Source organism: Sporolactobacillus putidus (assembly GCF_014647035.1).
GTDB lineage: Bacteria > Bacillota > Bacilli > Bacillales > Sporolactobacillaceae > Sporolactobacillus > Sporolactobacillus putidus.
In genome coordinates this window covers 57,672-115,342 of the sequence record NZ_BMOK01000004.1, presented here as the reverse complement: position 1 = coordinate 115,342, position 57,671 = coordinate 57,672, and the positions used below count along the sequence as shown (strand labels likewise).

Here is a 57,671-nt window from a genome sequence, read left to right as displayed (position 1 = left end):
AGCCGTCGACCATTCGAGTGTGCGGCCGTCCCACGGATCGCCGGTTGTATCTTTTTTTCCATGGATGGCGCTCCAAACAATATTCAGTGCCATGATGATAAATCCGAGGCCCATACCGAATGCGCCGATCGTGATGATGAAGTTGATCGGACCCCAGCCAAGCCCAGCCGGATAGGTGTACATACGACGGGTCATGCCCATCAGCCCGAGGAAGTACATCGGCATAAAGCAGATGTTGAACGAAATCATGAATACCCAGAACGACCACTTGCCCAGCTTTTCATTGAGCAGATAGCCGAACATCTTTGGCCACCAGTAATGCAGGCCGCAGAAGATGCCGAAGACGGTGCCCGCGATCAGCGTACTGTGGAAGTGGGCAACAAGAAAATAGCTGTTATGGTACTGGTAGTCTGCAGGCGCCATTGCCAGCATGACACCCGTTACCCCACCAATTGTAAAGTTCGGAATAAATGCGAGTGCCCAGAGCATCGGTGTCGTAAACTCTATCCGCCCTCTGTTCAGGGTAAATAACCAGTTGAAAATCTTTACGCCGGTCGGTATGGCAATCAGCATAGTCGATATGGAAAAGAAAGCGTTGACCGGTGCCGTATTGCCCATGGTAAAGAAGTGGTGCAGCCATGTGATGAAACTTAAAAAAGAGATGGCAATCATCGACCAGACCATCACGACATACCCGAACAATGTCTTGTGCGCGAATGTCGCGATGACTTCAGAAAAGATGCCGAACACCGGCAGCAGCACAATGTACACTTCCGGATGCCCCCAGAACCAGAACAGGTTGGCCCAGAGCATCGGCGACCCTCCAGCGGCTATCGTGAAGAAATGGGCCCCAAAAAGGCGGTCGATCGTCATCAGGGCAAGAGCAACCGTAAAAGCCGGAAAAGCGAAAATGACGATAACCGATGTGATCAGGATCGACCAAGTAAACATTGGCATTTTAAATAGCGTCATGCCCGGCGCCCTCATCTTTAAAATGGTCACCAGGAAGTTAATCCCGGTCGCGAGCGACCCGATACCTGAAATCTGCACACCGATCAGATAGTAGTTCTGTCCGACCCCGGGATTCAGTTCTGCACCGGCAAAAGGTGCATAGCTCGACCAGCCGGCATCAGGTGAACCGCCGATGACAAACGACAGATTGAAAAGCATCGCGCCAAAGAAAAACAGCCAGAAGCTCAATGCGTTCAGGAAAGGGAATGCAACGTCGCGCGCACCGATCTGCAGCGGAACGGCGATATTCATCAGCCCGAAGATAAACGGCATCGCGACAAAGATGATCATGATCGTGCCGTGTGTCGTGAAAACCTGGTTGTAATGCTCCGCATTCAGAAAATGCATGTTGGGAAGCGCCAGCTGCGTACGCATCATCAGTGCGTCGACTCCACCGCGGAACAGCATCAGCAATGCAGCGATAATATACATAATACCGATTCGTTTATGATCCACACTGGTCAGCCATTCATCCCAAAGCCATTTCCACTTTTTAAAATAGGTCAGAACGACGACGATCCCGATGGAAGCCAGTGCGATTGAAGCATCGGCACCGTAGATCATCGGATCGCCGGTGACAAAAAAGTGGCTGAGAAAATTTGTAATATTTTGCATTATGGGTTGTACCCTCCTTTCCCGTTATTACCCGACATGTTCATCCCCGGCATGGAATTATCCGTCGATTTGCCGGTTTGTTTGCCTTCCATTTGTGCTTTGTTCAGGTTTTTTTCAAGTTCTTTTGGGTAAGATGAGAAAGTCATGGGTTTCACATTGTCCGGTTTCAGTAATTGCATGTACTTGTTCATCGTCAGTGCAGGCTGGTTCTTTTTGACATCGCTGACCCAGCTGTCAAAATCAGATGCCGATTTTGCGAGGACGTTAAAAGTCATGTCTGCAAAGCCCTGGCCCGAATAGTTCGAGCTGCGTCCGGCATAAGTTCCCGGTTTATCCGCCTGCAGCCAGAGGTGCATCGACATGTCCGTCATCGTGTACTGCTGGCCGCCAAGTTCCGGAACCCAGAAAGCGTTCATGGCGTCATAGGCGTGAAGGCGGAAATTCACCGGAATCCCGGCGGGAATCACGACATAATTTACGGTTTCGATATTCTGGCCCGGATAACGGAACAGCCACTTCCAGTCGACGGACGTCACGTCGATCGTCATCGCGTTGCTGTGCAAGGATGCCGGGGCCTTAGCCGTCGCTTTCGGCGGATCATTGAGCGCATAAAGTGTGCGCACTGTCGGAACGGCGAGCAGGATACAAATCACGACGGGTACAATCAGCCAGATAATTTCCAGTTTCCGGTTGCCCGTATTGTTCGGATCATAGCCCTTATTGTTTTTACGCCCGAACCGGACAAGTACGTAAATAAAAATAATGAGAACAATTGCTAAAACCAGACTCATCATGATCAGCGACCAGACGATCAGATGATATTGCTCCCGAGCCACGGGTCCCTGAGGGTTAAGAACAGCAATTTTATCCGAGCATCCGGTCAGCAGGACCAATAATGGCACAAGAGCGGCCAATCCTTTCATCTTGAAGGTTTTCATCATTGTCTCTCTCTTCCTCCCTTCTGTTTCTACCGAAATTCGAGCCCCTCTATGAGATAAATTTCAATAAGCATTCACATTATAGCATAAACTTTATATTTTATCTCAGCAGGCCCTTGTTTACTGTGACAAAAATAACAATAAAATTTTTCTGGTCAATAAGAACCTTTTTCGTCACCTAAACGACGCACTAATTTCAAAAATTCCCCTTACAATTTCCATTATAATGGAAAAACCCATAATTAGAAAGCGTTTACATTTTTATTTTCAAAAACGTATCCTTGAGTGTTTGATACCCAGGTTTCCTTCGCTGTAAAAATAACAGGGAGCGGATACCCGCCCCCCTGAAAGAAAAGAATCAACGTTTATTGAGGAATCACAAGTTGCTGCCCTGGAAATATGATGATTGACGACAGATTGTTCGCCCGCATCAACTGATTCACCGTAATACCGTGAAGCGTCGCAATTTCCCAGAGACTATCGCCGGTCTTAACCTGATAGCTGCCGCCCGTTGAAGCGGAAGAAGAATTCTGCACCGATGCCGCAGGAGCTGCGGAAGACGCGACCTTCAGCTGCTGGCCCGGATAGATCAGGTCCGAGCCGAGACCGTTCATCGACTTCAACGCCGAAACCGAAATGCCGTAACTCTGTCCGATGGCCCACAGGCTGTCCCCGCTTTTTACCGTATAGACTGAAGAGGACCCGCTCGATTGTCCGGCAGCCGGCGCCTGTGCGGAAGCCGACGGAGCAGATGCCGCAGACGCTGACGACGATACCTTCAGCTGCTGGCCCGGATAGATAATATCCGAGCCGAGACCGTTCATCGACTTCAACGCTGAAACCGAGATGCCGTAACTCTGTCCGATGGCCCACAGGCTGTCTCCGCTTTTTACTGTGTAAACGGCTGAAGACGGCTGCTGACTTTGCGGCGCGTTCGCCGATACATTCTGCGGCTGCACAGATTGCCCCGCAGCTCCCGATCCGCCGATCACGCGATGTGCCGTTTTGAACCTCGGCTCCCAGTAGACTTGCGATCCGCCACCGCTGAAAACGTTGGTAATATGTACGCCAACCGTTGTTTCCGAACTGATCATCTGACCATTGCCGATATAGATACCGACATGCTGAATGCTGCCGTCCCCTTCCGTATCGAAAAAGAGAAGATCACCCGGCTGCAGGCTGTTCCTGTCCACCGCGATTCCCACAGTCGCCTGATCCGCCGCCACTCTCGGCAGCGTGACGCCTGTTGCCAGCTTATAAACCAGCTGTGTAAAAGAAGAACAGTCAAACGCCGAAGTTGAAAAAGCGGGCGCGCCATAGACATAAGGCTTCCCCTGAAATTGCACCGCCTTGTTTACTACGTCCTGTCCGGTCGCCGCAAAAACATTCTGTCCGGTTGCTGTAAAAAAAATTCCGCCGACGATCGCGGCAGGTAGAACAAACTTATTCATAAAACCGGCCTCCAATCGTTTTCTTAGTCTGCATCGCTCAAGTCCCGTGACTGGATGAAAGGTTATAATTACCAAATACCTCGATATCTTCTATGATAACACTTTATCAGAATAATAGATTAGCAGAATCTTTAATTTTCAATAATGTTTTTTCTCCCGCGTGCCGGTTGTACCCGGATTTAAACGAGTCACTTGTTCCATACTTTTTTATCGGAGTGCTTCCTTCAACTATTTAATACGGCAAATTAAAAAGCCGGACGATCCGTTCCGGCTCTGTTGCACTATTTTGACTGTACGTTCTGTCAACCTTCAGGAACTGTCCTTGCTTCATTCCTGAATTTTAAAAAGGCCCTTGTACTCTCCGTACCCTTCGAGTTCCAAATCTTCTTTCGAAATAAACCGGAGCGCCGCCGAATTAATGCAGAAACGGAGCCCCTCCGGAGACGGCCCGTCGTCAAAGACGTGGCCCAGATGGGAATCACCAAACTTACTGCGCACTTCAGTCCGGATCATCCCGTGGCTTGTATCCGTCTGTGCAACAATCCTGCTCTCGCTCAGAGGTTTTGTAAAACTCGGCCACCCGCATCCCGCGTCGTACTGATCCGTAGTTGAGAACAGCGGCTCTCCGGAAACGATATCCACATAGATGCCCTCCTTGCGATTGTTCCAGTAGGCGTTGTCGAAAGGCTGTTCCGTACCGTTTTTCTGGGTCACTTCATACTGAATATCGCTCAGTTTGTCACGCAGTGCCTTCCGGTCCTTTTTCACGGACCAGTGCTTTCTGATGAATTCATCACGACCCGAACCTTTACGATACAGGCGGTAATGCAGTGCATTTTTTCTATAGTAATCCTGATGAGCGTCTTCGGCAGGGAAAAAAGGACCTGCCGGGACAATCTCCGTAACAATCGGTTTTTTGAAACGGCCGCTTCTTTCCAGCGCCTTCTTTGATTCTTCCGCCAGCCGTTTCTGCTCATCGTTATGGTAGAAGATGGCTGTCCGGTAGGAGGATCCGCGATCGTGAAACTGGCCGCCGGCATCCGTCGGATCAATCTGCTGCCAGTACAGTTCCAAAAGTTTTCTATAAGGGAAGACAGCCGGATCAAAGGTAATCTGCACAGCCTCCGCGTGTCCCGTTGTTTCAGAGCACACCTGCTCATAGGTAGGATTCTCCGTTTTTCCCCCCGTATAGCCCGACACAACCTTGATGATTCCGGGTTCTTCGTCAAAAGGGTGCACCATGCACCAGAAGCAGCCTCCGGCAAACGTCGCTTTTTCCGTTTTTTCAGTCATTCGAATCCCTCCTTGATGTAACTGTACCCTATTAGATCGGCAAATGGCGAACACATTGCTCGATCGGCTCTAAAATAGTTTTTTCGGCGCATTCTTACTATAATGAATAAAAAGTGTATTTTTCATACAAGGAGGTTGTCTTTGTGATAGAACACTATAAAGCCATGACGGTCGCCGGTTCGGATTCGAGCGGCGGTGCGGGAATGCAGGCGGACCTGAAAACATTTCAGGAGCTCGGCGTATACGGCATGACGGCACTGACCTCTATTGTCACCATGGATCCGTTTCACAACTGGGCACATTCTGTAACGACTTTGGAAACAGATCTGCTGCGGAAACAGCTGGACACGATCGTGGCCGGCATCGGAATTGATGCGATGAAAACAGGGATGCTTGGTTCGCCGGATATCATCCGGACCGTTTCGGCCGAGATTAAGAAGCACCATTTGAAGAATGTCGTCATCGACCCGGTGATGGTCTGTAAAGGGGCAGAGGAAGAGCTGCAGCCGGAACTGCAACCGGAAAATACGGCAGCAATACGCGAGTCTCTGATTCCGAAAGCGCTCATCACGACACCGAATCTTTATGAAGCCGCAAAACTGGCCGGTACATCATGGATCACGAATATCGATCAGATGAAAGAAGCTGCGGCAAGAATTGTGGCTCTTGGTGCTAGATACGCACTGGTCAAGGGCGGCAGCAGACTGCCGGACACCGATCAGGCGATCGATGTGCTTTATGACGGCAAAAGTTTTGAGATCATCGCCAGCAAAAAAATCAATACCCCTAATATTCACGGCGCCGGCTGTACATACGCCGCTGCTATTACGGCCGAACTGGCCAAGGGAAAATCGGTGCCGAATGCCGTTAAGGTTGCGAAGGCATTTGTCACTGCCGGAATCCAGGAGTCTTTCAGTCTGAATGAATATACAGGTCCGACCGACCACAGCGCTTATAAAAGACAATTAATCGGCAGGTGATCTGTTTTAACTTTGCGGATGTATCGACATTAGAAAACTTGGCGAAGCCAAGCCCTGGCGCAGGCTGAGCCTTAGTTGCCCTTATACTATAATCCTTAAAATTTTTATACTTTCCTATAGTGTTAGAAAACTCGGCTTCGCCTAGCCTTTGGCGCGGGTGTTGCCTTAGTTGCGGGGGCCAGGACGGCCTAATGCCGAACATGCCGCAGGACGCGGCGATCTGTTCGGTCGCTTATACTATAATCCTTAAAAAATTTTATACTTAGTATAAAGAAAAAGCGATCTCGATAAGATGGAGGATCTTATGGCTGAAATCACTAATATTTTTTGTGTAGGCAGAAACTACGCACTGCACGCCAAAGAACTGAACAATGCCGTCCCCACTTCACCGATGTTCTTCTCGAAGCCGACACATGCCGCCGTTGAAGCACGGGGACAGACGATTGAACTGCCCGGAAATCAGGGAGACGTTCACTACGAGGCTGAATGGGTCGTCCATATCGGAAGTCCCTTCAAGCCGGGACTTCCGGCCGACGGGCTGATCGACAAAATGGCGCTCGGCATTGATTTTACTTTACGGGATGTCCAAAGTGTACTGAAGGAGAAGGGTCATCCCTGGCTGCGCGCAAAAGGCTTTCTGAATGCCGCCGTCCTGACACCGTTCATTTCTTTTCCAGGAGTTGAAGCTTGCCGGGAAACCGATTTTTCACTGCAGATCAATGGGAAAGAAGTGCAGCGCGGCAATATCGGACAAATGATTTTCGATCCTCAGACACTGATTGATTTCTGCGGCAGCCATTACGGACTAGGGGCGGGTGACATCTTGTTCACAGGAACTCCGGCAGGCGTCGGCAAAGTTGCTGACGGTGACGCTTTTTCCCTGCAGTGGGGACAGGATCTTCTCGGCGAGTTCTCGATTGCGCTTAAACAAAACTAATGAGGAGAGGACACAAGGGAATGTTTTCACTTTTTTCTCAGCTCGTCCTCTCCTTCTTCATCAATAGCAAATCCGAGTACCTGCAGCGGCCCCTTTGTCATCACCTGAAAAACCTTGCGCGCCATATATTCCTTTGAAATACGCATGTTATTCTTGAACCACCAGCCAACAAGACCGATCATTCCTGATGAAATAAAAATCGGCAGAATTTCCATCGTAATCGGATCGGACATACGATTGGCCTGAGAAAGCTCCTGTATTTCATGGCGAAACTTCTTTAGATAGCTTTGTTGCATCCGGTAACGGAACGAGGATATGCCTTCATTGAACAGCATCGCCCGGTAAAACCGCTCATGCTCCTGAAAATGGTCAAACATCTTCAATGCATAGCCGACAAGCCGCTCGGGAAGCACTTTTCCCTCTTTAAAATAAGCTTTCGGCTGAAAATTATCGGTTGCAGACTTCAGCCCCTCGTCCATCAGCTTTCCGAGCAGATCAAACTTGTCTGTGTAATGCAAATAAAACGTGCCTCGCCCGATGTTTGCCGCACGCGCAATGTCTTTAACCGTGATCTCATTAAAATTTTTTTCAAGCAGCAGATCGATAAAATGAGACTGGATCGCGGCCCGTGTTTTTATCGCCCGCAGATCTGTTGAGAGAGTATTCATCGGATACACTCCTCTTTAGCAATATAGGTAAATAATCCATTAAATTGATCCGAGAATATATTTGGCTGACCATTTAAACCCGTGCTGATTTGCGATACTTTCTTCGCGGCCGTACGTTATCAGCTGCACAGGGCAAAGGATGTTTACCCGAAAAAACACTTTTAATCAGACACATCTTCAATAAGTGTCTATTAATGATCATTCTGTCTAGTATTGATTATTGAACATCTGCAAGCTTCATTTTATCATAACTAATGAACACAGTGTTCATCAATTTTCATTTCGGTGAAGGACGTGATAGCGATGACTTACCCGGTTAAAGGGGAACATCTTTACAAGCACTACAAAAAACAAGTTGTGCTTGACGATGTCTCTCTTACGCTTCGTGAAGGTGAAATCTATGGTCTGATCGGCCCTTCCGGTGCCGGAAAAACCACTTTGGTCAGAATCCTGCTTGGACTGGAGAAGGCGGACAGTGGAAATGTGGAACTTTTTGAACAGACTCCGACACTGGATGCCTTCCGGTCGCTCGGTTATATGGCGCAGTCCGACGCGCTATATAATGAACTGAGCGCCTATCAGAATCTGGAATTTTTCGCATCGATTCAGGGGATGAGGGGGAAGGAAAAGAAACAGCGGATTCTGGATGTCGCGAAGAGCGTCGGGCTGGAAAACGACCTGAAAAAGAATGTCGCTCAGTTCTCCGGCGGTATGAGACGTCGCCTTTCGCTCGCCGCCGCACTCGTTCATGAACCGCGGCTTTATCTGCTTGACGAACCGACCGTCGGGCTGGACCCGCTGATCCGGCGCAGTATTTGGACCCTTTTTCACTATCTGAAGAGCAAAGGCGCAACGATTATTGTGACTACCCACGTCATGGACGAAGTGGCCCAATGCGACCGGGTCGGTCTGCTCAGCGAAGGGCACATCATCGCGCAGGGCGCTCCGAAAGAACTCACTCAGGAATTCGGCGTTTCAACCGTTGAAGACGTCTTTCTGATTAAGGAGGGGATGAAGCCATGAGTAACCTGTTTGCTATGGCCCGGCGCATTATCCGTCAGATTGTCCGCGACAAACGGACGCTCGCCCTGTTGATTATCGCGCCGCTTCTTATTCTGACACTAGTCTGGTATATTTTCGGCGCAAAGACGTCCGAACCGAATCTGGCGATCATTAATTATAATTCATCAAACCTGCTTCCTGCCTTTAAATCGGCGGACTATGAACGCATGAGTCCACTTGAAGCCCGCCAGGCACTTGCAGACAAGAAAATCGATGCTTACGTGGATCTCGGGCATCCGGTTAATGTGCATCTGGAGGGCAGCGATCCGTCGCGAAACGGGCTGGCGATGAGCAAAATCCAGAAATCGATGCAGACCGTGCAGCAGATCCAAGTCAAACAAATGCAGACACAGCTGACAAACGTCATACGCAGCCAGCAGAAGGCGATTCAGGCACAGCAGCAAGTGATGAAACAAATGACGATCGCGCTGCAGCAATACGCGCCTTCAACTCTTGCCGCCCTTCCCCGGAATACGACACAAGCCGGGCTGCCGTCCGGCGCTCAGCCGGGGGAAAAAGTTCAGCTCGACGTGTCCTATCTTCACGGCAACTCCGGTCTGAACACCTTCGATTCGTTCGGACCGGCAATGGTCGGCATCTTCGTTTTTCTGTTCATCTTCATGATCGGCGGCGTTTCCTTCCTGCGTGAACGGACAACCGGCACACTCGACCGGCTCATGGCTTCCCCGATCCGGAATTATCAGATTATCTGCGGCTATTTGGTCGGTTTCGGACTGTTCGTAATCGTCCAGTCATTCATCCTGACCTGCTACATCGTCTACGTCCTGAAGATTTATAACGTCGGCAGCATTCTTGATGTCCTGATCATCGTCTTTATTCTTTCATTCAGTGCGCTGTCGCTCAGCATCCTGCTGTCGACATTCGCATCGAATGAACTTCAGATGTTTCAGTTCATCCCGCTGGTCATCGTCCCGCAGGTTTTTCTCTCAGGACTGTTCCCGATCGAGACACTGCCGGGCTGGGTTCGCGTAATCGGCAATCTGATGCCGATCCATTATTCGACCGATGCACTGCGCAATATCATGATTCGCGGCACGGGATTCTCCGGCTGGTGGCTTGACGGTGGTGCGCTGCTTTTATTCTCGCTTGTTTTTATCATTATCAACATCTATGTAATACGCGCCTCACGGCCGCTCGCATCATAATTTTAAGCAGAAAGTTTGAACACGTAAGAAAAACTTGGTGAAGCCAAGTCTTTGACGACGGTCTGAGCCTTAGTTTTTCTTATACTAGACACCTCTAATCTTTTATTATACTTTCTTATTTGTACAAAATAGGGGATCCCTGCTGCTTGCTGAAGCAGCAGGGATCCCCTTTTATTAAAAAAGCTTAATCATCATTTTTTATGGAGACTTGATTCCCTTCAATCACCACTTTTTCCCCGTCTTTCAGATTGGTGAACACGATGGAAGTGATAGTCGAAGGCACCCGCCTGGCAACAAGGGCGAAATCGACTTTCACCAGCCGGTCGCCCTTTTTCACTCTGTCTCCATCTTTCACAAGTGCGGTAAATCCCTCTCCCTTGAGGGAAACCGTCTCCAGTCCGATGTGGATAAGGAGTTCACGGCCATCCGATGCTCTGAGAGAAATCGCGTGTTTTGTCGGGAATATATTGGTCACTTCACCGTCAATCGGCGAGCGAACTGTGCCGCTCTCCGGAATAATTGCAAACCCGTCGCCCATCATTTTTTGGGAGAAGACAGGATCCGGAACCTCCGTAACCGGAACAATCCTACCTTTCAGCGGCGGAAAAAATTCACCGGCCGATGCCAGCTCTTCCTTTTCCGCATTGATGTCCGCCTGATTTTCAGGATCTCTCTTATTAAATAAATTCTTAAAAAAGGACATCGTCTTCACCCTTTCGCAGATCCTGTAAAACGCTTTATCCAATGTTAATAATAGTGACATTTGACAATCTTTTCAAGCAATTCCAGCATACCCATTGGTAATAAAATGAAGCATTTATTGACTGCATAGCCGATCGGCAGGCAATCCGTCCTAATATCTGACAAGGAAACTATACTATTTATAGATAAAACTCTTTCTCGGGGGTGTCTGTATGATCCATTTTGACAGGACCAACAAACGGTTTCATTTGCACGCACATGAATCCAGCTATGTCCTTCAGATTGTCCAGGGTTATCCGCTTCACTTGTATTGGGGCCGTAAATTATCCGCCCTTCGCGGCAGCGCCGGCCCGCTCTTTGTGCAACGCTCCTTTGCTCCTTATGCCGATCCGAAACATCCGGAATTTTCACTCGCCACCCTTCCGCTGGAATATCCGGCATACGGCAATGGCGATTACCGCCATCCCGCTTATCAGGTGCAGCTTGAAAACGGCTCGACAGTATCCGACTTGCGTTATGCGGGTCACCGCATTTACCAGGGAAAGAAAAAGCTGTCCGGGCTACCCGCCGCTTATGCCGAAGACAATCAGGAAGCCCAGTCTCTGGACATTTTGTTGAAGGACGACATCGACGGTCTTCAGGCGACACTAACTTACACGGTGTTCCGCGATTTTAACACGATCACGCGCTCTGTCCGGTTCACAAACGGCGGGACAGCTCCGATTCGGCTCCTGCGCGGACTGAGCGCCAGCGTCGATTTTCGGGACGGCCGGTTTGACCTTCTGTCTTTTTACGGATCGCATAACAACGAGCGCAATATTTCAAGGCACCCGCTGTCCAAGGAAATGCAGGTGATTGAGAGCAGCCGGGGAGCGAGCAGTCCGCAGCACGATCCGTTTTTTGCTTTGCTTCGAAAACGTGCCGATGAGGATCACGGTGATGTTTTCGGATTCAGCCTCGTCTACAGCGGCAATTTTTCCGCACAGATTGAAACGGACCCCTATCGTACGGTGCGTGCATCCATCGGCATCAACCCGTTTGATTTTTCTTGGAAACTGGAACCCGGCGAATCATTCCAAACGCCGGAAGTTGTCATGGTTTACTCGGACCGGGGTCTTGGCGGGATGTCGCGGACTTATAACCGGTTCTACCGAACGCATCTTGCCCGGGGGCAGTATCGCGATCAAGAGAGGCCGGTCCTGATTAATAACTGGGAAGCAACATACTTTAAATTGAATGAAAAAAAATTACTGGCAATCGCCGCAGAAGCCCAAAAGCTCGGGATCGAACTGTTCGTTCTTGATGACGGATGGTTCGGCCGGCGCGACAACGATAAAAGCTCCCTCGGCGACTGGACTGTCGACCGGCGCAAATTGCCGCACGGTCTGGGCTGGCTTTCAGACCGGATTCACGATCTGGGGTTAAAGTTCGGCCTTTGGTTTGAACCGGAAATGGTCTCACCGGACAGCGATCTGTACCGCGCGCATCCGGACTGGTGCCTGCACGTCCCGGACCGTCCGCGCACGCTCAGCCGCAATCAGCTCGTGCTCGACCTGTCGCGCGCCGATGTCCGCAATTATCTGGTACAATCGCTGTCCTCCGTACTCCGCGCAGCAAATATCAACTATGTAAAATGGGACATGAACCGGCATATGACCGAAATAGGATCTGAACGGCTTCCGGCGGACCGGCAGCGCGAGACGGCTCACCGCTACATGCTCGGCCTTTACGAACTGATTGAAACGCTGACCGCCCGATTCCCGGACATCCTGTTTGAGAGCTGCTCAAGCGGCGGCGGGCGTTTCGATCCCGGCATGCTCTATTACATGCCGCAGACGTGGACGAGCGACAATACCGATGCCGTCTGCAGGCTGAAAATCCAATACGGCACAAGTATGCTTTATCCGGCGATTGCCATGGGCGCTCATGTTTCCGCCGTTCCGAATCACCAGATCGGCCGCGTCATCTCCCTCGACATGAGAGGACATGTGGCGATGTCGGGAAACTTCGGTTATGAACTGGATTTAACCAAGCTGACCGATGATGAGAAGAAAACGGTCGGGAAGCAGATCGCCTTTTACAAAAGCATCCGGCCGCTCATCCAGTTCGGTGATTTTTACCGGATTGAAAGCCCCTTTGAAGGCAACACCGCCGCCTGGTGCTTTGTCTCTTCCGACAAATCGGAAGCGGTCGGTTTCTTCTTCGAAATTCTCGCTGATCCCGCACGGCCGCTTCTCACTTTTCACTTTAAAGGCCTCGATCCGGACGCGACTTATGAAAATGCAGCCACTGGAGATGCCATCGGCGGCGATGAACTGATGTACGGCGGCCTGACCGTCCCCGCCGGAAGAGGTGATTTTCGCAGCGCAATCTGGCGGTTCAGGAAAAAGCAGGGCAAACGGCAGGACGACCGATAAATTCTTACAAATGACTGATAAATCGAACGTAATGACCGAAAAACCCGTACTTATGACCGATAAATATACCGCGACGACTGATACATTTAAAAATCATGATCAGAAAAATTAAAGTTCAATGGAATCCAGTAAGCGATCAATCGCACGCGGTAAAACAGACTTAAAAGCCGGCTGAAATCCATGAAGCAACTTCAGCCGGCTTTTTTCATGATTCATTTTCCAGCGCTTCTACTTTCAGCGAGAGTTCAGTCCAGCGGTCCATTGCCTGATCCAGCTCTTTCTCCGCGTCCTGCTGCTGTGCATAGAGCGTCTGCGCTTTCCCGGCATCGCTGCCGGCTTCCGCAACCGCCTTTTTCAGTGCATCCAGTTGATCTTCAAGCACGGCAATGCGGTCCTCGATCCCGTTCCATTCCTGCTGTTCTTTGAAGGACAGTTTTTTCTTTCTTTGAGCCGCAGGAGCGGGAGCAGGCTTTGCCTTTTTATCTGCGGCGTTTTCTGCCGACCGGCTCTTCTTCTCCGCGATGTATTCACTGTAATTTCCCTCGAATCGCCGGATCACGCCGTTTCCTTCAAAGGCAATCAGGTGGTCGGCAGTACGGTCAAGGAAATAGCGGTCATGTGAAACCGTGATGATTGTGCCCGGAAACTGCAGCAAATAATCTTCAAGCACGGTCAGCGTCTCCGTATCGAGGTCATTGGTCGGTTCGTCAAGAAAAAGAACATTCGGTTCCTGCATCAGCACGCGGAGCAGATAGAGCCGCTTGCGCTCGCCCCCGGACAGCTTGCGGATGTATGTGTGCTGCTGGGGTCTGGCAAACAGGAACCGCTCCAGCATCTGTTCCGCCGTCACCTGCTGCCCGTCCGCCGTATTCATGACTTGCGCCACTTCTTTAATGTAATCGATGACACGAAGGTCCTCGTTCATTTCAACATGTTCCTGTGTATAATAACCGATTTTCACCGTTTCTCCGACTGCGACAGTGCCTTCATCCGGTACAAGCCGACCGGCAAGCAGATTCAGAAGCGTTGTCTTGCCGGTGCCGTTGCCGCCAATAATGCCCAGGCACTCTCCGGGTGTCACGAGCAGATCGAGGTCCCGAATCAGTGTCCGTCCATCAAAACCTTTCGTCAGCCTCTTTGTTTCAATCACTTTTTTGCCGAGGCGCGCCGATCCGATTGCGATATCGACAGATTGCGCCGCTTCGGGACCTTTGCGTGCCTGCATCTCGTGCACCCGCTCGACCCGCGCTTTCTGTTTCGTCGACCGCGCCTTTGCGCCCCGTCGTAGCCAGGCGAGCTCCCGCCTCAGCCGGTTCCGGTGTTTCGCCTCATCTGCCGACTCTTTCTCCTCGCGCTCAGCCTTCTTTTCAAGAAACATTTCATAATTTCCGTCATATATATAAAGTTTCCCATGATCCAGCTCGAATATTTTCGTCGTGACACGGTTAAGGAAATAACGGTCATGCGTGACAATCAGCAGCGCGCCGGGATATTGAACAAGCGCCTCCTCCAGCCATTCGATCGTTTCATTATCGAGGTGGTTAGTCGGCTCGTCAAGAATAAGGAGATCTGCCGGCTGGATCAGCGTGCGGGCCAGCGCGACCCTTTTTTTCTGTCCTCCGGAAAGATCGGCAACCGGTGTGTGAAAATCATGAATGCCGAGACGGGTTAAAATGTTCCTGGCCGCCGCTTCGGCTTCCCAGGCTCCCGCCGCATCCATTTTCTGCTGCTGGGCCATTAGGTTTTCCTGCCTTGCTCTGTCTGAAGGATCATCCTCCAGATCCGCGAGCGCCCTTTCATAGTTCCGCAGTGTGACCATGATCGGCGCCGATCCGCTGTATAGGTAATCGACCGGCGCAACTCCGGCATCGAACACCGGTGTCTGCGTCAGGTAGGCAAGCCGAAAAGCATTGGCGTGCCGGATGGTTCCCTCCTCGATGGAATCCACGCCTCCGAGCGCGTTCAACAGCGTCGATTTTCCGGTGCCGTTCACGCCGATCAGACCGATCCGTTCCTTCTCGGAAATCGTAAAAGAGATTCCGTCGAACAGCGTTTTATCGCCATATGTTTTATATAATCCTTCAGCATCAAGAATGCTCACTTCAATCATCCTTATTAAAAAATAGTAGCACCCGGAACCCCAATCCGCGGCCTCTCTTTTTATCTTACACTACTTCAGTGCTGCTTTGCATAATGGGGATTCACGCCAATCAGTTTTCCTGTGACAATCAGCCTGTTCGGCGTCCGTGTCGGTTTATCACAGGTAATCAGCGTGATCTGTTTCTCTTTCGTCTGATCAATCATGCTGCTGTCTGTTTCAGGAACAATTTTTCTGGCCGTCACTTCGAACGTATAATCTTTTATTAGATCTGTAATTACGATCCGGGCGCCGATATGAATATTCATCAGCGGTCCAAACAACAGGCTTTCCTTTCGCATATGGTGGCCGGCGAGCGGATAGTTTCCCTCACCCATCTGCTGATCCGGGCGCATCGTCGTCGCCCCGGCGAGCAAATTCGCGGTCGTCGTTCCTTTTAAAATAGGGAGGCTGATTCCTACACTTTTTATTGTAATCTGACCAATCACCGCCCTTGGATCGACGCTGGTCCCCGCCTTCAGGGTTTCGAAGAATGACGGCGGCTGGATTGCACCGAAGTCAAAAGTAGCCTTCCGATGATTGTTTTCGTTCAGCTGATCCGCTGTCAGTTTTTCAGCACTGTAACGGGTGCTCATGAACCCGATCATCGCGTCCTTTATAAAAGGGGAGAAGATCAGAATCAAGCCTGACAAAATCAGAATCGCAATCAATAGCTTTCGCCGCATCCATGATCATCCTCGTTTTCATAGTTGTCCTGTTTTGCTTTACTAATTTGATTATCCCATTTGTTCATTTAAATCCAAAATACGTCTTCAATTATTACAACTAAAATTTATCTTCCGGCTTCCTCTGAATTTGAGCAGTCAGCAGCATCTAAAAAGCCGAACCAGGTTCTGACTATTCGCACTCATTGATTTCAAATCGTTTACTGTTGATTCTTTAAGTATTACTGTCTATTCTCTGCTCTTTACTGTTGATTCTCAACCAGTTACTGTCGATTATCTGTTCTTTACTGTTGATTGTCTTCTATTTGTGCCTGTGAACAGATGGAAAACGGCTTCCGATTGTTAAGATGATGAATAAGTGGCTTCAATTGTTATCGAATGAAGGAAATCCGCCCCATTTTTCATTGGCTTGTTCAATCTAACTGAGATCTGACATGAAGAGACGGTACAATCAGTTTAAATAAAAAGCATCTGATCAATCTTACATGATCAGATGCCGGTGAGAAAAATTCAGTTGCTTATCAACCAAGTTAATCGCGATTCTTCCGTCTTCTTGTGAATAGGGCAATGGCTCCGCCGCTTAAAAGGAGAATGGCTCCTCCTATCATCATTGCCGTATCACTCGTATCACCGGTAATCGGAAGCCCTCCTGCCTTATTGGATTGTGTCTGTGTTCCGCCGCCGGATAGTGCCTTTTGAATCTGATTCGGCGTATCCATCGCAGTAATTTCGACCTCTTTCGCCTGGCCTTTCGCAATTACGAAAGGAATCGGTGTCACATCCAGTTGATAACCGCCTGGTGCTGCTGTTTCAACGAAGAAGTAATTTCCGGGTGCAAGGCCTGTGACAACAAATTGTCCATTGCCGTCCGTTGTCAACCCTGTTTTAAGCGTTCCGCCATGACTATCTTCCAGTTTGAATACTGCACCCTGAAGGTGGATATTGTTGTCGTTCTTATCAACCTTCGTCAGTTGAACGTCACCCGGTGTCAGCTTGTCTGTTGCGGTGATCTGAATCGCCTGGACATCCGTATTGGTTACCTTGAACGGGATCGAGGTGGCATCGAGATTGTAATTCGCCGGTGCCTTTGTTTCTATAAAGTGATAGTCACCAGGCGCAAGGCCGTTCACTGTGAACTGGCCTTTGCTATCTGTTGTCCAGACAGAAGGAAGCGTTTTGCCGTTTGCATCTTTTTCAACAGCCTTGCCGTTACTGTCAAAAAGCTGGAATTCCGCTCCGGCAAGGACCGCACTCTGATCATTGGCATCGACTTTCGTTAACGTCACGCTGTTCAGTTTATCCGTTGCTGTAATCGGAACGGCTGCAACATCTGTGTTGGTGATCTTGAACGGAATCGGCGTCGCATCCAGTTGATAGCCGCTCGGGGCTGCTGTTTCAACAAACTGATAGTTGCCCGGAGCCAGGCCATAAACCGTAAACTGGCCATTAGAATCCGTGGTCCATGTAGGCTGCAGATCGTTGCCTTTCACATCTTTTGTTACTGCGTTCCCTTTACTGTCTACGAGTTTAAAGTCCGCGCCCGGAAGTTTGGCGTTGCTGTCATTTGCGTCAACCTTCGTCAGTGTCACACTGTTCAGCTTATCCGTCGCCCGGATTGGTACCGCTGATGTATCGGCATTCGTCACTTTAAATGGTATCGGCGTCGCATCCAGTTGATAGCCGCTCGGGGCTGCTGTTTCAACAAACTGATAGCTGCCGGGAGCTAATCCGTTTACCGTGAACTGTCCGCTGCTGTCCGTTGTCCAGACTGCCGGCCGCGGCTTTCCGGCAGCATCAGCGGTCACCGGCTGACCACTGCCATCCTGCAGCGCGAATTCCGCGCCAGAAAGTTTGGCGTTGCTGTCGTTTGCGTCAACCTTCGTCAGTGTGACAGCACTCGGTTTATCTGACGATGTAACCGAATGAGCTTTTGTATCAGTATTTGAAACGGTAAATGGAATCGGTGTTGTATCCAGCTGATAGCCGGTCGGCGCTGCTGTTTCAATAAACTGGTAGGTGCCTGCCGAGAGGCCGATGACCGTAAATTGACCGTTTTTATCGGTCGTCCAGACCGGATTCAGCGTATTTCCCCGTGCATCCTTCGTCACTATATTGCCGCTGCCGTCTTCCAGCTTAAATTCCGCACCCGACAGTTTGGCGTTGCTGTCATTGGCATCGACTTTTGTCAGGACGACGCTGCTTTGAGCATCGGATTGGGTCAGCTGCTGCGTGCCAGGATCGCCCGAACTGCTAGACGCTATCGTAAATCCAACCGGAGAAGCATTCACGGTATAGCCGTTTGGCGCCTGGGTTTCAACAAACTGATACGTGCCCGGCGCGAGCCCGGAAGCGCTGATTTTGCCGTCGCTTCCCGTTGCCAGATTCTGTTTTACCGTGTTCCATGACCCGTCACCGTTCTGCACTTGCAGCTCATAGACCGCTCCGGCAAGAGGATGGTTCTGGTTGTCGTCTTTTGTCAGCACTGCGGAACCCTGATAATCGGTCAGCGTTCCCGCATTTACATCAAGAACCTGATTATTTGCGTTCTTTGTGACGGTAAAACGGATTGTTGTTCCATTAACCAGATAACCGGCTGGGGCGGATGATTCCGTTAACTGATAGTTTCCCGGTGCCAGTCCGTCGATTTCGACCTTTCCGTTCGTATCACTTTGAATCGTCTGGTCCGTGCGGATGGGCGTCCAAGTTCCGCCAATGTTGCTTTCCAGCTGGAAAATTGCACCGGCCAGCGGATTCCCGGCCGCATCCTGTTTAGTCAGGATTACTTTGTTTTGATTGTCGTCAATAGTCGTCACAGCGCCCGTCGCTGAAGAGGAAGCGTCAATCGTGACCTTATAAGTCCCATTGACTAATGCATCACTGATGGTATAACCAACCGGTGCCTGTGTTTCTTTTAAAATGTAAGTACCGTATTTAAAATTGTTAAAAGCTGCTTTGCCATCGCTGCCCGTTGTCAGCGTACGAAGCGCTGTTGTCCCTGTACTGTCATAGAGTGTGAACGTCGTACCGGGCAGTGGCGCATGGCTGACTGCGTCATCCTTGAACACGGTCAGGCTCCCGTTCACACCACTGGCGGTGCCGGAGCCGGTTGACAGCCGCACGGTAACATTCTTGCTCGTCTGCTGACTGACTGTTTGCGTGTTGCTTCCGGATAATGTGGCCGTGTTGCCTAACGTATCGCCATTATTCGCATTGATCATCGTTTGATAAGCCAATTGATAGGCGCTGTCGATCGTATTGGCGAATTTAATCGTGAATGTCTGCGCACCCGTATTGTTGTCGGTGTTGATCGCTAATGTATAATCTTTGCCCTGCTGCAGTTCATGACTCGTATCCGTTGTCAGATTTCCGCCCGCATCAACCGTTTGCGGATACAGATGGAATGAATTAGGATCGATGATCTGATTGTTCGTCGGCGTGTCGAGCAGCTGCGCATTGGAAATCGTCGACTGGCTCGAGTTGATATTCACAGTCCAGCTCACGTAATTACCATTCTGCGTTCCATTTTTTGTCGCGAAAGAACCTCCGTGTGCCGGGCTGACGGAAGCGGGAAGCGTCGTTACCTGAGTGTTTCCGTCTTTTACAGTCGCCGTATTACTGTAAGACGAGTTGACAATTTGCCCGGCAAGTGATGTTTTAAAAGTAATGTAATAAGGTGTGTTAATTGAATGATTAAAGTGAACCGTTAAGGTGTTGCTATTGGCACTGGACGGATAGTCGACCGTATAATCGCCTGTCGGCACATTAGCTCCCACGCTGATCCCGTTTGCCCCGCCGGTTAAAGTCATATAGTGGACTTCGAGCGATCCGTCAACATACTGCTGATCGCTTGTAATCGGATCGCTGATCACCGGATCAGTGATCGTAGCCAGGTTATAGTTCACACCGATGTTCCAGGTGATCTGTTTGGTCACCGCATTATAAGAACCGTTCTTAAATCCGTTGGACTGTGTATAGCCGTCCGGAGTAAACGTCGCCGTTGACGTGCTGGACTGCGGGTCTCCATTTGCATCGTTCCAGGACAGCTTTGAAGTATTCGAAAAGCTCGTCTTACCTGATGCCAGATTCGCATAATTGAAATCTGTTGTGTACGTGATCGTAAACGCGTCGCTTGTAGACGCATAGACACCCTTAAATGTTACGATAAAACCGTTCACCGTTGAGTATAATGTGTAATCCGTTCCTTCGGTAAGGTCTTTGTTCGTCGTCGCGTCATGAAGGATAAACGTGCTGTTCTGCAATGCGAGTCCCGCATTGTCAAACGTATCCGTAATGACGGCGTTGTTCAACGGATAATGGTTGCCGTTGACGGTGATCTTCCACGTCGTTGTTTTATTCGCATAATTTGCGCCGGTATTCGATTTGATGATGCCCTGTTCAGCAATACCTGTCGACGTATTAACCGGCGTTCCCAAATTTTCTTGAACGGAATTATTGACCGTTCCGTCAGCAGTGACCAGGCCGTTTGCCTTTGTTTGATAGATAATCTGATAGGCGCCGCTGTTGCTGTTTCCATTAAACGTCAGGTCAAAACCGTTCTTTCCGGATGCGGATGTCGGCGTCACACTGTAAGTGCCGCTTCCGCTGCCGACCAGCGCACCCTGAGAGAAACTTCCGTTGCCATTGACCGTCGCGTGATAAACCTGCACCGAGCCGCTCACCAGTGACTGAGTGTTGTCAAACAGGTCGTGCAGGACGGTGCCACCCGGTATACTTTTATCGTCGCCATTATAGTTGATCGTCCAGGTAATGGTCTGCGTCGACGCATCGTAACTAGTAGCTTTCTTCGTAAGATGATCACCACGTTTATTGGTTATCGGTGCGTCGGCAGTTACCGGCGAAACCCCGTCGCTTGTTAATGTCGCCTTATTGTCGAAACTGCTAATGCTCTTTCCAGCATCCGTTATCGCCGTTGAATACTGGATTTGATAGGCGCTGCTTATCGGCTTATTAAAATCAATTTCAAGATTGCCGTCTGAATCTTTTAAGGTATAATCGCTGGCGGGAACCGGAGACGAGCCGACCGTTGTCGTTCCGTCCACATTGACAGTCAGCGGATACACCTGGATGGAGCCGGTATTCAGTGAGAGACCCGTCAGTGTCGGATCAGTAACCTTCGCATTCGTCAGCGTGTTTTCCGCTTGATTGATGTTGATCGTCCAATTGATATTGGCCGGATTAATGTTTTTATCTGGTGACCCCTGTTTATCAATCGAATCCATCGTCTTTGACGGTTTGAACAGGATGGTCAGTGTCACCGGCTGGCTGATCGGAAAAGTGATCTGCTGCTGCGTTGAACCCGTGATCGTCTGAGAATTAAATTGCGTGTTTACCGCCAGCGTTCCTGCTATATTTGAGTGGTTATCAAAATAGTTTCCATTGCTTGCGTTGTTTATGAACGTCATCGTCACCGTTCCATCAGTGCCAACCGTAAATGTTCCTATTTGTGTACCATTCCCGTCGTTTAATGGAAGAGGCCCTATTATATTATAAATGGCAAAATCATTGGGCAGTTTAAAAGTATAGTAATCTTCATCATTCACTTTAAGATTATTAGGAATGGTGTATGTGAAATAGATATTCGCCGGAGAACTGGTCGTCGGTTTATTGGACGCATCATAGACGTTTCCATTCGCATCCGTCAGTTTTACACCTGTTAATATATTTTGGGTGATTTGCGTGCCTGCCGGTGCGGAAGCCATGACTGATGCCTGTATCAGGCTCCTGAAGCCCGGTTTGCTTAAACTATTTGCCGTTAATGCTGGGGTACTGATATTCTGTGTACCGGAACCCGTACTTGTACTTGCCGTTCCCGCCGGTGCGGTGACGGCCGCAGTCGATGACCCGCTCGCTGTATTTGTATGATTCGTGCTGCTCGTACCGGAAGAGCCGGACGTGCTGCTCGCAGTTGCGCCTGAAGCTGTACTTGAGGCTGCCGACACCGGAATGTCAATCGTCTGCTTCTGGTTATTTCCGAGATCAAAGTCAACCGGCAGTGTGCTTGTTCCGGTTTTTACATCCACATTAAATATCGCCGGAATCGTCAGCTTTCCGCTGGCACCCGTCAGATTTTTCACCTGATCGTTAAACTGAACAGTCAGTTGATTTGCATTTGTGCCGCTGCCGTTTGCCGTCACGGAATAGCTGCCGATGACGGTCTGATTATCGGCCAGTGTCACATTGCCTTTCAGATTCTTGTCGAATGTGAATTGACCGGGAATCAGAATGCTGAACTTCTGGCCCGGGCTGAATGCCTGCCCCGCCTTCTGTGTCCAGGCATAGTCAATATTCACGGTTTCTCCCGCTTTAAGCGGATTTTGCGTTGTAACATCCGCTGCATGATTCGGATCACCGATTGTCAGCTTAACCGAATCAAAAAATTGAAGATTGGCTGCCGTCGTTGAATTATCCGCAAACGCTTTTCCCAGCGGCGATATCGACAGCTGGCTGAGAATGACAAACAGGGACAGGCCGATGAACAGCAGTCGTTTGACAAATTTAGTATGCTTTGTCTTTTTGAGTCCCAGTGGCAGTCTTTTCGATCTCAATGGATTTCTCCTCCTTTATCTTTTTTTGTAATCTGCGCTCTTGTTGTTCCATCGTTTTACTGCGCACAGCAGCTGTTTTTAAGTAAAATCTATTGTAATTCGGAACTTTTCCGGGATATGCAAAAGACTGTTTAAAAGGCTTTTAGAAATGATTTTTATGTGCAGCTTCATTTCATGTTTTCTCACCACTTGTCTCAATTTTTTTGACTCTGTTAAACCCAATTGTTGTTTTTATCGTTTATGCTTCATGCGCTCGCTTGCCGCGGGCGCACCGCGAACCTCCTCGAACAGGCTGGAGGCTGCGGGGTCTCGCCGGCACGTGTTCCCGCAGGTGTCTCGCGTAATGCATTTTCGTCGAAATAACAACATTAGATTGGAACATAGCCATTATTTTTTTAGAAAATGTGTAGAGTACCCCCAAGTTCCGATACTGGTTTGAGTATATGAGACAGAACTATACAATTTCTGAACATTTGTTTACATTTCGTAATAAATGCAGCGTTTTTGCTGAATCATGTGTAATAAGTCACAGACACAGAAAAGGTGGGAAATCCGTTTGCCGGATTTCCCGCCTCAAAAAATCTATTTTTTTAACTGATAATCCCGTTGATTCATGATCAGTCACTGTTTGTCTCGTTGCACAGCTGTACGCATATGATGGAAAAGTTCCCAATCCACCTTTAATTCAGAGGTTAACGCCCCAAGGCAATGAATCGCCCTGAAATCGGGGACAATCGCCCCAAGACGTTTAAGAGTCGCCCTGAACTCGAGGATTATCGCCCTAAAATGCAGAAGAATCGCTTTTTAGAAATAAAGTATTCTTCAGCCTATCATTTTTAAAAATGTGAGTATCCCTTTAACTCATGCAGATACTGATGCTCATGCAGGCACTTCATGATTTACCCACAGGATTGTTCTGAGTTTTCACACTTATTGATTCTAGGTCGTTTACTGTTGATTCTTTGAGCGTTACTGTTGATTCTTTGCCATTTACTGCTGATTCTCAACCCTTTACTGTCGATTCTCTGCTCATTACTGACGATTGTCCGGCTGTGTGCTTCTGTGAACACAGGGAAATAAGCTTTTCAGCCCGTTTTTTCATAAAATAGCCTCCGATTACTGAGCTGATTGTCAAATGGGCTCAATTGTCGTCGTATGAAGAAAAAAATCCGTCATATTTTTCATCGGTTTGTTTCATCCTTTGAGCTCTAACATGAGCTAGCGGTACAATCATTTTTAAAAATTCAAGTCCGAATGAGTTAAAGGGATACTCTATTTTTTTTAGTGTACTGCTGCTTTTCAGTTCATGGCGTTTCTGGTTTCTCTATAATGTTCGTAAACGCGAATGGCGCCTTCGACATTTCCGGTTTTATTGTAGAGCAAGATCTGATATTTCATGATTTTCTCATCGGCAGGTTCGATTTTATCGACTTTCTGGCAGATGTTCAGTGCTTCTGGATAGTTTTTTTCCTGAATCAGGAATTCAATCAGCCGAAAGGCATGTTCCATCCAGAGCCGGGAAAGCCTGACGCGCTCCGGTTCCGCCCATATGTATCCGTATTCCGCAAAATAGTGGTTTTTGTATGCCCTGAAAAGTTGAAGATGGTGTTCATATGACGTGGGGCCGAGCGGCTGAAGTTCGCTCAGACCCTTCTCCCATTCCTCGGCATCAATCGGCGTATCGGAAATGTTCAGCGAATAACCCATATCATTTTTATCAATATGATGATGAAAAGGCATTTTTTCCATTAGCTTCCGGATTTGATAGATCGTAGAGTAAAGCTGCGTGCTCGCTTTGCCGGGTTCCGCATCCGGCCAAAACAGGTCGGTCAGGACCTCTTTACTGACGAAGCGGCCATGCTCTTTTAACAGATAGGCATAGAGTTCACGCGCTTTTGATGTCCGCCATTTAACCGGGAGGTATGCCTTCTTTTCTTGTGAAATCCGGTAAAATTTCAGACTGTCAAAACAATCAACGCCAAACGTTTCTCCTGCCGGAGTGTCCCGGCTGATTGTTTCTCCGTTTTTGAGCAGCCTGGCCACTGTTTTCTCAAGACGAGGCTTCATGACCGGTTTCAGCAGGTAGTCGATGGCGTTCAGATCAAATGCCTGGATGGCAAAGTCGTCATATGCCGTTATAAAGACAATCTGCATTTTTTCATTAACGGCCTGGAGTGCTTCAGCCAGATCTATGCCGCCAATCTCGGGCATTTCAATGTCAAGAAAGGCAGCATCTGCCGTCCGGGCCGGCGCATCATCACGCGCTTCCTCAGGATCGGTATACGTTTTGATAGTCTGGAAGACCCCTGTCTCCTGCAGCATCTTCTTTACCTGCTTACAGGCCAGTTCTTCATCATCAACTACGATCGCTCTCATCTAGCTTCCTCCTTCAGATGCAGCCCCGATATGCCGCTCTCTTTCTATGTCTGTAACGGCTGCCGAATACCCTGTTTCTTGCAATCATTATAACATTTGAAAACTGAAAAACTCTGCGGTCAAGCGAGCTGCCCGGCTCACGACTATTCAAATCCGGCAGTCGAACTGATAGAATAGTAGAGAATTAGCGAAATGTTCAGGAGTGACACGCCGTGCACCGTTTACCCGCTTTGATTACTGTCATTTTAGTCTATATCGGCCTTTTTTTAATTTTTTTATCGTGGTCGCATTTTTCTGTATCCGCCAGTCCCGCGGCAGCGCGCGGGACTCTTGATCTCGAACATTGGAATTTTGAAAAAAACGGCGCTGTCCAGCTCAACGGCGAGTGGAGCTTTTATCCGAACCAAATTCTCTCCCCACGGGCGATCCAGGCGGGCAAAGGAAAAGACAAAATATTAGTGACTGTTCCCGATAATGCGCAGAGCGTAAAGGGCGGAAAACTATTCAACTTGAGTTCCGGGACCTACCGGCTGCTGATTCGTTCCAACCGGGATCAGCAGATTTTCGGTATCCAAACAGCCATTATTTATAGTTCTAACAGAATGTATATGAATGGACAACTGATCGGCCACAGCGGTGCCCCTTCCGAGAAAAAAGATCAGCAGACATCGCTCAAACCTTACACCAGTTATTTTCCAATTCACCGCGGATATAATGAATTGATTATCCAAGTATCCAGGGCTTCCAGGATTACGGGATGGGGAATCGCCAAACCGCTCGTTTTGGGAACCGAGCAGCAGATTTCGCGCAGCCATGACCTGACCCTGCTCAATGACCTGATGATGATTGTCGCTTTCTGCATCATGGGCCTTTATTTTCTCGGTTATTTCATGCAGCGCAGGAAAGATCTTCAATTGCTGTTTTTTTCAATTATTTGCCTGCTTTTTTCAGTGATTATTTCCTGGATCAGCCCCGGACGGGTCATTTATCTCCTAGTCCCCGGTCTCTCTTATGGTACGCTCGCGATTCTCGAGACGACAACGACATTGTTCATCGGAATCGCTCTGCTCCTCTTTTTGCTGTACTCGTATCCGGACCTTATCTCAAAGAAAGCGGCGGCCGGAGGGATTGTCCTTTCACTCGTCACTCTGACTATGGATCTCACCCCCTTGGACTTTCTGACCTCTACCGAGCTGATTCTCCATTCCTTTCTGGCAGTCGGCATCCTGACCTATGCCACATACATCTTCGTTCTGGCGATCATAAAGAGAACCGAGGGAAGTATCTATTTGATGATTGCGACCCTTTCAATGAGTGTCTATGTCATCATCACGACGATCAGCGCGTACAGTTCCAAAACGCTTTTTTCCCTGTACTCCTTTTCGTCCATACTCTTCCTGCTGATGCTTTCGCTGCTGATGTCTCAGCGTTTCTCCAATGCTTTTAATCGGAGTGAGTCCCTGGCGCAGGAATTGATCCGAATGGATAAACTTAAAGATGAATTCATCGCCAAAACATCGCATGAATTCCGGACGCCGCTGAATGGGATTATTAATATCTGCCAGACTTTGCTCAGCCGCAAGAATAAAAGGACCATCAGCGAGGAAAAAGAGAAAATCGAGCTGGTTACCCATATGAGCTATCGCCTCTCCGATCTTGTCAACGACATTCTCGATCTGTCCAAAATAAAACAAGGGATGCTCACGGTCCGTCCTGTTCCGATCGATGTCCGTTCATCGATTGAGGTGGCACTGGCTTTTTTCAAACCTCAGGCCGAGAAAAAGAATCTGGCGATCATAAACTGCATTCCAAAGGATCTCCCGCCGGTTCTCGCGGATGAAAATCGTTTCCGCCAAATTGTAAACAATCTGCTGGACAACGCGATTAAATATACATACAGAGGACAGATCACCGTTTCAGCCGCAGAAAAGGAGGAACAGGTACAGATCAGTGTCGCCGATACCGGAATCGGAATTCCAGAAGCCGCGCGGCGGACGGTTTTCGATGCATTTCAGCAGGTGGAAATGAATGCGAGCGAGGGAGCGGGTCTGGGACTGAGCATTGTCAAACAGCTTGTTGAACTTCAAAACGGAAAAATAGGGTTTGAATCGGAGGTTGGCAAAGGCTCGGTTTTCCATGTGGCACTCCCGGTCGCTAAAAGCCATACAGATCTTGTCGATCATCTGAAAGAGCCCGTTGAAACATCGGCGACAAAGCAAAGTAAAGTATCGCTTGCGACACCTTATTTCTCAAAAAAACAGAACGCTCCGACCATCCTGATTGTCGATGATCATATCGAGAACCTGGAAATTCTCATCGATATGCTCGAGGCTGTACCTTACAATGTGATTGCCGTTAAAAACGGAAAGGAAGCCCTGGATATCGTCGCGCACTCGGAACTTGATTTAATGATCCTGGATTTAATGATGCCGGGCATGACCGGTCTGCAAGTCTGCAGCAAAGTCCGAGAACGGTTCAGCCTGATCGATCTGCCCATCCTGATTATTACCGCGGCAATCTTCGGATCCGATAAATATCAGGCCTTTCGCGTCGGTGCCAACGATATTCTGCAGAAACCCTATAACTACTCCGAATTTGCCGCGCGTATTAAAGGCCTGATTTTTATGAAAAAATCGGCCAGCCAAGCGAAAACGATGGAAGTTGCCTTTCTTCAGTCGCAGATCAGGCCCCATTTTCTTTACAACGTACTCAACTCAATCATCGCGCTGAGCTATGAAGATGTTGAGAAGTCAAGGGAAATGACCGCACAGTTCGCCGCCTATCTGAGGGGAAGTTTTGATTTTCAGAACACATCGACGCTCAGCTCTTTCAAAAGAGAACTGTCCCTCGTGCAATCCTATCTGGCCATCGAACAAATGCGGTTCTCCGGCCGTGTCCGGGCGGACTATGATATCGAGGAGAATCTGGACTTCACGCTTCCGCCGCTGATGATCCAGCCGCTCGTTGAAAACGCCGTCCGTCACGGAATCGGAAAAAAGAAGAAAGGCGGCCGGGTCAAACTGGCTGCGCGGCAGGAAAACGGCTGCTCCGTCATCAGTATCGCCGATGACGGCGTCGGCATGACCGAAGATCAGATCCGGGACGTATTGACGCCGAACCACCCGCAAAGCGTCGGTTTAAAAAACATTAACCAGAGGCTAAAACACTATTACGGGACCGAACTGCAGATCAAAAGTGTACCTGGAGAAGGAACCACCGTATCGATGCGTATTCCGCAGATTTGACTGCCCCGATTTGCTCCTGATTAGAAAACTTGGCGAAGCCAAGCCCTGGCGCAGGCTGAGCCTTAGTTGCCCTTATACTATAATCCTTAAAATTTTTATACTTTCCTATAGTGTAAAAAAACACCTTGCGATTGCAGCAAGGCGCTCATTTCTCATTTGGCTGTTCACGCACTCACTTTTGCAGCAGAACGAACAGTGCTTTTTTTGTTGGTCATATAGACGCCGACGATCACGAGCAGACCGCCGACAATCTGCGTAAGCGTGATCGGATTGCCGAGAAGCAGGCTGAGCAGCGCCGTAAAAACCGTCAACAGGTTCAGAAAAATACCCGCCCGGCTCGCTCCGATTTCTCGGATGGCGCTGTTCCAGAAAACAAAGGAACAGACCGACGGAAAAAGCGCGATATATAGGATGCCGATCGCAGCGGGCGGACTGAGCCGGAAAGAGAAACCGGACACCAGAAAGAACGGAAACAGAACGATAAGGCCAAGCGTGGCGGAAACCGCGGTTGCGGCAATCGGCGGCACTTTTTTCATCTTTTTGCCAATCAGTGTATAAAACGACCAGACGGTGATGGCACAAAGCATGAGCAAATCGCCGTTGTTGTAGTGGACCTGAAAAACCTGCAACAGGTGCCCGTGCGTCAATACAAGGAGTACGCCAAGCAGTGAAATAATTAGTCCGAAGCTGTTTAAAGGGGAGAGCTTCTCTTTCAGCAGCCACACGGCCAGTACCGCGATCATCGCGGGGTTTATCGAATTAACGAGCGCCGCGTTCAATGAAGTCGTAAAACGCAGCGCCTCATAAAGCAGGATATTGTATCCGAGGATTCCGAGGACAGAGAGAACGAACAGTATTTTCCACTCTTTCCAAACGGCCCGCCACTTCGGTTTTTCAATCCATTGCGCCAGCGGGAACAGAAACAGAACCGCGATCATCCAGCGTTCGAATGTCATCTGTACCGGTGTCATTTCGGCAACAACATATTTGCCGAATACATAATTTCCGGCCCAAAAAAGATTGGCCAAAACAAGAAAACTCAGCACCTTGTAATTCTTCACAGCCTCATATCCTTCTCTCTCATATGTCTAATCCTCTTGTCAGATCAAGCTGTTTATTTACTCTGAACGAATGATACATTACCACAATTATGTATCAAGTAAAAGTAAAGAGACCCCTCCCGCCACTGTCCTATGCTTCAATGATGGGGCCTTTACAGCCGCAATTTCTTTAGTCTCCTGTCATCTTTACATACTTGTCTTTCGGTACGTCGCGAAGAAAACGCGTTGCTTCGCCGGAAGAAAGCATGATCAGCTCATGCATCGCGCGCGTGCAGGCCGTATAAAAGATCGTCCGCTCATTTTCCCGGTGAAAATTGGATGCGGATGCATCGTTAATGATCGCCGCATCAAACTCGATGCCTTTTGCCAGATAAGCGGGAATGATAATGAAGCCTTTATCAAACTGATAGGTCGCCTGTGTAACCAGCCGCACCTTGATTTTATTTTTCAGCTGCTCATAGATTTTCCTGCATTCTTTCATCGTCTTGCCGATCAGTGCAAAAGTTTCAAAACCCGCAGTCTTGAAAGAGGCTATCTTGTCAAGAATAACCGCCTCTTTCCGGCCGTCCCGAATATCAATCCACTCCGGAAGTTTCCCGCTGCGCTCAAACGGTTCGATCTGATCACCGCCTGACACGAGATGGCGTGCAAAATCCATGATTTCCCTTGTAGAACGGTAACTGCGCAGCAAAGTCAGCTTCTTTACCTCTTCACGATTATAAAGGTTCTCCGACAGCATTGTCTCTTCAGCAAAACTCTGTGCATAAATGGCCTGATTCAAATCGCCCAGAATCGTCATCCGGCTTCGCGGAAAAGCCGCCTGCAGATAAGCCAGCTGTACGGGAGAATAATCCTGGGCCTCGTCGATAATCAGATGGCGGATTTCCTGATTTCCTTTCCTGCCCTGCAGCCTTTCTTTCAGATAAAGATAGGGAACGGCATCTTCCCACGGGCAGTCGCCCTCTTCAAAACGCATCCGTGTGGCGCGGCAGATCGCCTTCCAGTGTTCCGGAACGTGCTCTTCATCATGGTCGTGATAAAAAATTTCAGAGTACACTTTCTGGCTGTTGACAAACTCAAACTGTTTGATCCGGCGGCGAAGCGGTTTGATGCGTCGATTCATCACAATCTTGCGCAGCATTTGTTCCTCACGGTCGTAGTCGTCGAATGTTTCCTCACTGAACCGCCGCTCCTGCTGCAGTTTCTGAAAGACCTCCGCGTAATCCGACTTATCCAGAAGTTCGCCCTCTTCCAGCACCCAGTCCTTTTTGCGCTCCTTCTTCACAAACACGGCGATCCGGCGCAGCAGCCAGTCGCGGACATCCTCCATCCGGTTCAGAACGGACTGTTCCCGCGGCAGCGAATAGAAAAATCGTTGGATCGCATTTCCCGAAACAATCGTTTCATCGCGAAACACAATATCGCGGAAGATCATTCCTTCATATTTAAGTCGCTCCAGCCAGCGGTCGATCAGCTGTTTATAGGCGATGGACGCTTTAAAACGGATACTCTCCGTCCGCAGAAGGTACTCCTCGCTTTCCTCCATAGTCAGACAGGACTCCGTCTGATCAAACGGATTTTCAAGCTGCAGGTCGTGTCCGATCCGCTCTTCGATAAAATCTTTAAAAGTTGTCTGCAGAACATTTTCTTCGCCAAGTTCCGGGAGAACCGTCGAAATGAAACTGCTGAACAGCGGGTTCGGTGAAAAAAGAAGCATGTTATCCGAACGCAGCGTTTTCCGATAGCGGTAGAGCAGAAACGCTACACGCTGCAACGCCGCCGATGTCTTGCCGCTCCCGGCAGCTCCCTGGACAATGAGATAGCGGTCCGTCTCGTTGCGAATAATCTGATTCTGCTCCTTCTGAATCGTCGCAACGATGCTTTTCATATGCGAGGAGGCCCTGCCGCCCAGCATAGCCTGAAGCAGCGTATCCCCAATCGTCAGTCCGGTATCAAACATGCCGTCGATCTGCCCATGCCGGATGATGAACTGACGTTTAAGTTTCATCTCGCCTTTGATTTCTCCCTCTATGGAGTCGAATTTCGCCGGTCCGGGTGCATAATCGTAGTACATGCTAGAGATCGGCGCGCGCCAGTCATAGATCAGAAATTCCTCATTGTGCGCGTCCATCAGCGAACCGATACCGATATAGAGCGACTCCGTCTTTTGCTCACCTTCCTCCTGAAAGTCGATCCGGCCGAAATAAGGCGAATCCTGAAGGCGGAACAATGTCTTCAGCTCCCTGTTCATCTGTCCGTGGCGCCGCTCGCGTTCGGACAGAAGCTCGGCCTGCTGCTTTATACTTGCCTGTGTTTCATAAACATCGTCCATCTCATCGAGGTTAACCGTTACGTCTTCCCAGAAATTTTTGCGAAGATCGACGATTCCTTTCTTAACTTCTTCTTTTTTGCCGGTCATTCCGGCAATTTTCGAGCCAATGACATCAACCACTTCATTTATCCGATTTTGTTCTTTTTTACGCTCATTTTGAACCATGAAAAACACCTCTTGTTCCCTTAAAAAGTCACCTGATTTAAACACAGCAGCTTTCCGCATACTGAAGACATTTTCGATATTTTATATTGACAAAAAAGTTCATATGTGATACGTTAAAGTTTGGCTTTTTAATGTACTTTTCCCTCTATTGAGTTTTAACTATATCATGCTTAGCCGGAAACTTCAATATTCAGGTTTTCGGCAGATACAGCTGCTTTGTTTCCCTCTTTCTTCAGTATAGTCATGTTCTGTCGGCATCGTTTTAATAAAAAAGAATCATTTTACAGTTTGATCAAAAAGAGATAAGCTAAGCATAAGAATATTAGAAAACTTGGCGAAGCCAAGCCCTGACGTAGGCTGAGCCTTAGTTGCGGGGTCCGGGACGGCCTAATGCCGAACATGCCGCAGGACGCGGCGATCTGTTCGGTCCCTTACACTATAATCCTTAAAATTTTTATACTTTCCTATAGTGTAAGAAAATTCATTTCTGTGACGGATTCAGTCAGAGATAACCGAAACGGGTTTCTAAATTTACGCATGTAATAGCAGTAGGAACGATGAAATTCGGAGAGTGATTTCATCTTGAAATTCCTGTAATTTCACCGAAACAGAAATCGCTTTCTTGAACGATGGGCCTTTGAACATGAATGATGAAATGGATCGCTGCGTACACTTGCGGACATAATTCTAAAGAGATGGGCGGTTATCCGATGGAATGGAAAGGAGATCATGTGATGAAAATGATCAGCAGTATTCAAGATCTCAAAAAAGCGCAGGCGGCTATTGAAGATTTCAAGGCAAATTATCCGAACACGTTCTACCGTTTGCTTCACCTTGTGAATTTCACCCGCCAGCTGCAGTTTAAATATGAATATTTGTGCGGCCTGATGCTGGGAAATGAAAAATTCGCCGCCCGTTTTGCTCCTCATTTCGTCCAGCGGTCCATTATCGATCTGTATAAAAGCGAGATTGAAAAGATCAATAAACATCCGCAAGGCCTGCAGGCGCTTGAACAGCTGATGAACGGTCACCGGGAAATTGGTTATGAGAATTTCTGCCTGCTTGTCCGCGGCAAGACGCCGGAAGAAATCAAGGGTATTTATTCGAAAAATAAAATTCTCAGCTGACCGTCGGATTATTAAGAAAAAATCGGCTCAGCCAAGGCTCTGATGCCGGCTGAGCCTAAGTTTTTTCTTATGCAAAATTCCGCTATCTTTTTATACTTTTGTGCCAAGCTCTTCCTTCCCGCTTTGCGCGGATGAAGAGCTTTTTTTGATCCTTTTTATGGCGCGGCAAGCTGAAGGCAACTTCAGCAGTGTTTATTCATATCAAAGTAAAGCGGGTAATGCAGGGCGCATCTTGGGTTAAACAGGGCGCCGCAATTCGGGCAGCTGAAACCGCACGCCATGTAGTCACGAATCGTCAGCTCATGACCGCATGAACCGCACAGAATCGCTTTTTCATCGAACTGGTCACGTTCCCAAACTTTTGCCGGGTGACCGGCCAGCGCCTCATGGCATGCATAACAGGAATAATAAGTGTCGCAGCATTTAAATTTTATCGCTATGATATCCCTTTCCGTATGATAATGGGCACAACGCGTCTCTCCGTCTGTTCCGATTCCCCGTACATTTTGATGAGTCTTGATGAGTCTTCTCCTCTTTCCAATCAATCCTTTTTATTATTGTAACTTATCTTTGCCGGTCGTTGTACCTATCTGCGCAAACGGATGTTTTCGGAGTAAGGTCCGGACCGCACGCTTGTTTTTCACCTGTCATTCAGAAAAGTGTATGTAAAGAAAAACTTGGCTCAGTCAGCTCTCAAGCGCCGGCTGAGCCTTAGTTTTTCTACTTAATTTCGCTAATCTTTGGATTCTTATTTGTATAAAAGCGGCCGGCGAGGGGCGGGCGCCTCATCTCCTGCCGCTGGCTGCACAGCCGTCAGCCAACTGTCAGCTCTTCTATGTCGATACGCGATTCACGCCACATTTCCAGCCATTTTTTTATTGCGGTGACCATGATCACGAAACCGAGAATGAGCATGATGATCGACAGAGTCGCGTTGAGCAGGCTGAATCCGGGAGCAGCCGGATTCAGGTACACATGTGTGATCATCCAGTAGCCGGCCACGTTCACCGTGGCGTACAGATAGGCGAGCGGAATCAGACAGGTCAGCATATAACGTTTCCTGACAGCGATCTTCAAGACAAACGTGGCGCCGACAATCAGTCCGATTGCCGCCATCAACTGATTGGAAACACCGAAGAGCACCCATATGGAACCGATATTACCGGAGAAGAGCAGATAGCCCCATAAAAGGCAAGCGAGAGCGCTTGCAAAAATGGAACCCGGCAGCCAGTCCGCTCTTTTCAGCGGTGCATAAAATTCTCCGAAAAAGTCCTGGATCAAATAGCGGGCGACACGGGTTCCTGCATCAACTGCCGTCAGAATGAAAACCGCTTCGAACAAAATCACGAATTGGAAGAAATAAGGGGCAAGGTGGCTGAACCACTGAATGCTTGTAAAAATGTAGGTCATTCCGACTGCGAGTGTCACGGCGCCGCCCGGCCGGCCGGCAAGCCCCAGTCCGATTTCATGATTCAGCTGCGGCAGATTGACGACGTTCATGCCGAGCGTCTTAAATACTGCAGGCACGGAATTAATCGCAAAATAATCGGCCGGGTGAAGCGCTGTCGCGGCGATCAGTGCCATGATACCGACCAGGCATTCAACCAGCATGGCTCCGAAACTCACCAATTTGATATCCGTCCAGCGATCGAGCATCTTCGGAGTGGTTCCTGAACTGACGAAGGCGTGAAAGCCGGAAATCGCCCCGCAAGCGATAGTGATCGAAATGAACGGCCAGACCGGCCCGCCGATGACCGGTCCGCCTCCGCCTGTAAATTGTGTCAGCGCCGGCATGCGGATCATCGGATTAACGATAAAGACACCGATAATCAGCGCGGCAAAAACACCGATTTTCATGAAAGAGCTCAGGTAGTCGCGCGGCGTCAGCAAAAGCCAGACCGGCAGGGCCGCCGCAAAAAACGCATAAACGGGCAGCAGGATGGACAGTGTCTTCGCATCAAGCGTCAAAAAATGTCCGAGCGGTATATTTTGAATGTACGGACCTGCAAACACAGCCAGCATGATAAAGAGGAAACCGACCGTCGAAGCAATTTTCAGATTACCACTTTTGCGGTAATAAAGGCCGACCGCCATCGCGATCGGTATCGTCATCGCGACGGTAAATACACCCCATGAATTATTGGTGAGGGCATTGACAACAACCATCGATAGTCCGGCCATCGTGATTGTGATGATGAGCAGCATCGAAAGCCCGGTGCAGAACCCGGCCACCGGCCCCAGCTCTTTTTTGGCCACTTCAGACAGCGACTTGCCATCGTGCCGCATCGACGCGTAGAGAACGACCATATCATGCACGGCTCCTCCGATCACTGCTCCGATCAGAAGCCAGAGCAGGCCGGGAAGATAACCGAACTGTGCGGCAAGAACCGGCCCGACTAGAGGGCCGGCCGCAGCAATGGCTGCAAAATGATGTCCGAATACAACCCAGCGGTTGGTCGGGACATAGTTTTTCCCGTCCGCAAGGGCATGCGCCGGCGTCACCGTGCCGTCGCTCAAACGCAATACTTTGTTCGCCATAAAAACTCCGTAAAATCGGTACGCTATTGCCAGAATACAGATCGAGCCAATCACAATGGTCATTGCACTCACTTTTTTACTCCTCCTCAATTCGTTGTCAGGCCTCGAGCGAGAACTTTTCTCAATTGTAAAGGAAAAAGGTGCCTGATCGTATAACGGGCGGATAGAAAGCCGCTACCCCGTTTTGAAATGACGGAACAGACGCTTGAAATACATTATTGTTATACAACATATATATTTGTTATATAACAGAAAGACCAATAAAATTCTACTTAAAGCCCGAACCAATCTCTTAGATTTTTCGCGTAGTTTCGGCTCACCGGAACCTTTTCCCCGTTTTCAAGAACGAGATTATAAGTCGAGTTAAACCACGGGGAAATCTCCGTCACAGCTTCGAGATTGACGAGATAAGCGCGGTGCACGCGAACGATTCCGCTCATTGGCCGCAGTCTTTTTTCTAAAGATACGAGTGTTTCGTTCACGGTCATTTTTTTCTTTCTCAAGGCAACGACCGTCCTGCCGCCGGCTGCACTGATATACATAATGTCGGAAAAAGGCACAATCAGAATCCGTTCATCGGCCGCGATGGCAAGCTTCCGCAACGGAGGGGTGCTCATCCGCGCCCGATCGTCTCCTTGATAAGGCATCCCGTTTCCCGGCATGAGGCAGATCGGTTGGTCCCTTCCCGGCCGTCCCTCGTCCGCCAACGCTTTCACCATGTTTCATTCCCCCGTTTTTCTGTAAGGTTCGTCTGACTTCGCACAAGTGATGAGACATAGATCACACTTTTCATTTTATCATGAATGCGTTTCCAAATTCATGTTCCCGCACTCCTTTGTATGCTATGATGGTATTAATATATAAAGCGGCGCACGCCGACATTTAACCAAGAGGAAGACGCCTTTTGATCACAATCCGGAATCTCGTCCTGCCCAGTATCATTCTCCCTGTGTTCATGTTTTATTTTTCACCGCCGCTGCTCGGTCTTGCCGCCGCCGCGAGCCTGGCCGTCGATACGGTAATTCTGATCACCGTTCTGCGTTTTTTTAATATAAAAACGAAAAGTAGGCTCAGCTTATTGATGGCCCTTTGGGGAATCGGCATGGCAGCCGATGTTTTCGGGGCGCTCTTACTGATGCTTGCCGGAAAGAACGGAAGCCGTTTTTCCCTGAACCTGATTGACTATTATTTTATTTATGCTTCGCCGCTCAGCGTGACCCTTTTTTGTCTCGTGGTCCTGATCTCTGCTGCACTTACGTACTGGCTTGATTCGACTTTGCTGAAAAAGAGGCTGAGCATGAGGCAGGCAAAGCGGATTGCGCTGGTGTTCGCTGTCTGCACCGCCCCCTATGCCTTCCTGATCCCGACCAGCTGGCTTGGGTAACCTGTTCGTCAGGCCCCTGATCTCAGATTTTTATTTTTTACAGGAATTCGTCGCTCCGGCAGGAGTCAATCGATCGGTAAGCAGAGCTATTCGCCCTAAGACAGCGAATTATCGCCCCAAGTTTCTCCCGAATCGCCCTGTTCTGGCGGAGAATCGCCCTTGCGCTGTACAACTCGTATCTTCGCGCCTATTATTGAAAAAAGCCGTCTTCCTCTGATCAGAGAAAAACGGCGGGTCTTATAAAAGTAAAATGACGTAACCAGTTACAATCATTTCATAAAATCTTCAGGCACTCTTAACTGCCAGTTTAGTTCAGCGTTCACTTTTCTGACAAAAGGTTTGATGACTTCATCCAAATAGTTTTGCGACATCAGCATCTTTGGCGCATTCATATACCAGCCGAAGATCAGTTTCTGGTACGGTCCCAACTTTTTATATGATGGATCAAGATGCTTGTACACCTCGTCTATCATGTCTTGCACGTCTGATTCCGAATACACGCCATTTTTAGCAAATAAAATCGCTTTCGAAGGATCATCAAGAAACATTTTTACTCGTTCCTGAGTTATGGTCATCTCCGGCATCTCCTTTGGCAGATAATCTTATCTCTTCTATTTCACTTTCAATGGTTCCAGCTGCTTCAGAATCTCATGATAAGGGACTTTAGCCTGAAGCAGGGCGGTCGCAGTATAAGCGCCTTCGATAAAAGCCGTGTCAAATATTTCGATTTTTTTATCCGATAGTTCCGCGACCATATCAAGATTCATTTTCGAGCTGCCTAAATCATAAAACGCCAGGAGACTTTCGCCGGCATTCTTCAGGACTGCTGTCTGAATTTTATCGAAACTCGTTCCGACACCGCCGTCGTCCGTACCGCCGGCTGCTGTGATCGCCACATCAGGCGCAACCTCTCTTAATAAGATACTCAGGCCTTCAACAATCTGCGGAACATGTGAGACGAGCAGAACGCCGTAATCACTCATCCAGAACACCTTCTTCAATCATCGACTCGAACAGCAGTCCGCTTGAGACCGCCCCCGGATCCATATGCCCTATTGAGCGCTCTCCCAAATAAGAGGCCCGGCCCTTTTTCGCTTTCATCGGTTCGGTTGCCTTCACCCATTCATCAATCCGTTCCCGGCTCAGTTCCTTATTTTTGACCGCGTCAACAGCGGGGAGCCACACGTCAACCATCGTCTTGTCCCCGGCTTCCGCGTTTCCGCGTTTCCGAATGCCCTCAAGACCCGCCTCAAGTATAGCCGAGACGTCCGCGGCTCCTTCTCCCGCTTGCTTCGCCATTCCGATAAAAGCCGAACCATATAGCGGACCCGATGCCCCGCCGATTTTGCTTAACAGGGCCATTCCTGCCGTTTTCAAAACGTCCTGAACCGTATCATAGGCTTTCTGCTCAAGAACGGTTTTCATCGCCGCCGTTCCTCTCGCCATGTTCGTTCCATGGTCCCCGTCGCCGATCGCCTGATCCAGTTCGCTTAAATAGACTTTCTTTTCTTCGACCTTTTGCCCAAATAAATTCAGCCATCTGATCGTTTTTTCAACCGTTAGCATCGTTCATAAGCCTCCTTACCACGCAATTGTCGTCACAGGTTCCTGAAGCCACTTTAGCCACTGCTCCTCTTTCAGCCGGATCATCGTCAGCGAGATGCCTGCCATATCCAGAGAAGTCATATAGCTGCCGACTTTCTTGAATGCGATATCCAGCTGCTCCTCTCTCAGCAAATGTTGGATGTCGTTTATAAAAACGTACTGCTCCATCAGCGGAGTCGCCCCCATCCCGTTAACCAGGACACCATAGCGATCACCTACATGCCAGTTAAAATTCTTTTTCAACTGTTCGATAAGTTCCAATGCCATCTCTTTCGACGATTTTATTTTCTCGCGACGATAGCCCGGTTCGCCATGAATGCCGATCCCATATTCGATTTCGTCTTCTGCCAGTTCAAATCCCGGTTTGCCCACCTCAGGCACAGTGGCTGCCGAAAGGGCAACGGCAAGCGTCTTAATCGAGGGAATCAGCTGGTCGGCAAGCGTTTTCAATTCTTTGAGCGGCAGACCCGCTTCCGCTGCCCCGCCGATAATTTTGTGAACGAGTATCGTCCCGGCGACCCCGCGTCTTCCCGCCGTGTATGTACTGTCTTCAACGGCAACATCATCATTCACAATGATGTGATCGACTGAGATGTCTTCCATGGCCGCCAGCTCTTCGGCCATTTCAAAATTCATCACGTCACCCGTGTAATTCTTGATGACAAGCAGAACGCCGGCCCCCTGATCCGCATGTTTAACGGCTTCGAGAATCTGATCGGGCGCAGGTGAAGTGAACACAGGCCCGCACACCGCTGCGGCCAGCATGCCCTTTCCGACAAAACCGGCATGCGTCGGTTCATGCCCGCTTCCTCCGCCGCTGATCACAGCTACTTTCCCTTCCGATCTATATGTTCTGGCAATCACATTCGTTCCCGGCAGACGTTCGACGATCGAATCCTCCGTAAAAACGAGGCCGTCCAGCATCTCATCAACAATTTTTTCAGGTTCATTCATTATTTTTTTCATTTTCTCACACCCCTTTGTCCCTTTTGTATGAGTTTTCTATTCTCTTAAAGCTTATCACGAAAGCGATTACATTTAAACAAATAGGAAAAATTTTTTCTGAAAAAACTGGCACAATTCAAAAAAAATAATACAGGTTTAATTAACGTAAGGGCCAATCGTAAGCGCTGCGGCACGCCCGGCATGAGGCCGTCCTGGCCCACGCAACAGCTCCGCACTGAGTCTGACGGTTGTCTTTCATTCTTCAGTCCTAAAAAAAACTGAGAGAACTGCGCAGGCAGGCGCCTATTCTCTCAGTTTACCTTTATCAATGTTTTTATTAGGCGGCTTTTAAAGGATCGCAACCTTTTTTTGTACCAATAAGAAAAAGCCGTTTTCTCTATTTAAGCGCAGATCAGCCGAAGATCTTGCCGATGGCCTCAACGTCCTGCTCTGTCAGCTTGACGTCTAGTGTTTTCAGATTATCCAGGACCTGTTCAGACCGTTTGGCGCCCGGAATCACGACATCGATCACATCTTGTTTGAGGTACCAGGCAAGGACAAGATTGGCGACTTCGCAATGCTTCAATTCGGCAATGGCACGCAGTTTTTCCACCTTTTCGAGATTCTTTTCAAAAACGCCTTTCTGGAACTGGGGCTTCTTCGCACGCAAGTCGTTGAACTTTTGGTCTTTGGTGTACTTTCCGGCAAGCAGCCCTGATGCCAGAGGAAAATACGGAACAAAAGATATGCCGTGCTCCCTTAAATATGGGAAAAGGTCTTTTTCAGCGCTGCGCTGGATTAAATTATACTCGCCCTGATAAACATCGACATAACCGTCTTTGTTCGCTTCCTGCAGCTGCTCAAGCGAGAAATTCGACACACCGATCGCACGAATCTTGCCTTCATCCTTCAATTCCTTCAGCGCGCCGACCGCCTCATCTTTCGGTGTACCCTCGTCGGGAAAATGAATGTAGTACAAATCAATGACATCCGTCTGCAGGCGTCTCAGGCTGCCTTCGACCTGACTTTTGAGAAAAGCCGGAGAATTGTCGAATACCGTCTCTTTGCCGACAAACTTGTGCGCGCCTTTTGTCGCCAGCGCAACATCCTCGCGGCGGCCACTCTCTTTGACGACTTCACCCACCAGCTCCTCCGAGCGTTCCGGTCCATAAATAAACGCGGTGTCCAGAAGATTGATCCCATTGTCGATAGCTGTCCGCACCAGTTCTCTACCCGCTTCTTCGTCGAGATTCGGATAAAGATTATGGCCGCCGACCGCATTTGTCCCGAGTCCGATCGGGTTGACGAATAACCCTGACTTCCCAAGTTGAACCTTTTCTGACATCTTTCATCACTCCTTCTGTCTGAGATTATAACAATTACCGGTACCGCCAAGAAATAATCTGCCTGATGAACGACTTTAAAGACCAGTCCGGTGATCCCGTCACCATAGATTACCTGAGCGTCGGTTCGCCCGACCGCCGCGCTGCCTATAAGCTATTGAAATTGCTTATCAAAGATTACTTGATGATCTCATGCAGTTCGGCATGCGCCGCCTTCACCAGATCATCGACAGCCAGAACGATCTGCACGCCTTTTTTTCCTCCGCTGACCACAATATGATCGATGGACCCAGCGGAAGCATCGATCACCGTCGGATAGGCCTTCTTCATTCCAACCGGAGAGCAGCCGCCGCGCACATAGCCAGTATGCTTCTGTATGTCCTTCACATGGATCATCTCAACACGCTTCTCGCTGACACTTGCGGCCGCTTTTTTCAGATCGAGCTCTTCCGCAACAGGAACAACAAAAACATAGAACTCGCCGCTGTGCCCCTGGGTGACCAGCGTTTTATAAACGGTTTTCGGATCTTCGCCGACTTTCTGCGCAACGGAAACGCCGTCAATCAGCCCATCGCTGATGTCATAGGTCTGAGTGCTGTACTGTATTTTTTCTGAATCAAGGATCCGCATTGCGTTCGTCTTTACTTTGGATTTTGCCATCAAAATCATGCTCCTTATTCTTTCATCCACGCCTGTCATCGGACGAGAACGGACAACCTGTAGCCGGTCCGCGCCTCAATCCGTTCACCCACCCGCCGCACTTCTTCTTCAGGGGGCTCCTTCGGCAGTTTTATCGTCAGCAGCGCTTCTCCTGAGTGCAAAGACGGATTTTTCTGAAGGCCCCAGCCTTTAGGAATCAGTTCCGAGGATGCGCGGATAACCTCATTCTGTTTCGGATTTTTCGCGAAAGTGATCGGAAGCCCTGTCCGGTAGGACAATTCCTCCATATCCACCGTGTGCCGCAGGGCGACTTCCGGTGTGATAAAATGTACTTCCATATAGGCGAGGCCGTTCTGCTGTTTGATGCTGGCTTTATAAATCGTGATTCCGCGATCCTCCGCCCAGATTTTTGCTTCATTGATTGCTTCATTATTTTCGAGCCGCGGGGACGGCATCTGCGCCCTGAAGAATTCCGCCGAAACACCCTGCTGTACCTTAGCATCCACTGGGGCAGGATTCTCATCTTTGAATTGCAGCGTGAATCCTGTTTCTTCCTTTATTTTTCCGGCTATCTCTTCCCCGTTTTCCGGACGCGCAACGGGCATCGACACACATTTTGTATCCAGGTAAATCGATGGTGAATCAGACGTGCCGAGCCATTCATTGACTTTCGCCTGAAGAAGATCCGTACGGACGGAATCGGAAAAAGCAATCGTCCATCCGGTCGTTTCTTTTATTTTGTCAAACAATTCCCGACGTTCTTCAGGTCCGATGGTGTCGGGAAAATCAAAGTAAAGTGTGATGTGTTCGGTAGTTGTTCCCAGTGCATCCGCTCCGCAGCGGATAAAATGCGGTTGATCCGCCATGAATCTCCTGATTTCAGCCATCGCCAGTGTCGCATTCATTTTCAAGCCTTGAACGGGCAGATGCAGATCAGCGAGCAGATGCAGACTGTCCCGGCCGATCCGGTAGCGGACCAATCCATGATCCAAGGTTTGGGAACGATCCGGCAGCGCCTGAAGAGCGAGCGCCGCAGCAAGGCGCAGCTTGAGGCCGTCTTCCGGGAGGCACATCGAGACAATCTCCTCAAATGTCCAGATCCCTTCTTCTATATCCGCCCAACGAATTTTCTTGAGAAACGGCCGCGAAAACGCCAGTACCTCGCCGGAATCATGCTGCAATTCATCAAAGGAACGATTCCAGCCTCCGATGGTTTCAGCAGTCTGATCCAGGGACAGCCGGATCTGCTTTCCTTTCGGAGTCTGGCAAATCAAAGAATGTGTCCTTCCATGGACACCTGTGCACAGCGCCAGACGAAGCTGCTCGTCTCCTTCTTTTCGATACAGGACAAGGCAGCCGACTTTCTCTTTCAGGACACGGTTCGGATCCCTGCCCCGATCATCGTTTCGGATTTCCCGGCCGGATAGGCTGTGGCTGAATGTGTAGGTTTCCCCGTTTTCCGATAAAACCGGCCGGTAACGCCGTTCGATTCGCTCGTTTAACGCGGCGCGGGCCTCGTCGTCTCCATGAACAAGCACTGCGCGCGCCGGACGGACCATGCCGATAAAGCGGTTCAGTTCCCCGGCATCGCCGTGTGCGGACAGACCGTATTTATCCACCCGGCATTTTACGGCGTGAGTCGTCCCGTTCAGTTCCAGTTCATCGCTCTCACCTTCGGCCAGATTAAGCAGTTTTCGTCCCGGACTTTCCTCATCCTGATAACCTGTAATAAAAATAGCATTCTTCTCGCTGCCGATGAGCCTCTCTGCGTACCATACGCTGGCACCGCCGATCAACATGCCCGATGACGCAACGATACAGGCGGGCTTGCCCTTGAGTACAGCCTCCCGTTCATTCGGCGTAACAGGCGTGCACCGCCCCTCAGTCAGGAAAGCGTCGCCATTTGTCCGAATACGATGAGCGACCGGTCCTTTAAGAAATTGCGGATAGCGCCGGTAAATTTTGCTGATCGGCGTCACTAGCCCATCGACATAGATCGGGAACTCCGGAATCAGACCGCGGTCCATATAATCTTGCAGAATCAGCAGCACCTCCTGCGCACGGCCCAAGGCAAAAGCGGGAATCAGCGCAAAACCGCCGGCGGCAATCACCTCGGCAACATTGTCCGCGAGCCGTTTTTCTTCCGTATTACGGTCGGAATGTTCGCGGCTGCCGTACGTGGATTCAAGAATCAGCGCATCAGGGCGCACTCCGGCCGGTACTTCGGCCCCGGGGATCGTCCGGCCCGCCTTGAAACTCAGATCTCCGCTGACGAGCAGTTTTTCGCCGCCGCCCTCAATCATAAACATCACCGCGCCCAGAATATGACCGGCCCGGTAAAGGGTCACCTTTACATCGCCAACCGTCATCCTTCCGCCTGCGGGAAATAAGCGTAGTGCCTGAAGCGTTTCCTGCATCTGCTCCTTCGTGTACGGAATGAGCGAACGCGTCTCCGTGCAGCGCTGTTCCATGATTTTGAAGGAATCCTTCATCATGATCTGCATTAAATCGGCGGTGGGCGGTGTAGCAAAAATCGGTGCCTTTGGATACAGGCGGTGGACAATCGGCAGCGCGCCGATGTGATCAGCGTGTGCGTGGGTCACGAGTACCGCCCTTGGTTCGCCCAGATTGTCCAGCATGCCGAACGCCGGGAGCAGATCATCGCCGTGCACCCGCATGCCGGCATCGATCAGCAGATCGGTTTCACCAATATGCACATGCAGACAGGATGCGCCGATTTCGCTTCCTCCGCCGAGAATACTCACTTTCATCGTTATCTGCCTCTTTCTTTAATACAGACTCTGCTCTGCTTTTCTTTCATTTTATCACAGCGTATTTTCCCTGCAAAAGACGCAGAAAAGCCCGCGTGGCTCGCGGGCTTTTCTCTTATTAATACGCTCTGTTTTCAGCGATTCTGTTTCCATCCTTAATTCTCTTTATCTTCTTTTTTACTCTATTGATGTTTATATGTTTGATTCCCGTGCAAACACTGAATTCCGTGCCAAACTTTACGGCTCAAGACTCTTTGCCTCTTATTGAACTTCCAGATGCAGGTCTCTCTCTTTGACCCAACCGGCGACTTTAATCACTCGATAGAGTACAAGCGTGATCACTCCCGGAATCAGGACACCGGAAACAATGAACACCATTAATCCGCGAACGCCCTGAACCGCAAGAATGTTCAGCGGGGCGATCAACGAGCTGAGACCAAGGCCGCCCAGTTCATAAGGGACTTTAAGGCCAAGCAGCATCGTTGCGATGGGCGCGCTCACCATTGCGGCAACGAACGGAGGAATAATCAGCTTCGGATTTTTGACCAGATTCGGAAACTGCACTTTCGGTGTAACGAGTGCTTGTGCGAAGAATCCGCCGAAGTCATTTTCTTTGTACGACATAACCGTGAAACCGACAAATTGGACCGTACAGCCAATCAGAGCCGCAGCACTTGATACAGGATCAAGCTGCAGAGCGATCGCCAGTGCAGCCGACGATGCCGGCGACATCAGGAAAATGCTCCAGACAAGCGCAATGACCATTGAAGCAATTGAGCGGTGATCCTTGAACGGAATGCGTGATTTGACCGCTGATCCAATTCAGTGAAGGAGTAACCACCAATGCAAGGCCGTAGCCGCATATACCACCAATCAGCACTGAGAAAAACGGAATTGCCATAATATCAAATTTCGTTCTGCCGGTGATTTTTTTACCGACAAACACGGCGATTGCCGCTGCCAGCACACCACTTACCGGCTGGCCGGTCGTGATTGTGAAGACCTGAGCCGGCGTTGTCTGAACCAGATGAATCGCATTCGCACCGACGGACGCACAGGCCATTGCCGCAAACATGGTCAGTGTATTGCTCTTCAATGCATACGCCACACCGGCTCCAAGAGCGGGAGCGAGCAGCACTTTCGCCGCGCCGCCGATTGTTTCAAAAGGCATGAATCCTGTGAATTTAGCGAGTGTTTCGAAGAGCAGCCCTACTCCTAATGTTACCAGGATGGCATAGGCAATCCCTCCGGAAACGGCGTACATTCGATCCATAAAATATTCCTTGAAACTCTGTTTGTCCGCGGCTTTCGCTTTCTGCCTGTCGGAATCACCCGTCTTGTTCGCCTCTTCTTTTTCTACTCTCATTTTTTGTTCTTCCTTCATCCTTTTTCGCTCCCTAATAATTTTCTATTTTTAAAAAAAGTCCGGCTGCAGTTCATCATTTAAAGATTGGTAGAATCGTGAACTGTGCTGCTGGTTTTTTCACCAGTTAAAATAATCGAAATATTCAAATGAAAAAAAGTCCAATAAAAAACCCATCCGTACGTGCCGGATAGGCGCTGCTTTTGCGATTGCCTGAGCGCCTATTCGTTAAAGATGATAAGCCGGACTCAAACAATGCCATTTCTGTTAAATGGTTTTGTTTCAATCCTTCATGTGCGCAAACGCAAAATAATTCGAATCAAGCCTTTCACTCGTATGCTGTTAATGACCTGTTCCATTATTCTCACTTCCCCCAAAATTTGTTTTTTGTGGTTGACATTGATACTATCAAAATTTGTTCAAGTTGTAAATAGCATTTTCATTTTTTCTTTAAAATTTTCTGTGAAATGCAGTTTGGTGTTTGCAGTTTACAGCCGGGATTTTTTATATCCGCTTTTTTTATGACCAGATCCCTGGGGACGTAACGGCAAATGTCCGGCTGCGCGCAAAGCAATACTCTATCTTGATACATAGGGATTGCCTGTTACCCAGAAACGCCATGGCCGAAAGCGCGCCTCGCCTGTATTTTCGATTCCGATGCGCGGTCCGGTCGAAATCTCCGCCGGAACAACACCGGGAGCGATATATAGTGGCAATTCTGTGAATTTTCTTCCGTAATCCTCCCGAGTGATGCCAAGCGCTTCAGTCAGCTTGCCTGGTCCGTTTGTCCATTCCATTCGTTTTCTCCCCGCCCGCCTGGCGCTGATCAGATCGAGTCCTTCAAACGGATCAAGCGCGCGGATCAAAACCGCTTCCGGGACATCAGTTGCCCCGCTGACAACATTAATCAGCGTATGTGTATGCATAACATATGTATAGACTCGTCCGGGTTCCGCAAACATCACTTCCGTCCGTTTTGTACGCCTGTTGCCGTAACTGTGCGCCGCCCGGTCCCCTGCGCCCATATAAGCCTCCGTCTCAACAATATAACCGGATGCCAGGCCTTCCGGTGTCTCGTTTACGAGCAGGCAGCCGAGCAGCGCCTGCGCCAGTTCAAGCGTAGGACGATGATAAAAATCGATGGGCAGGGGCTGGTGTTTTGCAGTCAATTTTCCGCCGCCTTTCTGTACACTTTTCTTTTCTAAAATAAGGACAGGGACTTGGAAGCCGCCAGTCCAGAGGCCGATTTATAAAACTTGCCGATTGGCTGAAGTCCGGCAGCTGCCCGGCAATCCGTATGGTTTTATCCGCCACGCCTTTGCGGAGGAACAGCTCTTTCGACGTCCCCGGCATCTTTTACAAAAAATAAGACGGATAAATCTCGATTTCAGGCGAAACGCGTGTCACCGGGACAAGCGGTTCGTTCTGTTTCATCAAATCCGTTTTGTTTACTTTTTTGTTTGTGGACAAATCTGTCACCTCAGAAAATGGAATGACTAAGAAAGCATATGAAAATACAATGAAACCTATAATTCTTCACTTCCGGACACCAGCTTTCCGTCTTCCAGCACCTTCCGTCCATCAATCCGCACATCAGGGTTCTTGAAGACACAGTCGATATGAACACCCGCCTCAACCGTTCCCCCAAATGTCAGATTGCTTCCAAAAGCAATGTGAACCGTCCCATACACTTTCTCATCTTCAAGCACATTGCCGGTAATCCGCGCCCGGCGGTTTGTCCCAATCCCGAATTCGGCGACCGACCGGCCCGGCCCGGTTCCGAGTATATTCAGGAGCTGTTCCGCCCCCTCGCCTTCCGCTTTGATGAGACGGCCGTTTTCAACTGTCAGAAGAAGCGCGGAACGCATCTTGCCGACACCGACAACAGAACCGTCAACCAGGATCTCTCCGGAGGCTGTTCCTTCAACCGGTGCGATGAATGCTTCTCCTGACGGCAGATTGCCCGACTCGCCGGGATGGATATAGACGCCTGTGCTTGGCACGCCCTTTCGCTCCTCAATGGAAAATGCAAGTTGGTGCCCCTCTTTTTCAATGGTCACCCGGCGGCCGCGGTCAAGCAGTCCGGTAACGTGCTCCGTCAGTATCTTGACTTCTGAGTAATTCGCAGTTATCGCACCCTCCAGAAACATGTCTTCCGTAATTCCAGGCATGGTCGCGAGTCTTGTACCCGACGCCACCGCCTGTTTGCGTGCTTTAGTATGCGTGAGCGAAAATTCGGTGATACAGACGGCCGCGTCCGACTCGGCAAGAGCCGCGGCGATTGCCCGCGGCGGCTCTTCACCGGACTTTTTCCGTTCCTTCATCACCATCAGCAGCGTTTCCGCACCGAGTGTCTGCCCGGCCCGGTACAGCGCTTCAGCCAGACTCTTTTTCGCATCATCCGTTACGATCAGAAAAATCTCGCCCGCTTTCAGATCCAGACTGTTCTTTAAGATTTCCTGACAGACATTGCTCAATTCCATACGACCATCCCTCTTGAATTATTCGGTCAGCCGCGGGCAGACATAATGGTTTCAAAGGCCCGCTTGATCTCCGTCACCTTGATATTGGCCTGCCTGATGCTTTCCTCTGAAGCGCCGCTGCTGACCAGCAGGTCCGGATGATTTTCCTTGATCCGAAGCCGATATTGCTTTTTTATCGTTTCATCGGAGTCATTCTCGCTGCAGCCGAGCACCTGGTAACATGCGGCCAGATCACCGCTTTTTTCTTGCTCGCTTCCGTAAAAACGGGCTTTGATCGAGGTGTATGCTTCGCTCAGGCCGAAGATCTCCGCAGCCTCTACGATCAAAGCCTCCTCTTCCGGCTTCAAGAATCCGTCGGCAAACGCGATCGTAAGCAGCGCGGTCAGCGTATCTTCCAGAATGTCGCGGCGGCCGCCGACCGATGTGTACAGGTTTTCAGCGATGCTTTCGAATGATTCGTCTGTATAACGTGCCGCGTTAAAAACAGACATAATCTGGCTGAGCTGTTCCCTGCTCGGCTGAAAGGCCTGCCTGACAATCCGGTCTACCTGACGCACTTCGTTCTCCGTGACCACCCCGTCTTTTTTTGCCAACTTGGCAAAAAGTTTGACGATCCACTCGACCTGCGGGAGAATCCGGTCCTCCCCGATTCGGTAGGTGCGGCCGTCCGAGCTGTATGTGAATGTCCTGCCGCAGTTTGGACAGGTCCAGTTTCCCGGTATATCGTCAATGGCGACCCCGCTCCCGCAATAGGGACAGGCCGCCTCGACTCTCCTTCGCCAGTTCATACCGCCCCCGCCCGTTTGCCGCGGCCGGAAAGTCCGGCTCATCCTCTTGTTCGGTATAAACAGAATGACGACCAGAGCGATCCAATAGAAAACGGTACCAAGAAAAAACCAGACGATCGGATTTCGCCCTTTAGCCGATGCAATTGCCGCAGTCACAAATCCCGTTAAAATTCTTAAAAGAAGTCCTCCCAAAAGAAATCAAGCCCTTCTTCATCTGTGCGTGCTTTTATCGCTCTTCACATTACATTCACTATAACAAAGTTTTCGATATTTTATGTACAATCGTGACGCAAAGTTTCCGTTTGGATTAATTTTAACGGGCGGAAAAGCGGGCTTTATTTCTGAAGAAGTTCGGGCTTATCAATAAAGCGACCCCGCTGACCGCGAAAAAAGTCCGTGTTTTCTCTGAAGAGCACACAGTCCGTGATTATGACGCAGCAAACGAAAATTGTGCAACAGTTTAACAGATAGGGGATGTGAAAAACTGAGGAGCCATCTTTTCTGACCAGGAGCTGCTTTTCGTGATTCCGGAATAACTTTATCCCATTTCGGAGCTGTCTCGGCCCAATAAAATAATGGGCCGGAAAATTTTTCATATCGGAGCAACATGTCCGCAGCTCCCATAAAAAAAACTGATTGTACCGCTGGCTCATGTCAGATCTCTGTTGAATGGGACAAACCGGTGAAAAGGGGAGGCGTTTGCTTCATTCCGGCAGGCGGAAAACGTTTTTCCAAAAAATGATGAAAAACGAGCTGAAATGGCTGATTCCGATGTGTACACAGAGAGCAAAGAGCCTAAAATCGTCAGTAAAGTGCTGAGAATCGTTAGTAAACGTTGAAAAATCAACAGTAAGCGGCAGAGAATCAACAGTTATGTTCAAAGAATCAACAGTAAACGACCTGAAATCAATAAGTGCGAATAATCGGAATTACAAAAAGGCCCTTTATCCTGCACTGACCGCTCAATTCCGTCGTCAGCTTGACGATGATCTTGAGTGGTTAATTCTTTATCGAAACCTCCGGATGTGTCTGCCGATTTGATGAGCAGAAGAGATAATAAAAAAAAATAATTGCCCCGGGCGCCATTTTCTGTGCTTCCGATCACACTTCTTTTCTATAGCTTTCTTGCAGGTGTGAATCGTCCAGTTTCAAGCCGATCATTTTGATGCATTTCTGACAAATGACATGTTGACCAGTTTATTAAAGTCGTAACCCTTGGTGTACACGCCTGTTTTGGCGACGACATCCATCGGCTTCGCCACGGCTGCCGGGGTGATGATGCCGTCTTTGCTCCACAGTTGATCTTTATATGCGCGGTCCATCGCCGCTTTCAGGCTTGCATCGGGCGTTGTCGGAAATTCTTTTTTCAGTACCTTAAAAGCCTCGGCCCGATTTTCATTGACCAGCTTCAGGCCCTTAAGCATCGCATTGACAAATTTCTGAACGGTCTGAGGTTCTTTTTTTATCGTCGACTGTTTCACGCTGACCACAGAATAAGCATAGTCACCGAGACTTGGGAATCCGTAAAACGGCTCGCCCCAAGCGCCTTTCTTGATCCCGTCGGTAATCTGCGGTTCCGCTCCGTTAGCCATGTCGGCCTTGCCCTGAGACACAAGCGCGACCACAGCTGCCGCATCGGCCGGCTCTTCCAGTCTGACGTCTTTTTCCGGATTGAGGCCGACCTTCATCAGCAGCCAGCGTGTAAGCAGGTTCGGGCTGCCGCCGTACCGGCCGGCGGCAATCGTTTTGCCTTTCAGAAACTCGGCAATCCCTTTGTCGCTGTGATCTTTCAGCTGCAGCTTTGAGCCCGCCATCAGATAGACATTGGCCCGATCGACAACGTTCACGACAGATACAATTGGATCCTTGTTTCCGCTATTTGCGATCTGGTTGGAATCCGGTCCGCCGATCACGCCCCACGCTTCTCCGCTGACGACAGACGTCACATGCGCTCCGCCCGTCGCTGTGATAACACTGACATTCAGGCCCTCCTGCTTAAAGTAGCCTTTATCAATAGCGGCATAAAGCGGCAGATAGGCGATCAGGTGAACGGGCTCGGCAATGGCAATATTTTCCGCTGCTTTCTCGCCCCCTGATGCCCCGCAGCCCGACAGGAACAGGGCGGTGGCCACCATCAGGCTCAGCACCCACTTCAGCTTTTTCATACTCTTCTTTACCTCCATTTATGATTTTGGGTTTCTTCCTCTCATTAGCCGGCGTTCCAGCCAGACGGTTCCGAGATACATTACAATCGACAGGACCGATAGCGACACGACACCGACCCATACAAGATCCATATTCAGTACCTGGCCGGCGTAGAGGATCATCCTTCCGATCCCCTGCCTTGAGCTGATGAATTCACCGACGATCGTTCCGGCCAGCGCGAGGGAAATATTGATTTTAAGAATGCCGACCATCCATGGCATCGAGGCCGGAACGACCACTTTCATAAATACATGGCGTCTTTTGGCTCCGAGCGAAATAAGCATCTTCTCAAGGTCGCGATCGATATTTTTCACTCCGCTGTGCGCCGCGATTGCCGCGACAACCACGGTCATCAGGAAGGCAAGCATCACTTTTGAATTGAAGCCGATGCCGAACATGATCACGAGCACCGGCGCCAGCGCGAGTTTCGGCACCGCGTTAAAAGCAATCAAATACGGTTCGGCGATCTTTGCATACAGTCCGGACCACCAGAACGACAGACCGATAACACTCCCGGCCAAGGTACCGAGAATAAAACCGATGATCGTCGTACCCGACGTATAGGCAAGATCCTGAAGCAGGGTCCCTTTCGTGATCGCCGTCCAACCGGTCCGGACAATGGTCAGGGGGCTGCTCCAGTAATAACTGTCCAGCCACCCGATCCGCGTCAGGAATTCCCATAAAAAGATAATCAGTATGCCCGCGATGATTTGTCCCGCAAATGCTCTGCGCCGCATTCTTGCCGCATCCGCACCCTGATCCTCAATCAGCGGGCCACGGCTGTCCTCCTCCTTTTGTCCCGCCATGGACTCACCTCCATTCCTCCACTTCCAGCAAATTCTCTTACACTGGCTCGCGTTCTTCCTTCAGCATCAACAGAAGCTCACGTTTCAGCTGTAAAAAACGCTCATCCATCATGGTCTCTTCACCGCGCGGACGCGGCAGGCCGACATCGATTCGGGCCTTAATCCGGCCCGGCCGATGAGTAAAAACGTAAATTTCATCAGAAAGATAAATGGCTTCGTCAATATCATGGGTCACGAAAAGAACTGTTTTCCGAAAATCATTCCAGATCTGCAGAAGCCAGCTCTGCATTTGAAGCCGCGTCTGCGCATCCAGCGCGCCGAACGGTTCATCGAGAAGAATGACGTCCTTGTCATACAGCAGCGTCCGGATCAGTCCGGCCCGCTGCCGCATACCGCCGGACAGCGCATCGGGATGATCATATTCGAACCCTTTGAGACCGTACTTCTGCAGCATCGGGAGCGCCCGTTCACGCGCCCGCTTTTTCGGAACACCGCGGATTTCGAGCCCGATAATCACATTGTCAAGAATCGTCCGCCACGGGAGCAGCAGATCTTTCTGAAGCATGTACCCGACATGCCCGCTCTCGCAGGTAATGTTTTTCCCATCGAGAAGCACCTGTCCCCCGGACGGCCTGGCCAGGCCGGAAATGATATTGAAAAGTGTCGATTTGCCGCAGCCGCTCGGACCAATAATGCTGACAAATCTGCCGCTCCTGATACGCATATCGGCTTCCTTCAGCGTGCACAGCTGCTCGCCGTTCTTCCTGTAATATTTGCTGCAGTGTACCACTTCCAGCTCGCTCACTCTGCGATCCCTTCCTTTTCCCGGATGATTTGGCCGGCACAACGCAAAATTTCTCATCATTTTTCCGGGCCATTCCGTATAAAATTGGGCTCTCGTAATGATATATGCTCTGGGCACCTGCCGTGACACAGGAATGTACAGACGAAAACGCATTCATACAAAAATAAAATATGAGCAATCCCTTTAGCTCACCAAGATATAAGTTTTTAAAAATGATAAGCTGAAGAACGTTTTATTTCTAAATAAAGCGATCATCCAGCACCTTAGAGCGATTGTCTCTGAGTTCGGGGCGATTCTTCCGTATCTTGAGGCGATTGTCTCTGGGTTCGCGGCGATTCTCTAGCACCTTAGGGCGATAACTTCTGATTTTCGTGCAGTCGGGAATTTTCCTATCACCTGCTTGCCAGTATTACGGCGGCATAGGCAGCGGCTTATCATGAGTAAACGAGATAATCTATAAAACCAGCTCTATTCATTCGGAACCAAGTGTTTCATCAATATTGTGATTTTTGCGGAAAATATCTGCTTAACGTGATAATCTATAATAAAAGCGGAGATCGAAGGTGAATGTGATCGACACGGGAAAAGATATCATTCTGTCGATGAAAAATCTGACCATGAATTATGGAAACGGGCCCGTCTTGAAGGGCATCGATCTCGATGTGTACCGGGGCCAGATCGTCGGCTACATTGGTCCGAACGGGGCCGGCAAAAGCACAACCGTCCGGATCATGCTTGGGCTTCAGCAAGGCTACAGCGGTGAGGTGCGACTGTTCGGCGAGGATATCCGGACAAGCGGTGTCGCCTACAAACAGCGAATCGGCTACGTTCCGGAAACGGCGGAGCTATATGACACTCTGTCGGCGCGCGAATACCTGATTTTCTCTGGAGAATGCTACGGTATGGACGAAAAGCGGGCTGAGCGAAAAGCCAACATGCTGATGGAGCAGTTTGGCCTCTCCGGGAGTATTGACGCCCGCCTTTCCTCCTTTTCAAAAGGGATGCGGCAGAAGGTACTGATCATTTCGAGCCTGCTGCACAATCCGGACCTGTTGTTTTTCGACGAACCGCTGAGCGGCCTGGACGCAAACAGTGTGCTTGTTTTCAAGGAAATTCTCGCACGGCTCGCAAGTGAGGGAAAAACTATTTTCTACTCCTCCCACATCATGGACGTTGTGGAGAAAATCAGTCACCGTATCGTGCTTCTGGCGAACGGGCAGATCGCTGCCGACGGAAGCTTTGATGATCTGAAGGAGCAAAATAAAGAAGGCACATTGGAGGAGATCTTTAATCAGCTGACAGGATTTCACGAGCATGCGAAAATCGCACAGGATTTTGTCTCCATTGTCGAAGAGGTGTGACAGATGGAAAACCTGCGTCTGATCAAATTTCTGGATGTGTTTCAGCGTTTTTTTGAGTGGTTGGGCATCGATTACGCGATGATGAGGAAAATTTTAGCGGTCAAGTTGACGATGGACGCGAGGCGGGCTCCTGTCGTCCTTAATGGAACCAGGAACAAAAAGCGCAAAGAAAGCAATTTGTTTTTAAAATCACTCTGGCTCTACGCGCTGACCGGACTGTTTCTCGTCCCGATTGTCCTCATGGGGCACAATTTTCTGTTTCAGATGAGCCTGATCTTCGGCATTATTATGTTCATGGTCATGATGTCGATGATCGCCGACTTCTCTTCCGTACTTCTGGACACGCGGGACAAGTCGATCCTGTATACCAAACCGATCGACCCGAAAACGCTTCAAGCCGCCAAGGCGGTGCACGTTTGCCTGTACCTCTTGCTGCTGACCGGCTCGCTGGCCGCTCCCTCAGCTGTTGCCGGGCTGCTGCACAGCGGCCCTTTATTCTTGCTATTATTTCTTCCGGAGCTGGTTCTGCTGGATCTTTTCGTCGTGACCATTACAGCACTCATCTATCTCCTGATTCTGAAATTTTTTGACGGGGAACGGCTCAAAGATGTCATTAACTATGTACAGATCATCCTCTCCTTTTCAATTGCCATCGGCTACCAGCTGCTTGTCCGTGCTTTTGATCTGGCAGGTATGCACATCATTTTTCATCCGGCTTGGTGGCAGCTGTTTATCCCGCCCTTATGGTTCAGCTCATTTTTCGCATGGCTGCTCGGCGGTGACAAAAGTCCGCAGATCCTCGTGTTCTCTGCGGCAGGAATTGTGCTGCCGCTTCTTTCCATTCTGATTTACAGCAAATGCAGTCCGGCCTTTGAAGCCGCGATTCAGAAACTTTCCAGCTATGGAGGCAAAACCGGGCCGCATTCTGGAAAAACAGACAGGCTATTGGGGCAGATCTTTTGCTCTCGCCGTGAAGAACAGGTATTTTTTCATTTCGCCGCACTGACGATGAAAAATGACCGTCCGTTCAAATTGAAAGTCTATCCGATGGTTGGTTTTTCACTTATTTTTCCGTTCATTTTCATTTTTACTTCATTGCAGGACCAGTCGTGGGCGCAATTACAAACGGGGAAGTCTTATTTTTTCCTCTATTTCAGCCTGATCATGATTCCGACAGCGGTATCCATGCTGAAATTCTCCGGATCATATAAAGGAGCCTGGATTTTCGGCACCGCACCAATTAAGCATCCGGCCTTCATCTACAGTGGAACTTTAAAAGCTTTTATCATCAAGCTGCTCCTTCCTGTTTATTTAGTTTTAACCGTCGTATTCCTGGCCATTTTTAAGTGGATGATTCTTCCTGATCTGGTTGTCATTTTTATAACTGCATGTTTGTACAGCGTATTCTGCTACAAAGTCATCAATGGAGAGACGCTCCCCTTTTCAAGATCCTTTGAGACTGTCCAGGAAGGCGGCAATATGCAGACGCTGCTACTTATGGCCGCTGTCGTGCCGCTCGCCGGTCTGCACGCAATGATCGGCGCGCTCCTTCCCGGATCCGGTCTCTGGTTCTATGCACTGATTCTGCTGGCCGGGAACTTTTTCGCTTGGCGGAAGGTTTTCTAAAGAGTGTGCTTTTCGCCAGCTTATGCCATCATTGGCCCTAGCGCCGCCCCCTTCCTTGTGTATCGATTCCGTGATGTGTTGCAAAGCCTCTGTCGTGGTAAGATAGATGAAGATGATGAAAGGGAGATGGACCTGTTGAAGGAAGACATCATTAAACGGTTTACATCGTATGCAAAAGTAAATACGCAATCAAACGACGACAATCCCGGCTGCCCGTCGACACCTGGTCAGCTGACGCTGCTAAATCAGCTCGTGGATGAACTGAAGGCGCTCGGCATGGCCGATGTGACGATCGATGCAAATGGCTACGTGATGGCGACGCTGCCGGCCAATACGGATAAAAATGTGCCGATAGTCGGCTTCATGTCGCACGTCGATACGGCAACCGATTTTACAGGCGACGGCGTCAAACCGCAGCTCATCGAAAATTACGATGGAGAAGAGATCGTTCTGAACAAAGAACGGAATGTCGTGCTCAGCCCGGACACGTTTCCAGAACTGAAAAGATATGTCGGGCACACTCTGATCACGACCGACGGCACCACGCTGCTCGGCGCCGATGATAAGTCCGGCATTTCAGAGATCATGACCGCCATGGATTATCTGCTGCACCATCCTGAGATCAAACACGGCAACGTGCGCGTCGCTTTCACACCTGACGAAGAGATCGGCCGCGGTCCGCATAAATTCGACGTCGCGGCGTTTGGGGCGAAACTGGCTTACACCGTGGACGGCGGCGCGCTTGGCGGACTTGAGTATGAAAATTTCAATGCCGCCGAAGCGAAACTCTTTTTCAACGGAAGCAACGTCCACCCGGGTTCCGCCAAAGGAAAGATGATTAATTCGATCAAAATCGCCATCGATTTCCAGAACCAGATTCCTGAGGGTGAAGCACCGGAACTGACTGAAGGTTATGAAGGCTTCTACCACCTGCTCTCATTTACCGGTGACGTTGAACGAACCAAACTCGTGTACATCATCCGCGACTTCGACAAAGCCAAGTTCGCGGCCAAGAAAGCGTTCGTTCAGGATACAGTCAGAAAGCTTCAGGAAAAATACGGGCAAGACAGCATCATTCTTGAACTGAAAGACCAATATTACAACATGAAAGAGAAAGTGGAACAAAACAAGGAAGTGGTCGACGTCGCTTATCAGGCGATGAAAAACCTCGGCATCGAGCCGCAGGTCCTGCCGATCCGGGGCGGCACGGACGGCGCCCAGATTTCCTACATGGGCCTGCCGACGCCGAACCTGTTCACCGGCGGCGAGAACTTTCACGGAAAATTCGAGTATATTTCCGTCGATAACATGGTCAAAGCCGCGCAAACCATCGTGGAAATTGTGAAACTTTTTGCAGTACAGGCTTAATAACGTTCCACAGAAAACAAGCATCTCTGAAACCGTTTATCCAGCGGTCCCAGAGATGCTTGTTTTTATGTACAGGAGAAGCCGCTCCAAGATACGGATTCAGGTGGATCTTTTTTCATCCCGGTCGGCATATTCCTCATATCTTTTACAAATCGTCCTTCCGCGGTTGTCCAGAACCTTTTTCACATGCTCAATGTCGCTGACATTGTACTTTGCCATGACAAGATAGCAGATTGCCGAAGGAATCAGTGGCAGCTCCAGAAGACTCATCGTCAGGACATAGTCACCCGGACTCTGCAGATAGATGGAGACAAAGGCAAGTATGCCGCCCACGCCCAGATTTCCAAAAGTACGTCCCAGGCTGTTGGCCAGATTGGCGATACTGAATACGGTACCGCGATGTTCGGGAAGATTAACATCCGTGATCAGCGCCAGCCAGTTTGGGGTATTCGCAGACTGGGCCGCGGACGCAAACAGTGCGATCGTAAAAAGGGCCAGTATCCATGGATTGGTAAACATCTGCTCCATCAGACTGAAAAACAGCGTGACCGAATTCACCGTCTCAGGGAGTGATAATTGATTAATTGGAAAAATAAATAATAGGATATAGAGCGGCATGGTCACAAACACGAATGCCGCCGTAATCAGGGCGCGCGCTTTGTAGTTTCTGCGCTGCAAAACATCC

40 protein-coding genes and 1 pseudogene (2 of these 41 cut by a window edge) are annotated in these 57,671 nt (G+C 49.5%); 11 read left to right on the top strand and 30 right to left on the bottom strand.

The window, feature by feature from the left end:
- The 4 genes from qoxB to msrA all read right to left on the bottom strand — a co-directional run.
- Positions 1–1,626, bottom strand: partial view of a cytochrome aa3 quinol oxidase subunit I gene (qoxB, locus tag IEX81_RS06125; RefSeq protein WP_188802194.1) — the 5' portion only. The gene continues 339 nt to the left of window position 1, outside the view; the window shows 1,626 of its 1,965 coding nt (coding positions 1–1,626); the start codon lies at positions 1,624–1,626; its stop codon lies off the left edge, out of view.
- Positions 1,626–2,567: a cytochrome aa3 quinol oxidase subunit II gene (gene qoxA / locus IEX81_RS06120; protein ID WP_188802193.1), complete on the bottom strand. Its 942-nt coding sequence runs from the start codon at positions 2,565–2,567 to the stop codon at positions 1,626–1,628. Before qoxA ends, qoxB begins: the two co-directional genes overlap by 1 nt.
- A gap of 362 nt (positions 2,568–2,929) precedes the next feature.
- The gene (locus tag IEX81_RS06115; protein ID WP_188802192.1) at positions 2,930–4,015 is read right to left on the bottom strand and encodes a LysM peptidoglycan-binding domain-containing protein; all 1,086 of its coding nucleotides are present in this window, start codon (positions 4,013–4,015) and stop codon (positions 2,930–2,932) included.
- A gap of 327 nt (positions 4,016–4,342) precedes the next feature.
- Positions 4,343–5,308 carry a peptide-methionine (S)-S-oxide reductase MsrA gene (gene msrA, locus IEX81_RS06110; protein WP_188802191.1) on the bottom strand — a complete coding sequence of 322 codons (966 nt, stop codon included), beginning with the start codon at positions 5,306–5,308 and terminating at the stop codon, positions 4,343–4,345.
- A gap of 164 nt (positions 5,309–5,472) precedes the next feature.
- On the opposite strand from msrA, the gene pdxK reads away from it, so the two are divergent.
- Both pdxK and IEX81_RS06100 read left to right on the top strand, forming a co-directional pair.
- On the top strand, positions 5,473–6,288 hold the full coding sequence (gene pdxK / locus IEX81_RS06105) for a pyridoxine/pyridoxal/pyridoxamine kinase (RefSeq protein ID WP_373292342.1): 816 nt from the start codon (positions 5,473–5,475) through the stop codon (positions 6,286–6,288).
- 304 nt (positions 6,289–6,592) lie between these two features.
- Complete coding sequence (locus tag IEX81_RS06100; RefSeq protein WP_188802190.1) at positions 6,593–7,225, top strand: fumarylacetoacetate hydrolase family protein; 633 nt, start codon at positions 6,593–6,595, stop codon at positions 7,223–7,225.
- 26 nt (positions 7,226–7,251) lie between these two features.
- Here the strand turns inward: IEX81_RS06100 and IEX81_RS06095 are convergent, their stop codons facing one another.
- The gene (locus IEX81_RS06095; protein WP_188802189.1) at positions 7,252–7,893 is read right to left on the bottom strand and encodes a TetR/AcrR family transcriptional regulator; all 642 of its coding nucleotides are present in this window, start codon (positions 7,891–7,893) and stop codon (positions 7,252–7,254) included.
- A 303-nt stretch (positions 7,894–8,196) separates the two neighbouring features.
- On the opposite strand from IEX81_RS06095, the gene IEX81_RS06090 reads away from it, so the two are divergent.
- Together IEX81_RS06090 and IEX81_RS06085 are read left to right on the top strand one after the other, a co-directional pair.
- Positions 8,197–8,916 (top strand): ABC transporter ATP-binding protein, encoded by a 720-nt coding sequence (locus tag IEX81_RS06090; RefSeq protein WP_188802188.1) that lies wholly within the window; start codon positions 8,197–8,199, stop codon positions 8,914–8,916.
- On the top strand, positions 8,913–10,121 hold the full coding sequence (locus IEX81_RS06085) for an ABC transporter permease (RefSeq protein ID WP_188802187.1): 1,209 nt from the start codon (positions 8,913–8,915) through the stop codon (positions 10,119–10,121). The genes IEX81_RS06090 and IEX81_RS06085 overlap by 4 nt, the downstream gene beginning before the upstream one ends.
- A gap of 184 nt (positions 10,122–10,305) precedes the next feature.
- On the opposite strand, the gene IEX81_RS16775 is transcribed toward IEX81_RS06085, so the two are convergent.
- Positions 10,306–10,884: a PTS sugar transporter subunit IIA gene (locus tag IEX81_RS16775; RefSeq protein WP_188802186.1), complete on the bottom strand. Its 579-nt coding sequence runs from the start codon at positions 10,882–10,884 to the stop codon at positions 10,306–10,308.
- Positions 10,885–11,035: 151 nt separating this feature from the next.
- Between IEX81_RS16775 and IEX81_RS06075 the strand changes: the two genes are divergently transcribed.
- Positions 11,036–13,240 carry an alpha-galactosidase gene (locus tag IEX81_RS06075; protein WP_188802185.1) on the top strand — a complete coding sequence of 735 codons (2,205 nt, stop codon included), beginning with the start codon at positions 11,036–11,038 and terminating at the stop codon, positions 13,238–13,240.
- A gap of 205 nt (positions 13,241–13,445) precedes the next feature.
- Here the strand turns inward: IEX81_RS06075 and IEX81_RS06070 are convergent, their stop codons facing one another.
- The 4 genes from IEX81_RS06070 to IEX81_RS06055 all read right to left on the bottom strand — a co-directional run bounded on the left by IEX81_RS06070 (position 13,446) and on the right by IEX81_RS06055 (position 25,005).
- Positions 13,446–15,341, bottom strand: coding sequence for an ABC-F family ATP-binding cassette domain-containing protein (locus IEX81_RS06070; protein ID WP_188802184.1), 1,896 nt, complete (start codon positions 15,339–15,341; stop codon positions 13,446–13,448).
- Between the two features lie 74 nt (positions 15,342–15,415).
- On the bottom strand, positions 15,416–16,063 hold the full coding sequence (locus IEX81_RS06065; protein ID WP_188802183.1) for a class A sortase: 648 nt from the start codon (positions 16,061–16,063) through the stop codon (positions 15,416–15,418).
- 530 nt (positions 16,064–16,593) lie between these two features.
- A complete protein-coding gene (locus IEX81_RS06060; RefSeq protein ID WP_188802182.1) occupies positions 16,594–22,629 on the bottom strand; it encodes a SpaA isopeptide-forming pilin-related protein in 6,036 nt (2,011 codons plus the stop codon).
- 1,299 nt (positions 22,630–23,928) lie between these two features.
- Positions 23,929–25,005 carry a response regulator gene (locus tag IEX81_RS06055; protein WP_188802181.1) on the bottom strand — a complete coding sequence of 359 codons (1,077 nt, stop codon included), beginning with the start codon at positions 25,003–25,005 and terminating at the stop codon, positions 23,929–23,931.
- A 212-nt stretch (positions 25,006–25,217) separates the two neighbouring features.
- Here IEX81_RS06055 and IEX81_RS06050 point away from each other — a divergent pair, with 212 nt between their 5' ends.
- Positions 25,218–28,250, top strand: a complete 3,033-nt coding sequence (locus IEX81_RS06050; RefSeq protein ID WP_188802180.1) for an ATP-binding protein — start codon at positions 25,218–25,220, stop codon at positions 28,248–28,250.
- A gap of 164 nt (positions 28,251–28,414) precedes the next feature.
- On the opposite strand, the gene IEX81_RS06045 is transcribed toward IEX81_RS06050, so the two are convergent.
- Positions 28,415–29,311 carry a DMT family transporter gene (locus IEX81_RS06045; protein WP_188802179.1) on the bottom strand — a complete coding sequence of 299 codons (897 nt, stop codon included), beginning with the start codon at positions 29,309–29,311 and terminating at the stop codon, positions 28,415–28,417.
- A 169-nt stretch (positions 29,312–29,480) separates the two neighbouring features.
- Positions 29,481–31,808: an RNA polymerase recycling motor HelD gene (gene helD, locus IEX81_RS06040; protein ID WP_188802178.1), complete on the bottom strand. Its 2,328-nt coding sequence runs from the start codon at positions 31,806–31,808 to the stop codon at positions 29,481–29,483.
- A gap of 710 nt (positions 31,809–32,518) precedes the next feature.
- Between helD and IEX81_RS06035 the strand changes: the two genes are divergently transcribed.
- Positions 32,519–32,935, top strand: a complete 417-nt coding sequence (locus IEX81_RS06035) for a hypothetical protein (RefSeq protein ID WP_229727497.1) — start codon at positions 32,519–32,521, stop codon at positions 32,933–32,935.
- Between the two features lie 182 nt (positions 32,936–33,117).
- On the opposite strand, the gene IEX81_RS06030 is transcribed toward IEX81_RS06035, so the two are convergent.
- The 3 genes from IEX81_RS06030 to IEX81_RS06020 all read right to left on the bottom strand — a co-directional run bounded on the left by IEX81_RS06030 (position 33,118) and on the right by IEX81_RS06020 (position 36,192).
- Positions 33,118–33,480: a CHY zinc finger protein gene (locus IEX81_RS06030; RefSeq protein ID WP_229727496.1), complete on the bottom strand. Its 363-nt coding sequence runs from the start codon at positions 33,478–33,480 to the stop codon at positions 33,118–33,120.
- Between the two features lie 268 nt (positions 33,481–33,748).
- Positions 33,749–35,545, bottom strand: a complete 1,797-nt coding sequence (locus IEX81_RS06025; protein ID WP_188802177.1) for a carbon starvation CstA family protein — start codon at positions 35,543–35,545, stop codon at positions 33,749–33,751.
- A gap of 200 nt (positions 35,546–35,745) precedes the next feature.
- Positions 35,746–36,192, bottom strand: a complete 447-nt coding sequence (locus IEX81_RS06020; RefSeq protein WP_188802176.1) for a LytTR family DNA-binding domain-containing protein — start codon at positions 36,190–36,192, stop codon at positions 35,746–35,748.
- Between the two features lie 185 nt (positions 36,193–36,377).
- Here IEX81_RS06020 and IEX81_RS06015 point away from each other — a divergent pair, with 185 nt between their 5' ends.
- Positions 36,378–36,857 (top strand): hypothetical protein, encoded by a 480-nt coding sequence (locus tag IEX81_RS06015; RefSeq protein ID WP_188802175.1) that lies wholly within the window; start codon positions 36,378–36,380, stop codon positions 36,855–36,857.
- A 269-nt stretch (positions 36,858–37,126) separates the two neighbouring features.
- Here IEX81_RS06015 and IEX81_RS06010 read toward each other — a convergent pair whose 3' ends face one another.
- The 14 genes and pseudogenes from IEX81_RS06010 to IEX81_RS05945 all read right to left on the bottom strand — a co-directional run bounded on the left by IEX81_RS06010 (position 37,127) and on the right by IEX81_RS05945 (position 52,631).
- Positions 37,127–37,432: a hypothetical protein gene (locus tag IEX81_RS06010; protein ID WP_188802174.1), complete on the bottom strand. Its 306-nt coding sequence runs from the start codon at positions 37,430–37,432 to the stop codon at positions 37,127–37,129.
- A gap of 36 nt (positions 37,433–37,468) precedes the next feature.
- On the bottom strand, positions 37,469–37,840 hold the full coding sequence (gene dhaM / locus IEX81_RS06005; RefSeq protein WP_188802173.1) for a dihydroxyacetone kinase phosphoryl donor subunit DhaM: 372 nt from the start codon (positions 37,838–37,840) through the stop codon (positions 37,469–37,471).
- Positions 37,833–38,423: a dihydroxyacetone kinase subunit DhaL gene (dhaL, locus tag IEX81_RS06000; RefSeq protein ID WP_188802172.1), complete on the bottom strand. Its 591-nt coding sequence runs from the start codon at positions 38,421–38,423 to the stop codon at positions 37,833–37,835. Before dhaL ends, dhaM begins: the two co-directional genes overlap by 8 nt.
- A 15-nt stretch (positions 38,424–38,438) precedes the next feature.
- Positions 38,439–39,428 (bottom strand): dihydroxyacetone kinase subunit DhaK, encoded by a 990-nt coding sequence (gene dhaK / locus IEX81_RS05995; RefSeq protein WP_188802171.1) that lies wholly within the window; start codon positions 39,426–39,428, stop codon positions 38,439–38,441.
- Positions 39,429–39,819: 391 nt separating this feature from the next.
- Positions 39,820–40,752: an aldo/keto reductase gene (locus IEX81_RS05990; protein ID WP_188802170.1), complete on the bottom strand. Its 933-nt coding sequence runs from the start codon at positions 40,750–40,752 to the stop codon at positions 39,820–39,822.
- A 175-nt stretch (positions 40,753–40,927) separates the two neighbouring features.
- Positions 40,928–41,410, bottom strand: a complete 483-nt coding sequence (gene ybaK, locus IEX81_RS05985; protein WP_188802169.1) for a Cys-tRNA(Pro) deacylase — start codon at positions 41,408–41,410, stop codon at positions 40,928–40,930.
- Positions 41,411–41,445: 35 nt separating this feature from the next.
- Positions 41,446–44,181, bottom strand: coding sequence for an MBL fold metallo-hydrolase (locus tag IEX81_RS05980; RefSeq protein WP_188802168.1), 2,736 nt, complete (start codon positions 44,179–44,181; stop codon positions 41,446–41,448).
- A gap of 261 nt (positions 44,182–44,442) precedes the next feature.
- A pseudogene (locus tag IEX81_RS05975) lies at positions 44,443–45,454 on the bottom strand (PTS sugar transporter subunit IIC).
- Between the two features lie 668 nt (positions 45,455–46,122).
- Positions 46,123–46,713 (bottom strand): DNA-3-methyladenine glycosylase, encoded by a 591-nt coding sequence (locus IEX81_RS05970; protein WP_188802167.1) that lies wholly within the window; start codon positions 46,711–46,713, stop codon positions 46,123–46,125.
- 357 nt (positions 46,714–47,070) lie between these two features.
- A complete protein-coding gene (locus IEX81_RS05965; protein ID WP_188802166.1) occupies positions 47,071–48,027 on the bottom strand; it encodes an aminopeptidase in 957 nt (318 codons plus the stop codon).
- A 26-nt stretch (positions 48,028–48,053) separates the two neighbouring features.
- Entirely contained in the window at positions 48,054–49,007 is a 954-nt protein-coding gene (locus IEX81_RS05960; RefSeq protein ID WP_188802165.1) for a TerB family tellurite resistance protein, read from the bottom strand.
- A gap of 965 nt (positions 49,008–49,972) precedes the next feature.
- Positions 49,973–50,980, bottom strand: a complete 1,008-nt coding sequence (locus tag IEX81_RS05955) for an ABC transporter substrate-binding protein (protein ID WP_188802164.1) — start codon at positions 50,978–50,980, stop codon at positions 49,973–49,975.
- A gap of 18 nt (positions 50,981–50,998) precedes the next feature.
- Positions 50,999–51,826: an ABC transporter permease gene (locus IEX81_RS05950; RefSeq protein WP_188802163.1), complete on the bottom strand. Its 828-nt coding sequence runs from the start codon at positions 51,824–51,826 to the stop codon at positions 50,999–51,001.
- Positions 51,827–51,863: 37 nt separating this feature from the next.
- Positions 51,864–52,631, bottom strand: a complete 768-nt coding sequence (locus IEX81_RS05945; RefSeq protein ID WP_188802162.1) for an ABC transporter ATP-binding protein — start codon at positions 52,629–52,631, stop codon at positions 51,864–51,866.
- A gap of 572 nt (positions 52,632–53,203) precedes the next feature.
- Here IEX81_RS05945 and IEX81_RS05940 point away from each other — a divergent pair.
- The 3 genes from IEX81_RS05940 to pepT all read left to right on the top strand — a co-directional run bounded on the left by IEX81_RS05940 (position 53,204) and on the right by pepT (position 56,986).
- Positions 53,204–53,992 (top strand): ABC transporter ATP-binding protein, encoded by a 789-nt coding sequence (locus tag IEX81_RS05940; protein ID WP_188802348.1) that lies wholly within the window; start codon positions 53,204–53,206, stop codon positions 53,990–53,992.
- A 3-nt stretch (positions 53,993–53,995) separates the two neighbouring features.
- Positions 53,996–55,618, top strand: coding sequence for a hypothetical protein (locus IEX81_RS05935; protein WP_188802161.1), 1,623 nt, complete (start codon positions 53,996–53,998; stop codon positions 55,616–55,618).
- 135 nt (positions 55,619–55,753) lie between these two features.
- A complete protein-coding gene (pepT, locus tag IEX81_RS05930; protein WP_188802160.1) occupies positions 55,754–56,986 on the top strand; it encodes a peptidase T in 1,233 nt (410 codons plus the stop codon).
- Between the two features lie 99 nt (positions 56,987–57,085).
- Here the strand turns inward: pepT and IEX81_RS05925 are convergent, their stop codons facing one another.
- Positions 57,086–57,671, bottom strand: partial view of an MFS transporter gene (locus tag IEX81_RS05925; protein WP_188802159.1) — the 3' portion only. The gene runs 860 nt beyond the window's last position; only the last 586 of its 1,446 coding nucleotides appear in the window; the start codon falls outside the window, past its right edge; it ends in the stop codon at positions 57,086–57,088.

Bases quoted from the DNA above. Each gene is read 5' to 3' on its own strand.
- qoxA (WP_188802193.1), bottom strand. From the start codon at position 2,567: ATGATGAAAACCTTCAAGATGAAAGGATTGGCCGCTCTTGTGCCATTA.
- IEX81_RS06115 (WP_188802192.1), bottom strand. From the start codon at position 4,015: ATGAATAAGTTTGTTCTACCTGCCGCGATCGTCGGCGGAATTTTTTTT.
- msrA (WP_188802191.1), bottom strand. From the start codon at position 5,308: ATGACTGAAAAAACGGAAAAAGCGACGTTTGCCGGAGGCTGCTTCTGG.
- pdxK (WP_373292342.1), top strand. From the start codon at position 5,473: ATGACGGTCGCCGGTTCGGATTCGAGCGGCGGTGCGGGAATGCAGGCG.
- IEX81_RS06100 (WP_188802190.1), top strand. From the start codon at position 6,593: ATGGCTGAAATCACTAATATTTTTTGTGTAGGCAGAAACTACGCACTG.
- IEX81_RS06095 (WP_188802189.1), bottom strand. From the start codon at position 7,893: ATGAATACTCTCTCAACAGATCTGCGGGCGATAAAAACACGGGCCGCG.
- IEX81_RS06090 (WP_188802188.1), top strand. From the start codon at position 8,197: ATGACTTACCCGGTTAAAGGGGAACATCTTTACAAGCACTACAAAAAA.
- IEX81_RS06085 (WP_188802187.1), top strand. From the start codon at position 8,913: ATGAGTAACCTGTTTGCTATGGCCCGGCGCATTATCCGTCAGATTGTC.
- IEX81_RS16775 (WP_188802186.1), bottom strand. From the start codon at position 10,884: ATGTCACTATTATTAACATTGGATAAAGCGTTTTACAGGATCTGCGAA.
- IEX81_RS06075 (WP_188802185.1), top strand. From the start codon at position 11,036: ATGATCCATTTTGACAGGACCAACAAACGGTTTCATTTGCACGCACAT.
- IEX81_RS06065 (WP_188802183.1), bottom strand. From the start codon at position 16,063: ATGCGGCGAAAGCTATTGATTGCGATTCTGATTTTGTCAGGCTTGATT.
- IEX81_RS06055 (WP_188802181.1), bottom strand. From the start codon at position 25,005: ATGAGAGCGATCGTAGTTGATGATGAAGAACTGGCCTGTAAGCAGGTA.
- helD (WP_188802178.1), bottom strand. From the start codon at position 31,808: ATGGTTCAAAATGAGCGTAAAAAAGAACAAAATCGGATAAATGAAGTG.
- IEX81_RS06035 (WP_229727497.1), top strand. From the start codon at position 32,519: ATGGAATGGAAAGGAGATCATGTGATGAAAATGATCAGCAGTATTCAA.
- IEX81_RS06020 (WP_188802176.1), bottom strand. From the start codon at position 36,192: ATGGTGAAAGCGTTGGCGGACGAGGGACGGCCGGGAAGGGACCAACCG.
- IEX81_RS06010 (WP_188802174.1), bottom strand. From the start codon at position 37,432: ATGACCATAACTCAGGAACGAGTAAAAATGTTTCTTGATGATCCTTCG.
- dhaM (WP_188802173.1), bottom strand. From the start codon at position 37,840: ATGAGTGATTACGGCGTTCTGCTCGTCTCACATGTTCCGCAGATTGTT.
- dhaL (WP_188802172.1), bottom strand. From the start codon at position 38,423: ATGCTAACGGTTGAAAAAACGATCAGATGGCTGAATTTATTTGGGCAA.
- dhaK (WP_188802171.1), bottom strand. From the start codon at position 39,428: ATGAAAAAAATAATGAATGAACCTGAAAAAATTGTTGATGAGATGCTG.
- IEX81_RS05990 (WP_188802170.1), bottom strand. From the start codon at position 40,752: ATGTCAGAAAAGGTTCAACTTGGGAAGTCAGGGTTATTCGTCAACCCG.
- ybaK (WP_188802169.1), bottom strand. From the start codon at position 41,410: ATGGCAAAATCCAAAGTAAAGACGAACGCAATGCGGATCCTTGATTCA.
- IEX81_RS05980 (WP_188802168.1), bottom strand. From the start codon at position 44,181: ATGAAAGTGAGTATTCTCGGCGGAGGAAGCGAAATCGGCGCATCCTGT.
- IEX81_RS05965 (WP_188802166.1), bottom strand. From the start codon at position 48,027: ATGGAATTGAGCAATGTCTGTCAGGAAATCTTAAAGAACAGTCTGGAT.
- IEX81_RS05955 (WP_188802164.1), bottom strand. From the start codon at position 50,980: ATGAAAAAGCTGAAGTGGGTGCTGAGCCTGATGGTGGCCACCGCCCTG.
- IEX81_RS05950 (WP_188802163.1), bottom strand. From the start codon at position 51,826: ATGGCGGGACAAAAGGAGGAGGACAGCCGTGGCCCGCTGATTGAGGAT.
- IEX81_RS05935 (WP_188802161.1), top strand. From the start codon at position 53,996: ATGGAAAACCTGCGTCTGATCAAATTTCTGGATGTGTTTCAGCGTTTT.